This is a genomic window from Asticcacaulis excentricus CB 48, from assembly GCF_000175215.2.
In the GTDB taxonomy this organism is placed as follows: domain Bacteria; phylum Pseudomonadota; class Alphaproteobacteria; order Caulobacterales; family Caulobacteraceae; genus Asticcacaulis; species Asticcacaulis excentricus.
In genome coordinates this window covers 894,775-952,445 of record NC_014817.1, presented here as the reverse complement: position 1 = coordinate 952,445, position 57,671 = coordinate 894,775, and the positions used below count along the sequence as shown (strand labels likewise).

At 60.5% G+C, this 57,671-nt stretch carries 41 protein-coding genes (2 of these 41 only partly in view); 22 read left to right on the top strand and 19 right to left on the bottom strand.

Annotation, left to right across the window (positions count from 1 at the left end; genetic code table 11):
- Both ASTEX_RS19485 and ASTEX_RS16015 read left to right on the top strand, forming a co-directional pair.
- A protein-coding gene (locus ASTEX_RS19485; RefSeq protein ID WP_013480684.1) for an EF-hand domain-containing protein crosses the window boundary here: on the top strand, positions 1-594 show its 3' portion. 162 nt of this gene lie to the left of the window's left edge; the window shows 594 of its 756 coding nt (coding positions 163-756); its start codon lies beyond the left edge, outside the window; it ends in the stop codon at positions 592-594.
- A gap of 88 nt (positions 595-682) precedes the next feature.
- A complete protein-coding gene (locus ASTEX_RS16015; protein ID WP_168148166.1) occupies positions 683-1,402 on the top strand; it encodes a CVNH domain-containing protein in 720 nt (239 codons plus the stop codon).
- Between the two features lie 86 nt (positions 1,403-1,488).
- On the opposite strand, the gene ASTEX_RS16010 is transcribed toward ASTEX_RS16015, so the two are convergent.
- The gene (locus ASTEX_RS16010; RefSeq protein WP_013480682.1) at positions 1,489-1,884 is read right to left on the bottom strand and encodes a DUF805 domain-containing protein; all 396 of its coding nucleotides are present in this window, start codon (positions 1,882-1,884) and stop codon (positions 1,489-1,491) included.
- Between the two features lie 239 nt (positions 1,885-2,123).
- On the opposite strand from ASTEX_RS16010, the gene ASTEX_RS16005 reads away from it, so the two are divergent.
- From ASTEX_RS16005 to ASTEX_RS15995, 3 genes are all read left to right on the top strand, one after another.
- On the top strand, positions 2,124-3,323 hold the full coding sequence (locus ASTEX_RS16005; RefSeq protein WP_013478932.1) for an IS256 family transposase: 1,200 nt from the start codon (positions 2,124-2,126) through the stop codon (positions 3,321-3,323).
- Positions 3,324-3,757: 434 nt separating this feature from the next.
- Positions 3,758-6,178 carry a glycoside hydrolase family 2 TIM barrel-domain containing protein gene (locus tag ASTEX_RS16000; RefSeq protein WP_013480681.1) on the top strand — a complete coding sequence of 807 codons (2,421 nt, stop codon included), beginning with the start codon at positions 3,758-3,760 and terminating at the stop codon, positions 6,176-6,178.
- Positions 6,179-6,267: 89 nt separating this feature from the next.
- A complete protein-coding gene (locus ASTEX_RS15995) occupies positions 6,268-8,538 on the top strand; it encodes a beta-glucosidase (protein ID WP_013480680.1) in 2,271 nt (756 codons plus the stop codon).
- A gap of 32 nt (positions 8,539-8,570) precedes the next feature.
- Here ASTEX_RS15995 and ASTEX_RS15990 read toward each other — a convergent pair whose 3' ends face one another.
- The 4 genes from ASTEX_RS15990 to ASTEX_RS15975 are packed head-to-tail and all read right to left on the bottom strand — an operon-like array spanning position 8,571 to position 14,017.
- Positions 8,571-10,955, bottom strand: a complete 2,385-nt coding sequence (locus ASTEX_RS15990) for an ABC transporter permease (protein ID WP_013480679.1) — start codon at positions 10,953-10,955, stop codon at positions 8,571-8,573.
- Positions 10,952-11,638 (bottom strand): ABC transporter ATP-binding protein, encoded by a 687-nt coding sequence (locus ASTEX_RS15985; protein WP_013480678.1) that lies wholly within the window; start codon positions 11,636-11,638, stop codon positions 10,952-10,954. The genes ASTEX_RS15990 and ASTEX_RS15985 overlap by 4 nt, the downstream gene beginning before the upstream one ends.
- A gap of 5 nt (positions 11,639-11,643) precedes the next feature.
- On the bottom strand, positions 11,644-12,816 hold the full coding sequence (locus ASTEX_RS15980) for a sensor histidine kinase (protein WP_013480677.1): 1,173 nt from the start codon (positions 12,814-12,816) through the stop codon (positions 11,644-11,646).
- Positions 12,806-14,017 (bottom strand): sigma-54-dependent transcriptional regulator, encoded by a 1,212-nt coding sequence (locus ASTEX_RS15975; RefSeq protein WP_013480676.1) that lies wholly within the window; start codon positions 14,015-14,017, stop codon positions 12,806-12,808. Before ASTEX_RS15975 ends, ASTEX_RS15980 begins: the two co-directional genes overlap by 11 nt.
- Positions 14,018-14,306: 289 nt before the next feature.
- On the opposite strand from ASTEX_RS15975, the gene ASTEX_RS15970 reads away from it, so the two are divergent.
- From ASTEX_RS15970 to ASTEX_RS15960, 3 genes are read left to right on the top strand one after another with little or no spacing between them, the layout of a single operon-like run.
- The gene (locus tag ASTEX_RS15970; RefSeq protein ID WP_013480675.1) at positions 14,307-16,355 is read left to right on the top strand and encodes a beta-galactosidase; all 2,049 of its coding nucleotides are present in this window, start codon (positions 14,307-14,309) and stop codon (positions 16,353-16,355) included.
- A gap of 45 nt (positions 16,356-16,400) precedes the next feature.
- Positions 16,401-17,936 carry a carboxylesterase/lipase family protein gene (locus tag ASTEX_RS15965; protein ID WP_013480674.1) on the top strand — a complete coding sequence of 512 codons (1,536 nt, stop codon included), beginning with the start codon at positions 16,401-16,403 and terminating at the stop codon, positions 17,934-17,936.
- Positions 17,937-17,956: 20 nt separating this feature from the next.
- Entirely contained in the window at positions 17,957-19,534 is a 1,578-nt protein-coding gene (locus ASTEX_RS15960; protein WP_013480673.1) for a GH39 family glycosyl hydrolase, read from the top strand.
- A gap of 58 nt (positions 19,535-19,592) precedes the next feature.
- On the opposite strand, the gene ASTEX_RS15955 is transcribed toward ASTEX_RS15960, so the two are convergent.
- A complete protein-coding gene (locus tag ASTEX_RS15955; protein ID WP_013480672.1) occupies positions 19,593-20,288 on the bottom strand; it encodes a FadR/GntR family transcriptional regulator in 696 nt (231 codons plus the stop codon).
- A 279-nt stretch (positions 20,289-20,567) separates the two neighbouring features.
- Between ASTEX_RS15955 and ASTEX_RS15950 the strand changes: the two genes are divergently transcribed.
- From ASTEX_RS15950 to ASTEX_RS15925, 6 genes are all read left to right on the top strand, one after another.
- The gene (locus tag ASTEX_RS15950) at positions 20,568-20,951 is read left to right on the top strand and encodes a hypothetical protein (protein ID WP_013480671.1); all 384 of its coding nucleotides are present in this window, start codon (positions 20,568-20,570) and stop codon (positions 20,949-20,951) included.
- Between the two features lie 384 nt (positions 20,952-21,335).
- Complete coding sequence (locus ASTEX_RS15945; protein WP_013480670.1) at positions 21,336-24,737, top strand: TonB-dependent receptor; 3,402 nt, start codon at positions 21,336-21,338, stop codon at positions 24,735-24,737.
- 146 nt (positions 24,738-24,883) lie between these two features.
- Positions 24,884-26,449, top strand: a complete 1,566-nt coding sequence (locus ASTEX_RS15940) for a tryptophan halogenase family protein (protein ID WP_013480669.1) — start codon at positions 24,884-24,886, stop codon at positions 26,447-26,449.
- A gap of 207 nt (positions 26,450-26,656) precedes the next feature.
- Positions 26,657-27,931, top strand: coding sequence for a glycoside hydrolase family 5 protein (locus tag ASTEX_RS15935; RefSeq protein ID WP_013480668.1), 1,275 nt, complete (start codon positions 26,657-26,659; stop codon positions 27,929-27,931).
- Positions 27,932-28,028: 97 nt separating this feature from the next.
- A complete protein-coding gene (locus ASTEX_RS15930) occupies positions 28,029-30,065 on the top strand; it encodes a glycoside hydrolase family 9 protein (protein ID WP_013480667.1) in 2,037 nt (678 codons plus the stop codon).
- A 159-nt stretch (positions 30,066-30,224) separates the two neighbouring features.
- Positions 30,225-31,814, top strand: a complete 1,590-nt coding sequence (locus tag ASTEX_RS15925) for an alpha-L-fucosidase (protein WP_013480666.1) — start codon at positions 30,225-30,227, stop codon at positions 31,812-31,814.
- A 97-nt stretch (positions 31,815-31,911) separates the two neighbouring features.
- Here the strand turns inward: ASTEX_RS15925 and ASTEX_RS15920 are convergent, their stop codons facing one another.
- The 3 genes from ASTEX_RS15920 to galA form a co-directional block, all read right to left on the bottom strand.
- Positions 31,912-33,237, bottom strand: coding sequence for an alpha-L-fucosidase (locus tag ASTEX_RS15920; protein ID WP_013480665.1), 1,326 nt, complete (start codon positions 33,235-33,237; stop codon positions 31,912-31,914).
- Positions 33,238-33,382: 145 nt separating this feature from the next.
- Positions 33,383-34,990 carry a family 43 glycosylhydrolase gene (locus ASTEX_RS15915; RefSeq protein WP_013480664.1) on the bottom strand — a complete coding sequence of 536 codons (1,608 nt, stop codon included), beginning with the start codon at positions 34,988-34,990 and terminating at the stop codon, positions 33,383-33,385.
- Positions 34,991-35,039: 49 nt separating this feature from the next.
- Positions 35,040-37,907 (bottom strand): beta-galactosidase GalA, encoded by a 2,868-nt coding sequence (gene galA / locus ASTEX_RS15910; protein ID WP_013480663.1) that lies wholly within the window; start codon positions 37,905-37,907, stop codon positions 35,040-35,042.
- Positions 37,908-38,377: 470 nt separating this feature from the next.
- On the opposite strand from galA, the gene ASTEX_RS20580 reads away from it, so the two are divergent.
- The gene (locus tag ASTEX_RS20580) at positions 38,378-38,539 is read left to right on the top strand and encodes a hypothetical protein (protein WP_168148164.1); all 162 of its coding nucleotides are present in this window, start codon (positions 38,378-38,380) and stop codon (positions 38,537-38,539) included.
- Positions 38,540-39,801: 1,262 nt separating this feature from the next.
- Here ASTEX_RS20580 and ASTEX_RS15900 read toward each other — a convergent pair.
- On the bottom strand, positions 39,802-41,334 hold the full coding sequence (locus tag ASTEX_RS15900) for a UbiD family decarboxylase (protein ID WP_013480659.1): 1,533 nt from the start codon (positions 41,332-41,334) through the stop codon (positions 39,802-39,804).
- 379 nt (positions 41,335-41,713) lie between these two features.
- On the opposite strand from ASTEX_RS15900, the gene ASTEX_RS15895 reads away from it, so the two are divergent.
- Positions 41,714-42,553 carry an NAD-dependent epimerase/dehydratase family protein gene (locus ASTEX_RS15895; protein ID WP_013480658.1) on the top strand — a complete coding sequence of 280 codons (840 nt, stop codon included), beginning with the start codon at positions 41,714-41,716 and terminating at the stop codon, positions 42,551-42,553.
- Between the two features lie 406 nt (positions 42,554-42,959).
- Here the strand turns inward: ASTEX_RS15895 and ASTEX_RS15890 are convergent, their stop codons facing one another.
- On the bottom strand, positions 42,960-44,174 hold the full coding sequence (locus tag ASTEX_RS15890; protein ID WP_013480657.1) for a BaiN/RdsA family NAD(P)/FAD-dependent oxidoreductase: 1,215 nt from the start codon (positions 44,172-44,174) through the stop codon (positions 42,960-42,962).
- 158 nt (positions 44,175-44,332) lie between these two features.
- Here ASTEX_RS15890 and ASTEX_RS15885 point away from each other — a divergent pair, with 158 nt between their 5' ends.
- The 4 genes from ASTEX_RS15885 (at position 44,333) to ASTEX_RS15870 (ending at position 45,942) form a co-directional block, all read left to right on the top strand.
- A complete protein-coding gene (locus ASTEX_RS15885) occupies positions 44,333-44,539 on the top strand; it encodes a DUF2061 domain-containing protein (RefSeq protein ID WP_013480656.1) in 207 nt (68 codons plus the stop codon).
- A 110-nt stretch (positions 44,540-44,649) separates the two neighbouring features.
- Positions 44,650-44,775: an entericidin A/B family lipoprotein gene (locus tag ASTEX_RS15880; RefSeq protein ID WP_013480655.1), complete on the top strand. Its 126-nt coding sequence runs from the start codon at positions 44,650-44,652 to the stop codon at positions 44,773-44,775.
- A gap of 17 nt (positions 44,776-44,792) precedes the next feature.
- Entirely contained in the window at positions 44,793-45,392 is a 600-nt protein-coding gene (locus ASTEX_RS20000; protein ID WP_245532581.1) for a DUF1287 domain-containing protein, read from the top strand.
- Entirely contained in the window at positions 45,358-45,942 is a 585-nt protein-coding gene (locus ASTEX_RS15870) for a hypothetical protein (RefSeq protein ID WP_013480653.1), read from the top strand. The genes ASTEX_RS20000 and ASTEX_RS15870 overlap by 35 nt, the downstream gene beginning before the upstream one ends.
- A 305-nt stretch (positions 45,943-46,247) precedes the next feature.
- On the opposite strand, the gene ASTEX_RS15865 is transcribed toward ASTEX_RS15870, so the two are convergent.
- Positions 46,248-46,802, bottom strand: coding sequence for an NADPH-dependent FMN reductase (locus ASTEX_RS15865; RefSeq protein ID WP_013480652.1), 555 nt, complete (start codon positions 46,800-46,802; stop codon positions 46,248-46,250).
- Positions 46,803-46,939: 137 nt separating this feature from the next.
- Between ASTEX_RS15865 and ASTEX_RS15860 the strand changes: the two genes are divergently transcribed.
- Positions 46,940-47,590 carry a cation efflux transmembrane domain-containing protein gene (locus ASTEX_RS15860; protein WP_013480651.1) on the top strand — a complete coding sequence of 217 codons (651 nt, stop codon included), beginning with the start codon at positions 46,940-46,942 and terminating at the stop codon, positions 47,588-47,590.
- Between the two features lie 224 nt (positions 47,591-47,814).
- Here the strand turns inward: ASTEX_RS15860 and topA are convergent, their stop codons facing one another.
- On the bottom strand, positions 47,815-50,436 hold the full coding sequence (gene topA / locus ASTEX_RS15855) for a type I DNA topoisomerase (RefSeq protein WP_013480650.1): 2,622 nt from the start codon (positions 50,434-50,436) through the stop codon (positions 47,815-47,817).
- Between the two features lie 980 nt (positions 50,437-51,416).
- Between topA and ASTEX_RS15850 the strand changes: the two genes are divergently transcribed.
- Complete coding sequence (locus ASTEX_RS15850) at positions 51,417-51,692, top strand: hypothetical protein (protein ID WP_144004753.1); 276 nt, start codon at positions 51,417-51,419, stop codon at positions 51,690-51,692.
- A gap of 188 nt (positions 51,693-51,880) precedes the next feature.
- Here the strand turns inward: ASTEX_RS15850 and plsY are convergent, their stop codons facing one another.
- The 6 genes from plsY to ruvX all read right to left on the bottom strand — a co-directional run.
- On the bottom strand, positions 51,881-52,528 hold the full coding sequence (plsY, locus tag ASTEX_RS15845; RefSeq protein ID WP_013480648.1) for a glycerol-3-phosphate 1-O-acyltransferase PlsY: 648 nt from the start codon (positions 52,526-52,528) through the stop codon (positions 51,881-51,883).
- A 139-nt stretch (positions 52,529-52,667) separates the two neighbouring features.
- A complete protein-coding gene (gene pyrC, locus ASTEX_RS15840; RefSeq protein ID WP_013480647.1) occupies positions 52,668-53,963 on the bottom strand; it encodes a dihydroorotase in 1,296 nt (431 codons plus the stop codon).
- A gap of 198 nt (positions 53,964-54,161) precedes the next feature.
- Positions 54,162-55,157 carry an aspartate carbamoyltransferase catalytic subunit gene (locus ASTEX_RS15835; RefSeq protein WP_013480645.1) on the bottom strand — a complete coding sequence of 332 codons (996 nt, stop codon included), beginning with the start codon at positions 55,155-55,157 and terminating at the stop codon, positions 54,162-54,164.
- Positions 55,158-55,248: 91 nt separating this feature from the next.
- Complete coding sequence (locus ASTEX_RS15830) at positions 55,249-56,295, bottom strand: NAD(P)-dependent alcohol dehydrogenase (RefSeq protein ID WP_013480644.1); 1,047 nt, start codon at positions 56,293-56,295, stop codon at positions 55,249-55,251.
- A 133-nt stretch (positions 56,296-56,428) separates the two neighbouring features.
- Positions 56,429-57,373, bottom strand: coding sequence for an AEC family transporter (locus ASTEX_RS15825; protein WP_013480643.1), 945 nt, complete (start codon positions 57,371-57,373; stop codon positions 56,429-56,431).
- 99 nt (positions 57,374-57,472) lie between these two features.
- Positions 57,473-57,671 carry the 3' portion of a Holliday junction resolvase RuvX gene (ruvX, locus tag ASTEX_RS15820; RefSeq protein ID WP_013480642.1) on the bottom strand. It continues 305 nt past the right edge of the window, so only the last 199 of its 504 coding nucleotides appear in the window; its start codon lies beyond the right edge, outside the window; the stop codon is at positions 57,473-57,475.

Below are 57,671 nucleotides of genomic sequence, written 5' to 3'. Positions count from 1 at the left end.
ATCGCTGAACGCTTCGCCAGCATGGACAGCAACAGCGACGGCTCGGTCAGCGAAGAGGAGGGCCTCAGTTTCTTCCAGAGCCAGATGTCGTCACAAACGATGGGCGGCATGTTGCAAGCTCAGGAAGGCGGGCAGGATCGGCCCATGGGCCCGCCGCCGGGTGCCGGAGGCGGTGGCCAGAAACCGGCGACCTTCGACGAACTCGACACCAATCAGGATGGTTCGGTCAGTCTGGATGAGATGCTGGCCTCGTCTGAGAGTGAGGAGAGCGAAGCTACGGAAGACACCGACAAAACCGCGCGCCTTACCGAACTCTTCTCAAAGATGGATGCCGATGGCGACGGTTCGGTCACCGAGAGCGAAAAATCGACCTTTGATGAACAGATGCGCGCGGAAGGCCCGCCGCCTCCGCCCATGGAGGCGTTCGCTCAGACCTCTGAAAGCGAAGACACGGCGTCATCGGCGACAGATACCACCGTTGATGACGGCACGGCGGCCAAGCTGGCGGCGCTGACGGCTCAGTGGATGCAATCCATGGCGGCCGTGCTGGCGGAACAGGCGAAGACCCAGACGTCCGTATCGGTTGCGGCCTGAGCGGACGCGGGCAGGTAGAAGACCTGCCCGTTCAGCTAAGGTTCAGAAACAGAGGCGCTTGATGGGCTCACAACACGGAGAAAACCCCATGCGCCGCCTGATTTCCCTTTTTGCCCTTACTCTGATCTGTGGCCTGTCCGCCGGGGCCGCCTCGGCTCAGGACAGCTATGGTGGCGGTCGCTGGCAGGATCGTGACGATGACCGTCGTTGGGGTGGTTTGCCGTCTGGCTCTTACCGCGAAAGCTGCCGGGATATTGAACTGCGGGGGGATGTGCTGTCGGCGCGCTGCCGCGCCAAGAGCGGCTATTATAACTATACGACCCTGTCCTTGCGCGATTGCCGCGGCGGTTCTGTCGAAAACGACCGAGGCAACCTGCGCTGCGAAGGCGGCCGGTACGGCGGTGACTGGGGTGGCGGAGGCGGCTGGAACGACAGCCGGTTGCCCGAAGGCAACTATTTGCAAACCTGCCGCGATATCCGGGTGGAAGGAGACCGTCTGACGGCGCGCTGCCGTATGCGCGAAGGCGGCTATAACTACAGCGATATCCGCCTGCGTGAATGTCGCGGTGGGCGCGTTGAAAATCTCAATGGCACCCTGCAATGCGAAGGCGCCGGCTATAGCGGCGGGCGTTTGCCTGCGGGCAATTACCGCGATACCTGCCGCGACATTTCGCTACAGGGCGACCGTCTGAGGGCGCGCTGCCGCGACAAATGGGGCGATTACCGCCTGACGGCCCTGTCGTTAAGCGATTGCAATGGCGGACAGGTCGAAAACAGCAATGGCAATCTGGTCTGTCAGGGTTGGTAAGACGCAGGAAAAGAAGAGGCCGGGCGTCTGACCCGGCCTCTCACTGTCGAAAGGCATACCCAGAGTCGTTTTCAATGACCTTGGTATTATTGGAAAGTTTCCGCGATTTGTGCGGTGGTCGGCCCGCCGCCGTACTTGTTGGGGCCCTCGGTGCCTTTCAGGCAATAGAAGACCAGAAGAACGATGCCGCCAATCAGGGGCACCAGATTGATCAGCAGCCACCAGGCGCTGCGGTTGGTGTCGTGCAGACGGCGAAAGCTGAGGGCGAGGCTGGGCAGGATCAGGCCCAGCGAAATCAATACTTGAAGTATCGAAAAAATACCAAAGCTGCCGTTATTGGCTTCGGTAATGCTCAGTATGGCCGGGATCAGGATGGCGATGAACTGAAACAACTGAAACCACCAGAATTCAGACCGCGTGGCACGCCCCGAAAACGTGGCGTAGTTTTTCAGACCGCTTTTTACCGCTTCGACAAAGCCCATGTGGTTGCCCCTTGTAAATAGACGTCCTTGTGACGTCTGGAGGACTATAGGTTGAGAGGGCGGGCTATGAAAAGGCGGGGTCGTGTCCCACCGGGTGGTGTAATTGGGTAAGAGCGAAGCGCTAGGCTCGCGGCCCCATTCAAGGGCCAGGCGAGCCTGAAGCGTCGCGGGTTGGTCATCAGTGATTTTCGGATATGGTTTGGGTTCCTACACTCATTCCAGAGACGAAAGAACCACCGATGACCAAAGAGATGATGGCCCTGAAAGGGCTTGTTGAAAAGACCTCCGACAGCGATTTGTTGCGTGAGATGATAGGTTTTGCCGCCGAGCGCCTGATGGCAATGGAGGTCGGCACTGTGACCGGCGCGGCTTACCACGAGAAGAGCGGCGAACGTATGGTCCAGCGCAACGGCTATCGCGATCGGGATTGGGAAACACGCGCCGGCACGGTCGAACTGCGTATTCCGAAACTTCGCAAAGGCAGTTATTTCCCGAGCTTTCTGGAGCCACGGCGCATGGCCGAGAAGGCACTGACTGCCGTTATCCAGGAAGCTTACGTTCAGGGCATCTCGACGCGGTCTATCGACGACCTGGTCAAGGCCATGGGCATGAGCGGCATCTCGAAAAGCCAGGTCAGCCGCCTTTGTGAGGAAATCGATGAGCGCGTGAAGGCGTTTCTCGATCGTCCGATCGAGGGGGAATGGCCTTATATCTGGATCGATGCCACCTACCTGAAAGTTCGCCGTGGGGCCCGGACTGTCTCCGTCGCCGTCATCATCGCTGTGGGCGTCAATACCGACGGCCGCCGGGAGGTTCTTGGCATGGAGGTCGGCACGTCAGAAGCTGAACCGATCTGGGCAGAGTTCTTACGCAACCTGACCCGTCGTGGTCTGCGCGGCGTCAAGCTGGTCGTCTCCGATGCACATATCGGGATCAAAGGCGCGGTATCGAAGGTTTTGAACGCCACCTGGCAGCGGTGCCGCGTACACTTCATGCGCAATGTCTGCGCCCATGCAGGCAAGAGTGGCCGCCGGGTCGTCTCGGCCTTCATCGGTACCGCCTTCGCTCAGGAAACGCCTGAAGCCGCCAGCGCACAATGGCGAAACGTCGCCGATCAGCTCAGGCCCAAAATGCCAAAGCTGGCAACGATCATGGACGAGGCTGAGCATGACGTCCTGGCCTACATGACCTTCCCAAAGGAGCACCGCATCAAGCTTCACAGCACAAACCCGATTGAGCGTCTCAATGGCGAAATCAAGCGCCGTTGCGATGTCGTGGGCATCTTCCCGAACGACGATGCCATTATCCGCCTCGTGGGCGCCATCTTGCTGGAGCAGAACGACGAGTGGACGGTTCAACGCGGCCGCTACATCACCCTTGAAACCATCGCACAACTCAGCGATGATCCCGTTCTCAGCATGCCAGCCGTGGCAAGCTGACGAAAATCCGGACCCGTCCGGAAACCACTGATGCCTAGCGCTCAGTTACACCACGTCACGGGACACGATCAAAGGCGGAAAAAAGGGGGCTGCCAGACGTAGGCCGATAAGGGGGAAGTCACCAATGCGTGTTTCACGCGTCGCCTGACGGCCTTTAAGGGTCGCGGTTACCCTCTCGATTCTCAACCCGAAAATTTGTTTTAGTAATATAGTCAGACAAATATTGCTTGCGCTGAGGCCGGCAACATTGCTAGCATAGAGCGCGGGTAATAGGCACGCGGCTCTGCGTCGTCAGGGGCGGGTTTTCGTACAGAATGCGAAACCCGGTTTTATTGTTTTATCGCGCATCCGCTTCCGAAACGCCGTTCGGGGGCGTCGTATCCCGGTGAGAACGGGCGGGCCTGTGTCGCATCAAAAAGCTGAAAGAGGGCAGGGTGTTACTGAAAAAGACGTATCAGGCGGCTGCGTTCGCGGCGGTGTTGAGTGCCACGCTGTCGTGTCAGGCCCAGGCGATTGAAAAGGACATCTCGCAGGGGTGGCGTTTTCATGCGGGGGATACGCCCCATGGCGCGCAAACCGATACGCCCGATAGCCAATGGAAAACGGTCGTCGTGCCGCACGACTGGGCCATAATGGACAGGGCGGGCGGGCAGCCGCCGTTTGAGGCACAGGCTGTGGCCGGGCAGGATTCGGGCTATCTGCCGGGCGGAGTCGGCTGGTACCGGCGGCATATCCGGCTGGAGGCTTCGGAGGCACAAAAGGTCGTGCGTCTGACCTTCGAAGCCATCTATATGGATGCCGAAATCTGGCTCAATGGTGAGCCGGTGGCGCGCCACCCCTATGGCTACACAGCCTTTACACTCGATCTCACGGGTAGGCTGCGCACGGGCGACAATGTGATTGCCGTGCGCGTCGATCATAAGGACCCGTCGTCGCGTTGGTACGCCGGGTCGGGCATTATCCGGCCTGTGAGGCTGGAACTTCTCGACTGCGTCCATATCGTGCCGGACAGCGTGTTTGTCACCACGCCACAGGTCTCTGCGCGAACGGCCACGGTCTCGGTGCAGTCGCGTGTCTCTGACTGTGCCACCTCAAAGGGCGCGGTAGAGAGGGTGTGGACCCTGCGCGACCCGACCGGAAATGTCGTGGCGCAAGCGACGCGCAAGGGAACCGCTGACGTCCGGGATCAGAGCCTGAACGTGGCCACGCCCCGCCTGTGGTCGCCCGAAACGCCCCACCTTTATACGCTGGTGCAGGCCCTGAAAGTGAATGGCGTCACCGTGGACGAAAGGCGCACGCGCTTCGGCATCCGCAACGTGACGATGGATGCGGTCAATGGGCTGCGGATCAATGGCAAGTCCTACAAGCTGAAGGGCGGCAATATCCACCACGACAACTACATGCTGGGGGCCGCCGGTTTCCCTGACGCCGACCGGCGCAAGGTCGCTCTGATGAAGGCCGCAGGCTATAATGCCGTCCGCAGCGCCCACAATCCGGCCAGTCAGGCCACGCTTGAGGCCGCGGACGAATTGGGGATGCTGGTCATCAATGAGGCTTTCGACAGCTGGAACCGGTCCAAGCGCGATCAGGACTATGCACGCTTCTTTGCCGACAACTGGCGCTCGGATATCGACAGTCTGGTCCTCAGCGGTCGCAACCACCCCAGTGTCATCCTGTGGAGCATCGGCAACGAAATTCCGGAGCAGGGCACACCTCTGGGGGTGGGTACGGGTAAGGCGCTGGTCGCGCGTATCCGCGCCCTCGACCCGTCGCGCGCAGTGACGCAAGGGGTGAATGCCGACCCGCCTCTGAGCGATGCGCAGTTTGCCGTGCTGGATGTGGCGGGCTACAATTATCGCGTCAACCGCTTTGATCCCGATCATAAGGCCTTCCCGGACCGTGTGATGTACACCTCGGAATCGACGCCTAAGGACGCCTTTGACTACTGGCGCGCGGTGGAAACGAAGCCCTGGGTCATCGGTGACTTCGTGTGGACCGCCGTGGACTATCTGGGGGAAACGGGCATCGGCTGGATGGGCTACAGTCAGGACTGGCAAAAGCTGGGGCCCTATCCGTGGCATCTGGCCTATTGCGGTGAAATCGATGCCACGGGTCGCAAGCGGCCGGCCGCCTATTACCGCGAAGTGCTGTGGAAGACGGGCAAAACCCCGGTGTCGATGTTTGTGCGTCAGCCGGAGGGCACCGAAGACCTGCCCGACCGGCAGTATTTCCCGACCACGCCGCCGCATCTCGACTGGTCGCTGGAAGACATACACCCCAACTGGACGTGGCCCGGTCAGGAGGGCAAGCCGCTGGAGGTCGTCGTCTTTTCAGAATTGCCGGAGGTCGAGCTGTTCCTCGATGGCCGCAGTCTGGGGCGCAAGGCCGTGTCGGTCGAGACGCAATACCGCGCCAGCTTCAGGGTAAGATACGCACCGGGGCGGCTGGTGGCCGTCGGGTATCGCAACGGGCGCAAGGCGGCGCAATGGGAACTGCGCACCTCCGACACGCCGGTGCAGGCGAAGGTGGTGGCGGAGCGCACCCAACTGCGGGCCAATGGTCAGGATCTGGCCTATGTCGCGGTCGAGCTGTTCGATGCGCAGGGGACGCCGGTTTACACGCAGGCTGCGGATCGTCAGGTCACGGTGCGCGTGTCGGGTGCGGGGACGCTGGCCGGTTTCGGCAACGGCAATCCCCGCGACGCCAGCAGCCTTCAGTCGGGCATACGCCACACCTTCCACGGGCGCGCCGTCGCTGTGGTGCGTGCGGGAACCGGGGCCGGTCCGGTCTGGCTCGACGTTCAGGTCGAAGGCCTTGCGCCACAAAGGGTCGCGCTGGAAACGGTGACGCCCTGAGCCACGCGCCTTTCCCGATTCATTGGACGCCCATTTTTAGCGCGTGTGTTGCCGGTTGTGCCGCCGTCCTTTCATAAAGAAGGTTTTTCATGTCTCTTCAACCTCTTCGCGCCGCGCTTTTGCTGAGCGCCTCGCTTCTCGCGGCGTCACCCCTGATGGTCGTGGCTCAAAACGCATACGCCGAGGCGGTTGCGCCGTGGATGGACCGGACGCTCAGCACCGATCAGCGCGTCGCCATGTTGCTGGCGCAGATGACGGCGGAGGAAAAGCGGCTTCTGGTCTTCGGCTACGCCTCTGGCGATCAGCTGACCCAGTTCGACCCTTCCGTCATTCCGGGCCTCAACACCAAAGAAGTGGTGGCGAACGTCATACCGGGGTCGGCGGGCTATATTCCGGGCATCCCGCGTCTGGGGATACCGGCACAGTTTCAGACCGATGCCTCGATGGGGGTGCGCAATCACCTTATGCCACGCACCTCCCTGCCGTCCTCTCTGGCGACGGCCGCCTCGTGGGACCCGCAGGTCACCGAGGCCGGCGGCCGCATGATCGGCACCGAGGCGCGCCTGTCGGGTTTCAACATCATGCTGGCTGGCGGCATTAATCTGCTGCGGGAGCCGCGCAACGGGCGTAATTTTGAATATACGGGGGAAGACCCGTTGCTGGCGGCCGAGATGGGGGCGGGCCTGATCCGGGGCGTACAGTCCGTTCACGTCGTTTCGACCGTCAAGCATTTCTCGATCAATGCGCAGGAGACAGGTCGCACCACCCTGAGCGCGCAAATCTCGGAGCCGGCCCTGCGCATGAGCGATAATCTGGCCTTTGAGCTGGCTATTGAGCGCTCCAGTCCGGGCTCGGTCATGTGTTCTTATAACAAGATCAACGACGTCCATGCCTGTGAGAACGAGGCCCTGCTGACGGATACGCTCAAGCGGGACTGGGGCTACAAGGGCTATGTCATGTCGGACTGGGGGGCGGTGCATTCGACGGTGCAGGCGGCCAATGCCGGTCTGGATCAGCAATCCGGCTTCCCCTTTGACAAGCAGGCCTATTTTGGGGAGGGACTGAAGAGGGCGCTTTTGGATGGTTCGGTTCCGGCCAGCCGTCTGGATGACATGGTCCGGCGCATCCTGTGGGCCCTGATCGACAAGGGCGTGATGGCCAACCCGGTCGCCAAGGGCGAGATCGATTTCGAAGCCCACCACAGGGTTGCGCAAACCGCCGCCGAAGACTCGCTGGTGCTTCTGAAAAACGACAAGGCCCTGTTGCCCCTGTCGGGTCGCAAGCAAATTCTGCTGGTCGGTTCCTACGCGGATAAGGGCGTGCTGGCCGGTGGGGGTTCCTCCAGCGTCTCACCCGTAGGCGGCAATGCGGTGACGGGCCTCGAACCCAAGGGCTGGCCGGGGCCGGTGGTCTGGCAGCCCTCATCACCGCTCAAGGCCTTGCAGGCGCAACTGCCGAAAGCCCGGATCAGCTACCTCTCCGGGGACGATCTGAACGCGGCGGCCCGCGCGGCGCGGTCGGCCGATGTGGTGATTGTGTTCGTCCATCAGTGGGCGGGCGAAGGCTTTGACGTCTCTCTCGATCTGAACGGTCAGCAGGATGAACTGGTGCGCGCGGTGGCCAAGGCCAACCCCAACACCGTCGTCGTTGTCGAAAGCGGCGGTCCCGTCTTCATGCCGTGGAAGGACGAGGTGCGCGCCATTCTGAGCGCCTTCTATCCCGGTGCGCGCGGCGGTGCGGCGATCGCCCGTGTCCTGAGCGGTAAGGTCAATCCGTCGGGGCACCTGCCCCTGACCTTCCCGGCGTCGGAGGCGCAATTTGTCCATCAGGACCTGCCGGGCGGTGACCTGCCGCCCAATTCCAGCTTCACCGTGCGGTATACGGAAGGCGCGGCGGTGGGCTATAAGTGGTTTGATCTGAAAGGCTACACGCCGCTCTTTGCCTTCGGGCAGGGGCTGAGCTACACGACCTTCCGCATGGACGGGCTTAAGGCGCAGGCGGTCGCGGGAGCCGGGGAGCGGCTGGCGATTGACTTCACGCTTTCCAATACGGGCGCACGCGAAGGCAAGGCGGTGGGGCAGGTTTATGTGGCGGCTCCGAAAAGCGCCGGCTGGGAGGCGCCGCGTCGTCTGGTCGGATTCCGCAAGCTGTCACTGTCGAAAGGGCAGTCGCAGACGGTCAGCCTCACGGTCGATCCGCGGCTTCTGGCCGTCTATGACGAGGCCACATCCGAATGGGTGATCGCGCCGGGGACCTATGAGGTGCAACTGGGGGCCGCGTCGGATGATATTCGCACACGGGTCAAAGTCACCCTTGCGGGCCAGCGGTTTGCTGCGCGTCAGGTAAAGGCGGTGCCGTAGAGCCTTGGGGCCAAGGCTCAAGAGCGCAATCTCTAGGCATCCTGACGCAGAAGGGACGTCCTGACGCTACGGTTTGACCATACGGCGTGCAGAAGAATGGCCCCTCCGGCGCAGGCACTGGTCGCCAGACTGGCCAGCACAAAGGGCAGGGGCGTCAGGGGCACATGCGCCGCGAACGTCCCCAGCCACTTTTGCAGGACGAACCCGGCCAGCGGCCAGGCTGCGATATTGGCGATCAGCAGGGGCAGCCAGAAGGGTCTGAGGCGCTGCCTCAGAAGATCGCCGAAATGCGCCCCCAAAGCCTTACGGATCGCCAGTTCCCGGTTCTGATGGCGGGTCAGGAAGACGCATAGCCCCATCAGCCCCAGAGCCGAGAGGACAATGGCGGCGGCGGCGACAAGGCGGCTTACGGCCACCTGCTGATGCAGGTCGTGATATTGCGAGGTCAGATAGTCCCGGAACGCTTGCCGGGCAATGGGTTCGGTCCCCACCGTGTGACGCAGCCACACCTGATCAATCTGTCTCAGGGTTTCGGCCTCGCCCTCAGGTTTGACGCGGATGCTGAAATGCGTGAAAAACCGGTCGAAGCCGTCAAACATCATGGGGGGGACGGCATAATGAACGGTAGAAAAGCGGATATCCGGCACCACACCGATAATACGCGACCGCATATGCGTGCGGTCGGTTTCGTATTCGAGCGTTTGCCCTAGCGCCTCCTGAGCGGACGCGAAGCCCAGAGCAGGCACAGCGGTCTGATTAATCAGAACCTCCTTCGGCGCCACCACCTCGGTAAACGTGCCGCCCAAGCCGCGTCCGGCACTTAGTTTAATGCCATAAACATCGAAAAAGTCAGGCGAAACCGAGTTTCGGGTAAAGGATAGAACCCGCCCGTCCTTGCCTTTCACCAAGGCCGGGCGCACGAAATTGGACGTCGGTGCCCCAAAGGCCTGAGCGACGCCCGCCACGCCCTCCATCTGCTCAATGTCGTTGAGAAAGGCCCTGTTTATCCAGGGATTGTCGTTGAGAGGCACAATGTACAGATGATCTCCGTCAAACCCCGGCGCGTTGTAAAGGGCATAGTCCCATTGCCGCGAGACGACCTGTGCGGCGATCAGCAGGCTGATGACCAGTGTGAACTGCGCGATGATCCACCCACGCCACCTTTGCGGCGGACGTGTCCGCAGGCGGGCCCGGCGCACCGCCGAAGGGGCGGTGACGATAATCGCCGGCAGCAGAGCCGACAGCACGGCAAGGGCAGTGGTGATAAGCGCCATAATCGCTATCAGGATTAGCGGGGAGGTCCACAGCTTCAGGTCCAGATTAAGGCTATGATTCAGATAGGGCAAAAGGCGTTCGGTCAGGGCCAGCGCCACCAGAAGGCTGATCAGGTGCACGATCAGGCTTTCGCGTAAGACGGTGGCCAGAAGCTGCGCCCGACCGGCCCCCAGTGCCGACAACAAAGCCATTTCGGCCCCGCGCTCATCGGTTTCCGCCAGCACAAGCCCCGCATAGTTGGCACAGGCAATCAGCAGGATGACCGCTGCAACCAGCGACAGGGCCGCAAGCGTATCCACGTGTCCGCGCGCCTTCATCTGAAGGTCGCCGCGCTCGTGCAGGTGCAGGTCTTTGAGGGCAATCAGCTCGTAACTGACGGGGATGTTGTTTGGTCCCTGCCAGTTCTGGTGTGTGAGTTGTCTGAGGGTTGGAGCTGCCGTCTCCGGTCGCACGCCGGGGGCCATCTTCACATAGGTATAGCAGATACCCCAGAGATAGCTGGGGTTTGCGTCATGCAGCGACAGCACGCTGTAGGGCGTAGCCGCAGCGACGAATACCTCCCGGTCCATATGCGTATTGGCCGGAAAATCCTTCAGTACGGCCGTGACCCTAAGCTTTAGATTATAGCGCGTAGTCAGGGTTTGCCCCAGAGGATTTTGTGTGCCGAAATAGGCGCTTGCCAGACGTTGCGTCAGTACGACGCTGCCCGGCTCTCTGAGTGCGGTTTTCACATCGCCCACAACGACAGGCAGATTGAGCACCTCGAACAGGTTGGGCTCGGCCCAGAAAAAGCGCTCACGCGCAATGCGCCGCGGCGTGGTGAAAGACCATTCTACCGGTGACAGACGCGTCACCTGCCGGGCTTCGGGCATATCTGCTCGCATCCAGCGGGCCACGCCAGCGGGGGTAATGTCGCTGCCCACCAGAGGCTTGTTTTCCAGCCCGTAAAGGGCCGACACCAGATAGACGCGGTCGGAATCGCCGATAAAGCGATCGAAACTCAGCTCGCTGCGGATAAACAGGCCGACGATCAGGGTCAGGGTCAGCGCGAGGCCCGTTCCGGCGATCATCAGGGCATAGACGCCCCAGCGCCGCGTCACGCTGCGCAACACATAGCCGAAGTCGCGTTGGGCCTGCCTCATGCCAGACGCCGGGTCGAAAGATGGATGCTGCCATCGTGCATTTCGACCACCCGTCCGGCGCGGTCGGCCTGACGTGGGGCGTGCGTCACGATGACCAGTGTTGTGCCACGGCTATTGAGTTCCGCCAGAATACCCAGAACCTGAGCGGCATTTTGCGAGTCCAGACTGCCCGTCGGTTCGTCGGCAAGCACGATCTGCGGGTCGCCCACGATGGCGCGGGCAATGGCGCAGCGCTGCTGCTGCCCGCCTGACAATTCGCGCGGCAGATGGTCGGCCCGGTGCGCCAGACCGACCTTGTCCATGGCGCTCAGTATCCGTTCGTTTTCGTTTTTCAGATGATCCCGCCGATAGCGCAGCCCCAGCCGGATGTTTTCAAACACCGTCAGGTGGTCGATCAGGTTGAAGTTCTGGAAGACGAAGCCGATGCGTGAGGCCCGCAACTGAGCCCGTTCACGGCCCGACATCTCGGCGACGGACTGGCCGTCAAAGCGATATTCGCCCTGACTGGGGCTTTCCAGCGTGCCGATAATATTGAGCAGGGTGGATTTCCCGCTGCCCGACGGCCCGACAATGGCGACAAATTCACCCGCTTCGATGTCCAGACTGACACCGCGCAGGGCGTTCACCGGGCGCGCATTTTCGGCATAGGTATGATGGATGTGCGAGAGCTGGATCAGCGGCATGGGGTCTATCCGGTGACCGGGAAGGTGAAGGCAAACACCGTAGAGGCGGACGGCTCATCGAGCAAACCGAGATTGCCGCCGTGCGCCAGCGCGATCTGACGGGCCAGGTTGAGGCCCGTGCCGGACCCGTGCGGCTTTGTGGTGGTGAAGGTCATGAACAGTCCGGCGCGCACGCTTTCGGCAATGCCTTCGCCATTGTCCGCGATGCGAATGACCACATCGTGAGGCGTGTGGGAGACCTGAAGACTGACCTGACGCAGACCGGTATTGGACTCGGTGGCTTCGACGGCATTGGTGATGATATTGATCAGGGCCTGACCCACCTGCGCCTCATCCAGCGCCACCCAGGGCACGCCGGTCTCGATCTCAAGGTCAAAGCGGATATCGGCCATGGCGGGATTTCGCGTGAAAAAGCTGAGCACATCCTCGACCAGACGGCCGGGATGCACCGGCTGCAACTGCGGCGCGGGTAAGCGGGCCAGCGCGCGATAGGCGTCGATAAAGCGGGTCAGGCTGGCCGAACGGCGCGACAGGGTGGTGAGGGCGTCGCGCGCGTGGTCGGCGGCTTCGCCTGACATCGGGCTGAGATAGTCCCGCGCGATGTCGGCCAGCGACGAGATGGGCGTCAGGGAGTTCATGATTTCATGGCCCAGCACCTGAAGCGTATCGCGCAGGGTGGCGGCTTCTACGCGATAGATTTCCGACTGCACGTCCGTCAGGGTAGCCAGCCGGAAGGCACCGTCCTCCGTCTGTACCTCGTTGAGGGTGAGGGCGTAGCGTCGCCCGAAGAGATCAAGCCGGGGCTCGTTCGGGGGCGTCAGGGCCGACAGCAGGGCCTCGCGGCCGCGCACAATGGCGTCGTCGGTTTCAAACAGGGCGCGCGCCGCCCGGTTGACGGCCTGCGGCATCCCGCCGGGGGCCAGACTGATCAGGGGCAGGGGAATCTGATCCAGAAAGACGTGCACGGGATCGCTATGGCCCGTGGGCGCAGACGGCGGGGAGGCTGCCGCAGCCGCTCGGTCTCCGCTCATCAGATAGGCAAACAGGATCAGACAGACGAGGGCCCCCAGCGCGGCATTGGCCCATAGCGCCCGGTTGACGGCGTCACCCACAAAGGCGGCGCTCAGGGCCAGTGCCAGAAGGGCCAGCCCCTGCCTCAGACGGGGCTCAGAGACCATGTTTGGCCATCCTTCGGTAAAGCGAAGGCCGCGTCAGCCCCAGTTCAGCCGCTGCGGCAGACACATTGAAGTTATGCCGGTTAAGGGCCTCTTCGATCAGACTTTTTTCGGATTGCGCCAGATTGCCTCTGGGGGCGTCGGCGGCCGCGCCGGGGCGATCGTGCAGATGCAGGTCGGCGGGCGTCAGGGCCGGATGGTCCGACAGAATGATGGCGCGTTCAATCACGTGCTTCAGCGCGTGGACATTATCGCTCCACGCTTCGGCCTGAAGACTGGCGCGGGCTTCCGGCGACAGGGTGCGCGGATGAAAACCGTGCAGTTGGCAGGTGGCCAGAATAAAATGCTCGGCCAAAGGCACGATGTCTTCGACCCGTTCACGCAGCGGGACGAGGGCGATGTCCATGGTGCTGAGGGCGTACATCAGTCCACGGTCCAGCCCGATTTCGGCGCGGGGTCTGGCGCTGGTGGAGATGACGCGGCTGTTGGAACGCGGGGCGCGATGCAAATAGCTCAGCAGGGCGGGAATGATCTTGTCCGGCAGGCGGTCGATGTTTTCGAGGATCAGCGTGCGGTTGGGGGTATCGTCAAGGTCTTCGGGGGACAGGGTGGCGCATTCCACCACGCTGAGGCTTGAGCGGCGCGACTGATGGTGCAGGACCGTCGCCGCCAGCGACTTGCCCGTCCCGGTCTCGCCGCTAAACAGCACGGGGATGGTCAGGGTGGCGCAGCGGTCCATGGCTGCCATGATGCGGCGCATGGGTTCCGACAAACCGATCAGGGCCGGGGGGCGGGTGGGGGCCAGCGTGTCGGTGCGCCGCGACGCAAGGGTCGCTTCCACGGTCGCTAGCAGGCGCTCATTGTTCCACGGCTTCATCACGAAGTCGCGGGCCCCGGCGCGCAAGGCCTGAACGGCGATCTGAAGTCCGCTGTGCCCGGTGACCACAATGACGCTGAGGCTCGGATCATGGCGCAGCATATCCGCCAGACCGTCCAGCCCCTCCTTACCGGAGGTCTGCGATTTGGAAAAGTTCAGATCGAGCAGCACCAGATCGACCGGCGTGGTGGCCAGCAGGCTGAGGGCGGTGACGGGCGAAGCGGCCTCCAGATAGGCGTATCCGGCCCGGCGGAACAGAAGCTCGGCTGTCTTGCGCACATCCGGATCGTCGTCAACAAACAGAAGGGTGGGAGCGGTTTCGGGCATGTACGCTTTCGGACGGGGCGGTCAATTGAGCGGACACTTTGTGAGCGCCCTTGAAAAAAGTCAACCAATACCGTCTGTTATATATGGTTGGGGCGTCTGGTAAACTGCGCAGGCCAACACTGACGATTCGGCGCGGCGACGGCCGAGACGTGCAGATGTCAAAAACGCGCAGCGAACATACGACAGAGTCCCACAGTGCTCTTTCGATGTTGGTCTGACAATAATATAAAAACCGGTCCATGCGCGTCAAGGACGCCGCAAAGGACAAGCGGAACAGGGGAGACGGTGGATGAAGCTCAAAGCGACCTTGGTGGGGGCGTGCGCCCTGTTATCGGCGGTGACCAGCGCCTCTTTCGCGCAGGCTCCGGCAGGGCAGCTGCGCGTGCCCGACTCGCATCTCTATGTCGGTGCCAACTATCAGCCGGTGGACCGCACGCCCGCGCAGATTCATCAGGATATTGCGCGCATGAAGGCCGCCGGTTTCACCGTGGTGCGCATGGGCGATCTGTCGTGGGATTACTTCCAGCCCGCTGAGGGCGTCTTCACCTTTGAGGCCTTTGATGCGGTGCTGGAGGAGATGCATCGCAACGGCATCAAGGTGATTGTGGATATTCCGGGCCAGCCGGCCCCCATGTGGCTGCATAAGGCCTATCCGGGCGTGGACCTTGTTACGCAGAACGGCACACGCCTCTATGCCGCCGAACGCTATATGGATAATACCAGCGACCCTGATTATCTGAGGCTGGTCGCCGCATTGGCCGAGGCCATGACCAAACGTTATGGCCACCATCCGGCGGTCATTGCCTTCGGCTACAATAACGAAATCGGCAATGGCTTCATGTCCTATTCCGAGGCGGACAAGACCCGGTTTGTGGCGTGGCTGCAAAAGAAGTACGGCTCTCTGGACACTCTGAACAAGGCCTGGGCGACGCAGCGCTGGTCGCGCACACTCACTGCCTGGGATCAGGTGGAAATCCCTTATGGGGATGGGCCGGGCCCTTTTGAGCGCTATCTGGATCTGCGCCGCTACTGGTCAGAAGCGACCATCAACGTCCTGATGATCCTCGAAAACGCCCGGCGTAAAAACGCGCCGGACAAGCCGGTCATTTCCAACCTGTGGGACAGCAGCGACCGCAAGGGGTTCGACTACCTGTCCACCTACAAGCAGTACGTGTCGCACGGCTCGCACGGCTATTATAACGGCGATGCCATCAGTGGTGCCTTCGAAACCCTGATGATGCGCGGCGCCTTGCCGACACCGAGCTGGTTTTCCGAGTTTCAGGCGGGTGGCGGCGGTTATTACGGCAGCAAAGGCCGATCGCGCATGTGGGGCTATTTCGGCCTGCTGAACGGGGCGCAGGGCATGCTGGCCTGGACGTTCAATACGCATCTGGGCGGCGAGGAGCAGGCTTTGTTTGGCCTGATTGATCACGATGACACCCCGTCGTGGAAGCTGGACGAATGGGCCACGATGGCCAAAGAGTTCAAAACGCTTGAAAAACTCGGCTTCCCCCGCGAACTGAAGCCACAGGTCGCCTTCGCCTATTCTTTCGAGGCCAAGACCGCTTCAAGCCCCAAAAGTTGGTCGAATACCGTCGCCCAGTACCTGACCACGCCCTATATGGTTCACGCGCACAATGCCTTTTCGCCCGTCTATAACGACAATATCGACGTCGCGGTGATCAATGTCGGCAAGGAGGACCTCAGCCGCTACAAGATGGTCGTGGTGCCGGGCCTCTACCTGATGGACAAGGCGTCAGCGGACAATATCCGCCACTATGTGAGGGACGGCGGCACGGTCATCATGACCGCGATGTCCGCCAAGGTGAACGAGACAAACCAATGGTTTAATACGCCTTTACCGGGCTATCTGTCAGACGTCTTCGGGGTGAAGACACGCGAATTTTACCGCAGGGACGCCGCTTTGACCGGGCAGATCGGGGCCGCGTCGGTCAACACCACCATTCACTTCTATGAGGTGCTGGAACCGACCACCGCCACGGTTCTGGGCCGTTTTTCCAATGTCGAGGGAACGCCCCCGCTGGCTACGATCAATAGCTACGGAAAGGGGCAGGCCATCTATGTCGCAACGCCCGCTCAGCCGTCGGTGCTGCAACCCTTATACCGCAGCCTCTATGGCCGTTTGGGGATCACGCCGGGGCCCGCGACTCCTGAGGGCGTCTATGCGCGGGTGGTGGACGGCCGCACCTTGTATGTGAACGCCTCCTACGGTCCGAAAGATATCCGTATTGAAGGCACGAAAACGGGGTTACTTTCCGGGAAGACGTGGTCGGGGACTCTACATCTGGAGGCCGACGGCGTTGATATTGTGCAATAGGCCCCGTTGCGTGGACGGGCGGCTTCGACGTGGGGACATTCAGGTATGAAACGCTTTGTGGAACTCGCGCTTGTCGCCGCCTGTCTCAGTCTGTTCATGGGCGGGCCTGCGCTTGCGGCCCCGGCCTTGCCCCCCGTGACGGTGACCGGGGGGCAGATTGCCGGTGTGGATGAGCAGGACGTTCGTAAGTGGCTGGGTATTCCCTTTGCCGCGCCGCCGGTCGGTGATCTGCGCTGGCGCTCGCCGCAGCCGGTGATACCCTGGCAAGGGGTGAGGGCGGCGGATGCCTTTTCACCGGCCTGCGCGCAAACCGCGACATGGCTGCCCAATCCCAAAAGCGAAGATTGCCTGTATCTGAACATCTGGGCCCCCAGAAACGCCCGTAACCTGCCGGTCATGGTGTGGATACACGGGGGCGGCTATTACGGCGGCAGCGCCGCCCAGCCGTCCTATGACGGGCGCAATCTGGCCCGGCACGGGGCGGTCATTGTCACCCTAAACTACCGTCTGGGCGTGCTTGGCTTTTTTGCCCATCCTGAGCTTTCGGCCGAGTCTGCGCACAAGGCGTCGGGCAATCAGGGCATCGAGGATCAGATCGCCGCCTTGCAATGGGTGCGCGACAATATCGCGGCCTTCGGCGGCGACCCGCAGCGCGTCACCATTTTTGGCAATTCGGCCGGCGGTGAATCCGTCGCCCAGCTGATGGCATCACCGGTCGCCAAAGGCCTGTTTCAGCGCGCCATCTCCCAGAGCGGCAATTTTGGTGTGCCGCTCAATGCCAGTGAGAACGCCTATTTTTCACGACAGTCGGCCGAAGATCGGGCGCTGACTTACGCCAAGGCGGTCGGGTCCACCCATATCTCTGATCTTCGCCAGTTGAGCGTCGAAGACCTGCATAAGGTCGCCTATTACACGCTCCCCAGCGTTGATGGCTATGTTTTGCGCGAAGACCTGACGACGACCTATACCCAAAAGCGTCACAACGATGTGCCCTTGATGGCGGGCTGGACCGCTGACGAAGGCAAGGATCTGGCGCCGGAACTGGTGTTCACCCAAACCTTTACAGCAGCCAATTATCAGGCTTTGGTGACAAGGCTTCTGGGTCATGCGCCTTCATCGGAACTTCTGGCCGCCTATCCGGGCGCCACGGATGCCGAAGCCAAAGCCTCGATCAACCGGCTGAGCAATGACTGGTGGGGCTGGCGCATATGGTACTGGGCCGGGCTTCAGGCCAGAGAGGGTAAGGCCAGGCCGTACCTCTATTATTTTGCCCACATGCCGGCGCAACCCAAGCCCTGCTATTATGGGTGCGGTGTCGGCCATGGCGCGGAAATCCTGTTCGTCTTTGATAATCTGGATGCCGAAAAACGCGACTGGACGCCGCAGGACCGGCAACTGGCGACCCGACTTGCTGACACATGGGTACGTTTTGCCAAAGACGGTGATCCCGGAAAGGATTGGCCGGCTTTTGATGGCCGTTCTGACCGTGTGCACATCATTGCCACCGAAAAGGATGCCAAAGAGACGCAGACCCTGCCGGATTTCTCGCTGTTCTCACCCCCTTCCGAACCTCAAAAATAACGTTTCACACAGGAGACTCTATGCCCGTTAAAGCTTCCCGCAGAGCCCTCGCGGCCCTGATCGCAGGTGCCGTTCTGGTGCCCTCTGCCGTACTGGCCGCCCCCGCCGCGCGTCAGGTCACGCTCGACGTCACCAAGGCCACACAGCCGGTTGACCGCTTTTATGATCTGTCGGTCGGGGCCGATTATCCGGGCACGACGATCCGCGAGGCCAATCTGGCGCAACTGGAAATCGCGGCTAAGGAACTGCGGTTCCGCTATATCCGCTTCCATGACATCTTCCACGACGAACTGGGCACGGTGAAGAAGGTTGATAACAAGCTGGTCTATGACTGGACGAAGATCGACTATCTCTACGACCGCCTGCTGAAGATGAAGATCAAGCCCTTCGTCGAGCTGGGCTTTACGCCGTCGGCGCTCAAAACCTCGGATCAGACCATCTTCTACTGGAAGGGCAATACCTCGCCGCCGCGCCTCGATCTGTGGAAGCAACTGGTGCATGATTTCACAAAGCACCTGATCGACCGTTACGGCATCGAAGAGGTGCGCAGCTGGTATTTTGAGGTGTGGAACGAACCCAATCTCGACGGCTTCTTCCAGTATGCCGATCAGGAGCAGTATTTCGCCCTGTATGGTGTCACGGCCCGCACGCTGAAAGCCATCGACCCGCAATTGCGCGTTGGTGGCCCCTCCACCGCCGGGGCGGCCTGGGTGCCGGAGCTTCTGGCCTATGCCAAGGCGACGAACACGCCCGTCGATTTCGCCACCACCCACACCTATGGCGTCGATTACGGCTATCTCGACGAAGAGGGCAAGATGGACCTTCAGTTGTCGAAGAAGCCGGACGCCATCATCGCCGACGTCAAAAAGGTGCGCGCCGAGATCGAGGCCTCGCACCTGCCCGGCCTGCCGCTGATCTTCACCGAATGGAGCACCAGCTATAACCCGCGCGACCTCAGCCACGATTCCTACGTCGCTGCGCCCTATATCCTCAGCAAGCTGAAGGGCACCAAGGGTGTGGCGCAGGGCATGAGCTACTGGGTCTATTCGGACCTGTTCGAGGAACCCGGCCCGCCTAACGCGCCCTTCCACGGTGGTTTCGGCCTGATGAACCGCGAAGGTATCCGCAAGGCCTCGTGGTTCACCTACAAGTATCTCAACGCCTTGAAGGGCAATGAAATCCCGGCGTCTGATGATCAGGTGTGGGCGGCCTATGACGGCAAGGGGGCTTCGGCGGTTATCTGGGACTTCCAGTTGCCGGACCAGAAGGGCTCAAGCAACAAGACCTTCTTCTCGAAGCTGGTCCCCAATACCCGATCGGCCCCGGTCAGCCTGCAACTGACGGGCCTGAAACCCGGCCCCTATCGCCTGACGGTGCAGCGCACGGGCTATAAGAAGAACGATGCCTATTCGGCCTATATCGAGCTGGGGGCACCGGACACACTGACGCCCGCGCAGATCGAAAAGATGCAGGCCCTGACGGCCGATGCCCCCGAAACCGACCGCAAGGTGACGGTTGGGTCAAACGGCACGGTGTCGCTCAGCGTCCCGATGTCGAGCAATGATGTGGTGCTGGTAAAGGTACAGCCCGCGTCCTGATGGGGTCACCCTGTGGGCCGGTCGTCCGGCCGGCTCACAGGCGTGTTTCGCGAAGGCGTCAGACTTCGATAGGGGCCGCTTCGACCTGCCGCAGCGTCGCGCGCAGCAATTCCCGCATCATGCCCTCGGCCCCGGCGGCATCGCCATTCGCAATGCAGGTCATGATCTGCTGCTGGAAGGAGAGGGTGAGCGGGCTGGGCTGAGCGTGGGTATATTCCATGTGCAGGGCGGTGCTGATCAGGGCCAGCAGACGCGTGAAAAACGCATTGCCGGATTCCAGCACGATCGTCTGGTGAAACTGGATCGCCGCGGTCAGGCGCGCTTCCGACTGAGCCGGCGCCGCTTCGAGCGCCGCAAAGAGGGTCTGAAGCGATTTTACTACCGCCGCATCGCCTCGCGCGGCCGTCAGACCGGCGGCGACGGGCTCGACCGCCAGACGCATCTGGATAAATTCCCGGAAAATCTCCAGAGAAAAGGGGCGGCGACGCAGCCAGAAGCTGATTTCCGGATCGAGAAGGTTCCAGGCGGCCAGCGGCTGAATACGGTCGGCGCGCTGACGCATACTGATCAGGCCCTTGCCCATCAGCATACGGATGGCTTCGCGGATCACCGTGCGGCTGGCCCCGTAGCGCACACTCAGTTCGGCTTCATTGGGCAGGCCCGAACCGTCGAATTCACCGGCGACAATGGCTTCACCGAGCAGGCGGTGAACATGGACGGCCATCTTGGCCCCTGTCTCCATAAGGTCAGTCATTGCGCCCTCAGATCGTGCCGCATTCATTCTCCTTGTACGTCTAACGCATTCAATGTGCACTTCAAAGCACTATGGCGCATTTGCAAACGTGACCGTGTGGATAGGCCTTTGGGAGTCGAAGCGTGTCCGTATTCGGACGCTGCGGACAGTTCCGATCGGGTCAGATATGTCAACCGAGAAATAATCACACATATTCAATCTATTAGCTGAGGGCTGATGCCGCGGTATACTGCTGAAAAAACGGTTGCGCAAACGCCACCGATGTTCAGGGGAACGGGAATGTACGACGACGCCTTGCTGATCACAGACGCCCACCGCGAGTCCTTACGTTATGGACCGCCGCGTCTGTGTGTGAACGAAGGACAGGTTTTCCTGTCGTTTCAGGTCGATAACCCCACCCCGTGGCATATCACCGAATACGTCCAGATCTATGCCCGCCTGAGACAAGCCGACGGCGGTGTGTGTGAAAGGCTGATCGGCTGGGAGGGGTGCCAGGTGGCGCCGGGTCAACAGCGGACCCTCCATTTTTACGCCGAAGCCCTGAGTGGTCAGGAGGCCAGCGAGGCTCCGGGCGCGTTATCCGCGCTGCTGGAGGTGCAGATACGCAGCCTGTCTCAGCTCCGTTCCCGACTGATCTGCCGCGGTCACTTCGAGCACTTGTAAAAAGCCCTCGCTGAACAGGGAGACAGTTCAGCGAGGGGAGTGGCCTCATCCAACGGGGAGAAGGCTTGATGCTCAGTGCGGTGCCAAACCAGTTGGCCAATAAGTAATATACTCATACAAAACAACGCGCAAGGGGTTTGGGCTAATTTTTTACCGGTAAATTTGAATTTCCTTTGTAAATAGCCAAAATTTCCATTTTATCGGACAATTATGTGATGTTTTTGCATCAAATATGAAAACAATTGCAGAGTGCTCAAAAAACGTTCTTGTCGTACAATAATATAATAGTGTGATATGGGCCTGTGGCCGCAGACGAGTCTGTCGCGGTCATCCAGTCAAACAAGAACGCCGCCGCATAGAGGACGGCTCACAGGGGAGGCATGTATGTTGCCAACAAAATCGCGCTTTTTAGCGCTCGTTGCCGGAACCTCGGCGATCGCCTTGTCGATGGCGATGCCGGTCTGTGCGCAAAACGCCACCGAGGCCAAGGAAGCTGAGGCCGCCAAAGCCGACGGCGATGCCGTCATCGTTGTCACCGCGCGGCGTAAGGCGCTTCAGTCGGCCATTGAAATCAAGAGGAAGGCCGACACGATCGTCGATTCGATCGTCGCCGACGAAGCGGGCAAGCTGCCCGACAATTCGATCACCGAAGTGCTGCAACGCATTTCGGGCGTGTCGATCTCGCGCTACACGTCCACCAACGGCGGCAGCTCGGCGTTCCAGATCGAAGGGACGGGCGTCACCGTGCGCGGTCTGCCCTTCAATTCGAGTATGCTCAACGGTCAGCAGCTGTTCAGCGCCAATGGTGCCAGCGCCATCAGCTGGAACGAAGTGACGCCTGAACTGATGGCCGGTGTCGATGTCTATAAGGCGTCGCGGGCGGACCTGATCGAAGGCGGGGCGTCGTTGATCAATCTTCGCACCCATCTGCCCTTCGATTTTAAGGCTCCGCAGCTCAACCTCACGGTGGGCGGCAGCTACGGCAGCCAAGTGAAAAAGGGTTCGCCGCGCGTCTCCGCTATGGTCTCCAGGCGCTTCGACACCAATATCGGTGAAATTGGTGTGTTGTGGGATGTCGCCTACAGCCGCCTGCACCAGCAAAGCAGCAACCTTCAGGTTGGTGCCATGTTCGGAGAATATTCACCGAACTCCACGCGTGACGACCATATGGTTTTTGTTCCCAGCTCTTTCACCTGGAGCAACAATCTCAGCCAGCGTGACCGCTACGGTGCCTATCAGGCCATCCAGTGGCGGCCGACAGAGAACCTGACGCTCACCAACACCGTCTTCTTCTCGCAATATATCGACGACGGTTGGAGCAACAGCGGCTCCGTGGGGTCGAGCCCGTCTGCGACGTCCGCCGTTATGCCTAAGGTGGGCAGCCCGGTTGAATTCAATGCCGATGGTGCTTTCCGCAGGGGGAGCCTGACGGTCGGGTCCACTGGTAATGCGGTCGAATTCCAGAACCAGAGCAAGACCATTGGCTGGTTGCCCAGCTGGTATCAGCTCGATTGCGGTGCCACCTTTGGGGGGCCTGCCTCATCGCTCCAGTGGGACTGGTCAGCCAGTGCCGGGGTTGATCCCTCAAATCCCCCGGCGGGATGGGACGGCAGACGCCTGGTGCAGTGCGGGCCTGCGGGCACGTTTAATCCCAGCGGCGGGGCGTCGGCCTCGCACAGCAAAAGCTCTACCCTCGATATCTCGCAAAGCTTCCTGTGGACGGCTGGCGAACAGATAACGGTGCGTGGCGGTGCGCAATATGTGCGTTCGCGCATGACGGGGGAAAACATGTTTGTGGGCCTCGCCCAGACGAGCCCGCTGGTGAACTCGATGGACGTTGACCTGACCGGGTCGCTGCCGCTTCTGACGGGTCTTTCCACCACTGGCCTGCTCGATAAGAGCAAGGCGTATCTCAGCAATTTCGGCTATCATAAACCCGATAACAAGGGTGAGATGACCACCGCCCACTTCGATGTGGAATACCGGTCCAGCGATGAGGGCTTCCTGCGCACGGTTACCTTTGGCGCGCGTATCGCCAAGCGTACCGAAAACGACGACAATGTGGGGACCTATTGGGCACCGCTCAGCCAGTCGTGGCTGTCGAATCCGTGGGGGGCGCATCCCGGCGATCCGTCCTATGGCGCAGGGAATATTCTGTATCTGACCAACCCGAACGTCCGCGCGTCGGATTATGAGGTTGCCACCTTCCCGAACTTCTTCGGCGGCGACGCGGCGGTTCCGGCGCAGCTTCTGGTCCCCAGCCAGTCGCTGATGCAAAGTTATGACTGGTACCATCTGCTCAAGTCCTATAACGGGCAAATCGCCAACGGTACGGCGGATCAGTACTGGACGCGCTATATCGATCAGGGGCTGAACAAGACCGACAGCCGCATCGTCAACAAGGCCATCTATATCCAGGCCAAGTTCGCGCACGACGGTTTCGGGTTCATTCCGGCGTTTTCGGGGAATATCGGGGTGCGTTCGTTCACCGAAACCCTGACGGCGAGTGGCCTTCTGTCCACGCCCAATGCGACGAATCTGGCGCTCACCGAAAAAGACAGCACGGATTATTTCAACGCGCAGCAGGTGAAGACCGCCAATCCCAACGCCAATCCGGTGTTCCCGACGCTTTATGCGTTTGTGCAAGGGTATAGCCTGCAACAACGCAACTACAGCTACCATCGTGTTCTGCCGTCGTTCAACATCAAGTTCGACGTCAGCGACACCTTCATCATTCGCGCGGCAGCGTCGAGGGCGTCGGCACCGCCGAATCTCAATGACATCCGCGCTGGCGGGTCGGTTGGTGCCCGATCGCGGCCGGCCACCAATCCGCAGGCCCCCGCGATTCTCACTGGGGTTTCCGTCAATGGTGGCGGTGCTGATCTGAAACCGACCATGATCAACAGCCAGGATGTGACGTTCGAATTCTATCCGTCGTCGTCCAGCTTCTTCTACGTTGATCTGTTCGCCAAGCAGATCGAGGATCACCCGGTGTTCCATTCGTTCATCGCCAACAATCTGCCCATCCCGGCGAAGGCGTATGCCAATGGTCAGACTCCGCCGGTCAATGCCGGGGACCCGGATCCGGGGACGCCGACAACGCTCGATCTGCCGTGGCTCTATCTGCAGAACAAGACCTCCGAGCAGAAGGCCGAGATCAAAGGCTTTGAAATCGGTGGCCGTAAATTCTTCGATCAGCTTCCCGGCTGGATGCGTGGGTTTGGTATTGATGCCAACCTGACCTATATCGACAGCAAAAATCCGGCCCAGCAGGCCAACAGCGTGCTGACCCCGCCGCCGGCCAATGGCGCCCTGCCGGGCCTCAACCCGGACGGCACGGTGCCGCAGACCTACCCCGACCTCCCCTATGCCGGGTTGTCGAAGTGGGCCTATAATATCCAACTGCTGTACAGCCGCGACAAGGTCAATGTCCGTCTGGCTTACAACTGGCGTGACAAGGCCTTGCTGTCTACCAATGTCAATCCGCTGTCCTACGCGACAAGCGGCGGCAACCCTTACATCCTCAATACCAGCCCGACCAACTTTGACAGTACCCATTCCTATCCGGTGTACAACATGGTTCCGGCCTATATGGCGGCGGCCGGTTACCTGGACCTGGGCTTTGACTACAGGCTGAACGAGAAGATTTCCGTGTCCTTCAACGCGAACAATCTTCTCAATACAAAGTCGAAAACACTTCAGGAGCCCGTGCCTGGCGTGTTCGAGCCTTACGACTACAATGTCAGCGATCAGCGTTACGAAGTCACCGTGCGGGCGCGCTTCTAGATCCTTATGTAAACATAACGATCTAGATTTTTAGCCCCTCGCCGGGCGGTGGCTCCGCCACCTTGGCCGCCGCCGCAATGGCGGCTTGAGCGGAATGATTCCATTAGAAATCATTCCGCTCTACCCCTGAGGGGGAAGGGCGCTTCATGGCGAAGCGCCCTTACTCTTCCAAATTTGGAAATCGCTTTATGAACAGCGTACAGCAACAGGACATCGTTATACTGGGCGGCGGCGCGGCGGGATGGATCGCGGCGGGGTTGCTGGCGCGCAAGACGGATCGCCGTCAGACGCGCATCACTGTGGTGGAATCCGAGGAGATCGGCATTATCGGCGTTGGGGAGGCGACGGTGCCGGTACTCGCGCACTGCAACGCCTTACTCGGTATTGACGAATATGATTTTATTCGCCGCACTCAGGGCACGTTCAAGCTGGGTATTGAGTTTTGCGACTGGGGCGTCGTGGGGAACCGGCATTTCCACGCCTTCAGCGACTATGGTCATCAGGTAGAGGGGGTATCGACCCATCACTACTGGCTAAGACTGCGGCAGGCCGGTGAGGCGCATCCGATCGATGACTATTCGTTCGCCTACGCTGTCGCGAAAAACAATCGTTTTGCGCCGGGCGATCCGCAGAACGCGCGCTATCACTATGCCTATCATTTCGATGCCGCCCTGTACGCCCGCTATCTGCGCGAGGTGGCGACCGGGCTGGGGGTGCAGCGTATCGAAGGCCGGATGACGCACGTCGATCTGGACAGTGAGTCTGGCCATATCACCGCCATCCATCTTGCCGATGGCCGTAAGGTCCCCGGCGACCTGTTTCTGGATTGCACCGGTTTCGCCTCCGAATTGCTCGGAAAGGCGCTGAATACGCCGTTTGTGGACTGGTCACACTGGCTTCTGTGCAACAGCGCCATGGCCGTCCCGGCGATGCGGACCGGCGCGGCCCTGCCGTTTACGCGGTCCACCGCTCACGCCGGGGGCTGGCGCTGGACGATTCCCCTGCAACACCGCAGCGGCCATGGCATGGTCTATAATTCGGACCTCTGGAGCGACGAGGCCGCGCGCGACGCCCTGCTCGGTGCTATCGATGGCGAACCGCTGGCCGAACCCAGAGTGTTCCGCTTTACCTCCGGGCATCGCAAGGCCTTCTGGAACCGCAACTGTATAGGGATCGGTTTCGCCTCCAGCTTTCTCGAACCGCTGGAGTCCACCGGGCTACAGTTGATCGTCATGGGCGTCCTGAAGTTGCTTCAGTTCTTCCCCGAAAAGACAATCAACCCCGTTTTGCGCGACGAATACAATCGGATATCCACCCGCGAGATCGAGCGCATACGCGACTTCATCATTGCGCACTACTACCTCTCACGCCGGCCAGAACCGTTGTGGGCGGCGTGCCGCGACATCGAGATACCCGACAGCCTGCGCCACAAGCTGGAGGTGTGGAACGCCAGCGGACAGGTCTCGTTGGGTGATCTCGAGTCCTATATGGAACCGAGCTGGCTCGCCATCCTGCTGGGCAATGGGGCCGTGCCCGCGCGCCATGCCGTGGCGGCGGACCTCCACCCGTTGGAACAGATCAAAAAGGGTATGGATTTGCGCCGCGAAGAGATCAGGCGCTCAGCGCAGACGGTCATGTCGCATCAGGAGTTCATCGACCGGCACTGCAAGGCAGCTTCTGAGCGTCCCCAGGCAGAGGCAGGGACCGCTTGACAGTGCATAAAGGGTCTCATTATCATATAATCATTCAATTATCGGCGTCGAATGTCGCGAGGCCGAAGGGATGGGGGAGCCCTTTGAAGGACAGATGTCTTGACGCCCCCTCCGCAAAGCCGTCCCCTGTATCGGCTGCAACCCCTGAAGTCTGAAACAGTCACAAAGAGAGCCGTAAACGGCCTGAACAAAATGAGGAAGTACCCTATGACACAACAAACCGGGAAGACGTCAACGGGCCTGAACCGTCGCCATCTGATCATGGCCACCGCCTGCGTGGTGCCTTTATCGGTCGTGGCCTGTGGTGGAGGTGGCGGCGGTGGTGTATCGACGGCCTCCGCAGGCGGCACCTCCTCGTCGTCTTCCTCATCCGCCTCATCAGCGAGCGGTTTGTATCCCAACTATAATACAAATCCGGTGGCCGCGAATGCAGCCGGGATGACCAGCACGGCGGCCGAGATGGCCGCCAAAATCAAGCTGGCCATCAATATCGGCAATACGATGGAAGCCATTGGCGGGGAGACCGCCTGGGGCAATCCGCTCATCACCCAGGCGCTTGTCAACAAGTATAAAGCTTTGGGATTTGACGCCATTCGACTGCCGTGCGCCTGGGACCAGTATGCGGATAAGGCAACGGCGAAGATTTCCAGCACCTGGCTGGATCGCGTCAAGACGGTTGTACAGTATTGCATAAACGCCGACCTCTATGTGGTGCTGAACATCCACTGGGATGGGGGATGGCTTGAGAAGCATATAGATTCGGCCAGTAAGGACGCGGTCAACGCCAAGCAGAAAGCGTTCTGGGAGCAGATCGCCACCCACCTGCGCGACTTCGACGAGCGCCTGATTTTCGCCAGCGCTAACGAGCCGGACGCCGGTACGGAAGCGAATACAAAAATCCTGCTCAGCTACCACCAGACCTTTATCGACGCTGTGCGTGCGACCGGCGGCCGAAACGCCTACCGCACCCTCGTCGTGCAGGCACCGCAAACCAATACCGAACTGGCCGTTTCGGTGTGGCCGGGTATGCCCACCGACACCGCGACGAAGCGTCTGATGTTTGAAGTCCACTACTACGCGCCGTCGCAGTTCATGATCATCGACAAGGACGCGTCCTGGGGCAAGATGTTCTACTATTGGGGTCGCGACAACCATTCGACGATCGAGCCGGACCGCAACGCGACCCACAGCGAGGAGCCCTATGTCGATCAGCAGATGCTGGCGATGAAGACCAACTTCATCGACAAGGGCATCCCCGTCATCGTCGGCGAATATGGTGCGTGGCGTAAAACCCAGCCGCTCGACATGCCCAAGCACAACGCCTCGGTGGATTTCTGGAACCGGTATGTCACCCAGCAGGCGCGGGCCAATGGCGCCGTGCCCTTCTTCTGGGACACCGGAGCCCTCATTGATCGCACGACGCTTGCGGTCAGGGATCAGGCGATGCTGGACGCCCTGCTCATCGGAGCCGGCAAGAAATAACAGCGGAAACCATCCGCTCAGGCACAGGGCCTGAAACGCACAGAACAGTCCACGGGAAGGCAGGGACCGCCTTCCCGTCATGTGAAGGGTATTGCTTATGACCACCCCCGTTGATTCCACCCGCCGTCGCCTGTTGCTGGCCGCAGGCATCAGCCTGATCCCGTTTGGCCTCCTGAGTTGTGGCGGCGGGGGCGGAGGCGGCAGTTCCGGTGGCGGCGGGACGTCTTCGTCCTCCTCGTCCGCGACACCGGCGGTGTTGCGGCCTTCGACCATGACGCTGGGCCTACCGATCGTGGTCGATCAGTTCGGCTACCTGCCGGCGCAGGCCAAGGTCGCGGTCATCCGTGATCCGCAGGGTGAGGCCGTGGGCACCCTGACCGACGGCACGCAGATCATCAGCTTCGACGCCGCCGATTCCTTTATGCCCGGCACGGTCTATGAGGTGGTCAATGCCGCCACGGACGCTGTGGTGTTTACGGCGTCCCCCGTGGCCTGGAACAGCGGGGCGACCGACAAGAGTTCCGGCGACAAGGTCTGGCATTTCGACTTCAGCAGCGTCACCGCCGTCGGCGAATACTACATCCGCGACGCGCAAAAGAACGTCAAATCCTATACGTTCAGGATCGCCAGCGACGTCTATGCTGCGGTGCTGAAGGCGGCGGTGCGTTACTTCTATTATCAGCGCGCCGGGCAGGAAAAGACAGTGGCCCATGCCGGGGCCGGCTGGGCCGATGCGGCTTCGCATGTCGGGCCGGGTCAGGACCGCAATGCGCGCCTCTACAGCGACAAGACCAATGCGGCGACCGAACGCGACGTCTCCGGCGGCTGGTACGACGCGGGCGACTTCAATAAATATACGAGCTGGACGGCCGGATACGTGACGGCCCTGCTGTTCGCCTATGCCGAAAAGCCGTCCATCTGGGGAGACGACTACAATATCCCGGAATCGGGCAATGGCATTCCGGACATTATCGACGAAGCCAAATGGGGACTCGACTGGCTGCGCCGCATGCAGCAGGCCGACGGTTCGGTCCTGTCGATTGTCGGGCTCAGCCACGCGTCGCCACCATCGGCCGCCACGGGCCCCAGCTATTATGGCCCGCCCAGCACATCGGCCACCCTGAACACCGCCGGGGCCTTTGCAAGGGGGGCCAAGGTGCTGGCGGGCTTTGCGTCCTTCGCCAGCTATGCTGCCGATCTTCAGACGCGGGCCGAAAAGGCGTGGGGCTGGGCCGTGGCCAACCCGAATGTCATTTTCAACAATAATGATCCCGCCAACGGCTCACAGGGGCTGGGGGCCGGTCAGCAGGAGACGGACGACCGCGGACGTCTGCTGGCGCGCCTGATCGCGGCGGTCTATCTCTATGACGCGACGGGCAAGACCACCTATCGCGATTTCGTCGAAGCCAATTACGGGCAGGCCAACCTGATCCGCTTCCGCAACTATGTGTCGCCCTATGATGGCGGGACGCAGGATGCGCTCCTGCACTACGCGACCCTGCCGGGGGTGCCCTCGGCCACGGCCAATGATATCCGCACGAACTACCTCAACGGCGTCAATGGGGAATGGGTACGCGGCAAGATCACCACAAAGGCCGACCCGTATCAGGCCTTCATTCCGGACTATGTGTGGGGCAGCAACAGTATCAAGTGTAATTTCGGCCTGCTGTTTACCGCGCTCAATGTTTATAATCTCGGCACGACGCACAGCGCGACCGATAATCTGAACGCGGCCTCGGCCTATATCCACTACATGCACGGGGTAAACCCGCTGGGCCTGTGCTATCTGACCAATATGTCCAGTCTGGGCGCGGAAAACTCCGCCACTCAGATCTTCCATTCCTGGTTTGTGGACGGTTCGGCCAAATGGGACAGCGTGGGCACCTCGACCTATGGCCCGCCGCCGGGCTTTGTGCCGGGCGGCCCCAACCAGACGCAATGGGACTGGGACAGCCGCTGTCCGTCGGTCAGCAACTTTTGTGGCAGCAAGCGTCCTTCGCCGCCCTACGCGCAGCCCGCGCAAAAATCCTACAAGGACTTCAATGATGGCTGGCCGTTGAATTCGTGGCCGATCACCGAAGTGTCGAACGGCTATCAGGTGGCCTATATCCGCCTGCTGTCCAAGTTTATCTAGAGCCTCATGCCGAAAAGTGGACACCACTTTTCGGAAAAACATGAGGCGTTAGAAATAATTAGAGCCATTCGTCGGCTCAACTTAGCCGCCGAATGCTCTAGATAACTGGCTGTTTTATATAAATTTTAGCAAGAGCTGGCAGACACAAAGGAAAAGATCATGGTGAAACTAACCAAGCGCAGCCTGCTGGGCGGTGTGCCGTTGATGGGGGCGTTGGGTGCGGTTGCCGGGGCCGGTTTTGCGGCCCCCAGGGCCATGGCGGCTTCTGATGGCGATGCCTGTCAGCCCAAGGCACCGGTCCGCTACGATTTGCCGGTTGCCAAAGGGCCGTTTCAACCGACGCCGGAGTCGCTGAAGACCTATCAGACGCCCGACTGGTTCCGCGATGCCAAGTTCGGTATCTGGTCGCATTGGGGCCCGCAGGCGGTGCCACGCGTCGGGGACTGGTACGCGCGCAACCTCTATATCCCCGGCCACTTTCACAATGCGCACCACGTCAAGACCTACGGCCAGCCGTCAAAGTTTGGCTATAAGGACATCATCCCCCTGTGGAAGGCGGAAAAGTTCGATCCCGAAGCCCTGATGGATCAGTACGCGGCGGCCGGGGCCAAATACTTCGTCAGCATGGGCGTCCACCACGACAATTTCGATCTGTGGAAGTCGAAGCATCACAAATGGAACGCCGTGGCCATGGGGCCCAAGCGCGATATTGTCGGGGCGTGGGCGGCGGCGGCGCGCAAGCGCGGCCTGCGGTTCGGCGTCTCTGAGCATCTGGGGGCCAGCCACAACTGGTTCCACCCCAGCCATCTGTATAATCAGACCTGGCCGGAAAACGGCGTCGCCTATGACGGGGCCGACCCGCAATATGCCGACCTCTATCATCCGGCTCATAACGAGCCTTATCGCGGCACGGCGGACACCTGGTACACCAAGGACCCGGCCTTCCATCAGATCTGGTACAACCGCATTCAGGACCTGATCGACAGCTATGAACCGGACCTCCTCTATTCCGACGGCGGTCTGCCCTTCGGTGTGGTCGGGCGCAGTCTGGTCGCGCACATGTACAACAAAAGCGTGGCGCGCGCCGGACGCAACGAAGCCGTCTATAATGGCAAGGATTTCGGCTCCGGTGAGTTCTACAGAGAGGGCTTCGTGCAGGACGTCGAACGCGGCGTACTGAAAGGCATCAATCCCTATCCGTGGCAGACCTGCACCTCGAACGGCGACTGGTTCTATTCGGACGGGTTCAAATACAAGACCAGCACCGAAGTGATCCACATGCTGTGCGACATCGTCAGCAAGAACGGCAATCTGCTGATGAATGTGGTGCAGTATCCCGACGGCAGCCTGCCGCCGGAATCGCAAACCCTGCTGGCCGATCTGAGCGCATGGATGAAGGTCAATGGCGAGGCCATTCATGGCACCCGCCCGTGGACGCAGTTCGGCGAAGGCCCGACCGAGGCCGCCGAAGGGGCGTTTCAGGAGGGGACGGCCTATACGGCGCAGGACATTCGCTTCACGACGCGCGGCAAGACCCTGTATGCGATTTCGCTGGGCAAGCCCGAAGGTCGTCTTGCCATTCAGGCTCTTGGTAAAAATGCCAAGCAAGCGCGTGCGGTGAAGCAGGTGCGTCTCTTAGGGGGCGCTAAACCCTGCGCCTTCCGTCAGAAGGCGGGGGCACTGGTGATCGAGGTGCCTCAGGGGGCCTCGCCTCTGGCCAGCGCGTTTGAAATCACCTTCCGGGCTTAGAGCGGAAAGATTTTTAATGGAATCATCACTCAAGCGCCTCCCCTGAAATCAGGGGAGGCGCTATAGCGCTAATGTTTCCACCTCAAATCATATCGCTCTAAGCACAGGTCAGTTCGATGACCGTGAGCGGGTCACCGCGCGACCCCGCGGCCACCTGAAGCGTCAGCGTGCCGTCAGTTTGAGACCACACGACCTTGCCGCCCGTCACATTAACCGCCGTCTGCACGGTTTTGGGGAAGCCCGACAGCGTCAGCGTGTCTTCCGGCCATGAGAAGATGTGCACAAACACCTTGTTTTTGCGGAAGGTCGTGCCGAAAACGCCGTCGCGCGGCTGAAGCGGTCCGGGGCGGGTCTCCTGAATCGTATAGCCGTATTTGCCCATCCATTGGCCTACGCCCTTGAGCGTTTCGGCCTGAGCGGGCGGGATACGCCCTTGCGGGTCTGGCCCCACATTGATCAGGGCATTACCGTTGCGCACGGCCGCATTGACGATAAACGGGACGACCTTTTGCCACGGCATAGCATAATTGTCCGGCGTGTAGCCCCATGCCGAGCCGAGCGCGAAGGTCTTTTCCCACGGACGCGCCCGGATCGGCCCGGAAATGGTGCCGTGGCCTTCTTCGGTGTCGAAATCGCCGATCCAGCCCGAACGCGGGTTGATCAGGATCTTGGGCTGGTATTTTCGCACCATGCCATTGAGCTTGGCCGGCTCCCAGAACCACGCCGCGTCGGCATCGGTCCCCTTGTGCGCCAGCCAGCCGCCATCCCACCACAATACGTCGATCTTGCCGTAGTTTTTCATCAGCTCGCCGACCTGATCATAGGTCTGCATTTTCAGCAACCGGGCGTTTTCCGGCAGTTCGCGCGGATGGAAATAGCCGGGGAAGCGCCAGTCGAGCGGCGAATAATAGAGCCCGACCTTCAGCCCGGCGCGCCGCACGGCGTTTACATAGGGCCGGATCAGGTCGCGGTGCGCCTTGGCGTGCATAGCGTCAAAGTGCTGGAAGCTGGACGGGCTGTCCCACAGGGCGAAGCCGTCGTGGTGGCGGGCCGTCATCACCATGTAGCGGGCCCCGGCCTGTTTGGCCAAAGCGGCCCACTGGTCCGGATCATAGGCCTGCGGATCGAATTGCTCGGCCAGTTTGCGGTACTCGCCCGGTGGCACCTTGTCATTGAACATGTGCCATTCGCCGCGGCCGGGAATGGCGTAGAGACCCCAGTGCACAAAGATGCCGAACTTGGCGTCACGCCACCACGCAAGGTCCTTTTCCGGCAGCAAAAGCTCAGGGGCCAGCGCCGGGTCGGCATTGGACAGCTTGGCCGCTGACTTTTGCTCATCGGTCTGGGTCGTGGCCACAGCCGCTGCCGGGGCCGCCATCGCGCAGGCCCCGCTCGTCAGAAAATGCCGTCTGCCCATCCTCATGGGTGTCTCCCTATGTTTCTATTATGCGAGGTTTTATTATGCGAGAGCGGAATGATACTCATTCCGCTCAAGCGGCCAAGGTGGCGCAGCCCGTACCCGGCGAGGGGCAAAGGAAAAATCTAGATCATTATACTTCGACCCGAAATCAAAATGATCCAGCCTGATAGGTGAAGTCTATCACACGCACAGCGCCGTCGCCTGTGCAGTAAATCCCCGGCTTCAGACTGAGGAAGCCACCGAACACATTGTGGTGCATCCCGGAGACCTCCATGCGCGTCGGGTGGCGCGTCCAGTTCTGACCGCCGTCCACCGAAGAGTGCCAGGTCACGACATTAGCTTCATTGGTCAGGCGCAGGCGCACTGTGTGGCTCTTCAGCCTCTGGCGGTTCCACGCCTGATCTTCGGCATATTGCCAGGTGCGCGTGCGTTCGCCGTCAAAGCCGATGCCGACGAAGGCCTTGTGATTATAGAACAGCAATAGCCCCGCCTCGGCTTCACCCTCCAGTTCCAGCGTCACCTCAATGCGGTAGGACCGGTCCCCGACGCCACAGGTCAGGGGTGCGCTGTCGGCGGGGGAGGTGCCCCGACCAATGATGCGCAGGCTGCGGTTTTCCCGCTTCACCCGCGTCATTTCATCCGGTTTGGGGTCGTGAAAGGCCCACTGCACGCCGAAACGGTCCTGACTGAAGTCATCAGACAGCGCAAAGCCCGCCGTGCCCGTCTTGCCGCCCTTGGGCTTGGGCAGGGGCTTCGACAGATCGCCGCCTTTGGCACGGAACCAGCCGTCCTTCGTCCATTCTATCGGCTCCAGCAGGGTCTGACGGCCCAGCGTGCGGTAGCCGTTTTCATAGGCGTGATAGACCATCCACCAGTCGCCGGCAGGCCCTTCGACCAGTGTGGCGTGACCGCGCGACCACCACGGTTCGGCGTCGCTTTGCGTGCGCACCAGCGGATTATGCGGGCAATGGGTCCACGGCCCATGAATGGATTTTGAGCGCGCGGCAATGACCATGTGCCCGGTCACGGGACCGGCCGTGCCGCCCACCGCCGTGATCAGGTAAAAATACCCACCGCGCCGCAGTAGTTTAGGGCCTTCGGGCGCAAAGTTTTCCGTCACCCAGTCGTCGGGATAGGTCCACGGCTGATAGGCGGGCTCCAGATCGCCATCGGTGGCCAGACCGTCATCGGTCAGGCGGATTTTGCGGATACCGTTGACGAACAGATAGCGCTTGCCGTCTTCGCCGACCATGTGGCCGGGGTCGATGCAGCCCTTGATTTTGAGATCGACCGGCTCGCTCCACGGGCCTTCGATGCGGTCCGCCCAGATGGCGTAGATCGACCATTCACCGCCGTCGGGGGCGGCGGGGATATAGATGAAATAGCGGTCGCCGTGCTTGCACAGGTCCACGGCCCAGATGGTGCCCAGCGGCTTCGACAGGGCCGGGCCTATGGGCGCCCAGTTCACCAGATCGGTCGAATGCCACAGGATCAGGCCCGGATAGGCATAGAAGGACGAAAACGTCATATAGTAGTTTGCGCCGTCCTTTAGCAGGGTCGGGTCGGGGTGGTCTCCGGCGATGATCGGATTGAGATAGGTGCCATTGCCCAGATCGGCCTTACGCTGACGCTCGATGCCTTTGCCCCAGCGCGGTTTGACGGCGGGCGCGGCGGTGGCGGGCAGGGCGACGCTGGCGGGGAGTGCGGCCGCTGTGGCCAGACCGGCGGCAAACAGGTGGCGGCGGGAGGTTTCCATCAGGGAGTCTCTGTGTTTCGGGGGGCTAAAAAGGGGAGGTCGGCGGGCGTCAGGCGCGGATACGCACCACATCGGTAAAGCCGAAGGGCTGGCCGCCACGGGCGCGGAAAATCAGACTGACCCAGTGCTTCCCGGCGCCCTTGGGGAAGGGGGCACTCAGAGGGGCGCTGTCGTCGCTGGCCTTTTCGGCCACCTTCTGCCCGTCGATATAGAGGGTGGCCGGGCCCAGCAGGCCCAGACATTCGATGACGCCGCCGCTCTTGCGCACCTTGGCATAGGGTTCGACCTCGACGGCGCACAGGACCTCCGTGTCGCGGTCGGGCGCGGGGAAGGGCACGCCCGCGCGGAACCAGCCCCACGAATTCATGTCGTTATCCTTGGGGCGCAGATGGGGCTCAAGGGGGCCCGCCTGTTCGGGGGCGCGCCGCCAGTTTTCGGTGATCTGCACGCTTTTGGAGACGGCCTGATAGGGCCAGGGCTGCGCCGCTTGAACGTCGATCCTGAGCGTCGCGGTCTTCAGTCCCTCGGCCATGGCCTTCAGGACGAGCGGGCCGGACTGGCCTTCGCGCGTCTGGACGATCACCTGCGCCAGCCCATTGAACAGGGCGCGCGTGTCGCCTTTTTCGCGGTTGATGTCGTTGGGATTGCCGTTGCCGAGCCCGATAATGTCACCGCCTTCGACCGTAAAGCGCACGCTGTGCTGCGCCGTCGGCACGTGCCGGCCCTTCGCGTCCAGCGCTTCGACCGTGAAGGGCTGGGCATCTATGCCGTCCCCCTTCATCAGCGGACGGAAGGGCGTCAGTTTCAGTTGCACCGGCGCGCCGGTCGTTTCGACCTCAAAGCGCTTGACCACCTTGCCGCCGCGATAGCCGACGGCGCTCAGCTTTCCGGGCGCATAGGCGACGCTCCAGCGGTTCATCTCATAGCGGTCCCCCGTCTGACGCCCCAGCGAGCGGCCATTCAGGAACAGTTCCACCTCGTCCATATTGTGCAGGGCCATGAGGAGGATGTCCTGCCCCTCCTGTCCGGCCCAGTTCCAGTGCGGGGCCAGATGTAGCACCGGCTCGCTGCACCACATGGCCTGCCGCATCCAGAAGGCGGTCTTGGCGAAGCCGCACAGGTCCATAATGCCGAAGAAGGACGAGTTGGAAGGCCACTGATGCGGTGTCGGTTCGCCGTGATAATCGAAGCCGGTCCACACAAAGGTGCCTGCCACAAAAGGCCGCTCGGCAATGGCCTTCCAGCCGACGCGCTGCGTGGTGCCCCAGTCTGCGGCGTCATCGTCATAGGAGGCGATGATATGCTTGTCTTTTATCGTCTTGTATTCCCCGCGCGTCATAAAGGCGGAGCAGTCTTCCGACGAGGTGATGGGCAGGGTCGGGTGCGCCTTATGGAAGGCGTCGTAATTCTGATACTGATAGTTGAAACCGACCACATCGACGGCCTGAGACACATTGACGGGCGTAAACAGGCCGTCATTCATGGCCGCCGTCACCGGTCGGGTGGTGTCGAGCGCCTTGACCTTCGCCACCATGCGCCGGACCATCTGATAGCCCTGTTCCGTGCCCTGCATCGGTTCTTCGTTGAAGACGGACCACAAGATGACAGAGGGATGGTTGCGATCGCGGCGCACCAGCCACTCCAATTCGGCCATATGGATGGGCGAGGGGTTGAAGACGCGGTTTTCGTCCATCACCAGAAGGCCCATCCGATCGCACAGGGCGTAAAAAGCCTTGTCCTGTGCATTGTGCGAGCAGCGGATGGCGTTGCAGCCCAGATCTTTGAGGCGGTGCAGGCGGTATTCCAGAAGTCCGACGGGCACGGCGACGCCCACCCCAGCATGGTCCTGATGGATGCACACGCCCTTCAGCTTGACGGGCCGGCCATTGAGGAAGAATCCCTTGTCCGGGTCAAAGCTTTGGGTTCGGAACCCGGCGGGGGTCACCACCTCGTCGAGGACATGCCCTTGCTGGATGAGTTGGGTGCGCACCTGATACAGGTAGGGGGAGTCGATATCCCACAGGGTCGGGTACTGTACGCTCATGCGACCGGTCACAACGCCGGTCTGCATAGGCGGGAGTTGCGCGGTCAGGCGACAAGTGCTGACGACACGGCCCGCCGCATCGACCAGCGATGAGACGATCTCCGCCGATTGCGGCCGGTCGGTGGTGTTGTTTAGCGTCACTTCGATGGGAATTTGCCACTGATCACCGGTCTTAACGGGGTGGGCAAACACGCCATCGGTCTCAATATGCAGCGGATGACGCTTGACGATCCAAGTATTGCGGTAAATGCCCGCCCCTTCGTACCACCAGCCCTGCATGGCGTCGGCATCGACGCGCACTACTAGCGAATTGAGCGCCGAACCATAGGACAGATAGGGCGTGATATCGACACAGATGGAATTGTAGCCCGACCAGTTGCGGTTGATCAGTGTGCCATTGAGCCAGATGGTGGCATGGGTCGAGATGCCATCCAGTTGTAGCTCGATATGCTTGCCGCGGTCGCTCTCCTCGAATTTCAGTAGGTTGCGATACCAGCCAATGCCGCGCTTGCGATAACCCTGCGCCAGATTTTCGAGTTCGTTCGGCACCTGAAAACTGGCAAAGTCGTGGGGTAGCGTGACGCTGTCCCACTCCGTATCGTCGTATGAAGCCGCTGCCGCGCCCCAGGCCGAACCGGCCTTGGCATTGGCGTAGGACCAGCCGTGCCCCAATATCTTGGGGAAGGGGATGTCGCCTTCGAAAAAACGCCAGCCCTTGTTCAGCGAGAGCACTTCGCGCGGTGACGGCCCGCTGGCGACCTCCGGATCCGGAGAAGGGGCGACACGATCAGTTGCATTTGCCCGTGCGGGGACCCCATAGGACACGGCCCCCAGCAGGCTCACGGATTTCAACAAGTCACGTCTGTCTAGCACGCGCACCTCCCTTTTATTGTCAGACAATAATATTATTTTGAAAACGCTTGTCCAGTCGTGAATGGGTTTTTTATGGAATTTGTCCGCGTCTTGCGGGTGTCGTATGACGAGAGTGATGGAGTGGAACGATTCCCTCAGACATCATTCGCTAGATCATTCTGATTTCTGGAAGAAACATAATGATCCAGCTGATGTTTCGCCCCTAACCGGGCATGGGCTCCTCCCCCTTGGCCCCGCCTCAATGGTGGCTCGTCCAGGAACCAGCTCATAACACTTTGCGATTGGGCCGACTTGTAAACCTTGTCTACGACGGCCCCAAAATCTGTCCCCGCTGCGACATACACAATTTCAAACACTTAAACGCATTTTCTCACAATCTGTTCCCGCTGCGTGAACCGCTGTCATGCTCAGGCTATGAAGCAGATCGCCCCTACACCCCTGACGCTTACACCGCTACCCATCGCCGCCTGATGCGTCTCGCCGAACAGATTTTGATCGTGTTCGAAACCGCGACGACCCCCGCCAAGGCCGTAGAGATTGGTCGCGCCGCCCTCGCCATCATGGCCGTCGAGCGGATGTTGCGGGCTCTCTACACGCCGCCGCGGAAGACGAAATCGAAGCCAGTCAACTAGGCGATGCCCTGCGAAACGCCCGCTGAGTCGCGTCTTACTCGCGCTGATCCACCGTTGCGCCCTGAAGGGCTTGCAGCCGAGGAGAAAGGCACCACTATGAGGGAGAGAGACAGGCCCCCAACCGACAGAAGAGGCGAAACCACAGGCAACGCCCTCTGCCGCTCTGCACGGCGAGTGGTCAAAGGGCTTAGCCGAAAACAAGCCCAGATGTGCGAGGAGCGCGCCGTGCGCATGGCAAATGGCCCGAGGGTACACCGTACAAAAAGTCGGGCTCACCGTCCTCCCTTTGGCTTTACCGTGTGGACTAGGCCGCCCGCGCGAGTGGATGCGAACGCAGTCAGCGGACGCAGGGCGATGACTCGGAAGAGGCATGTACACTGGCTCATGAGGTGCGTATTTCCAAAGCACCATGTATGTGACTACCAACGGCGCAATCCCCCTCCGCCTTGCTGTGCGGCCATCACTGGCGAGAGCTATACTTCTACTGCGCTATACCCCATCCCTGAGGCGACAGGGAGGATATAGCCCCGCCGCAATCCATCCGGATATTTACTCGACAAGATGTTGAGATATAAAATGTTTGCTCAACAGAGGCTGGCGGGGATGCTGAAGAAAAACAGAAATTGGCTTTTCCTGATTTTAGCGGTGATAGCTTTTCTCCTTGCCCTCTTTGTGCTGGCGAAAGTCAGTATCCCCATAGACCTTCCGACATCCACACGGGGCGCCAGATAAGCTTTTTCAGAGGACATTGCGCACTTTATCCAACCCATGCTGTCGGCACAGGTAGGAGAGGCGTTTCCAGATCGACAGGCCTAGCCAGTCAATGACGAGGCGATGCAGGTCGCAGATTTGACACCTGAAAACGCCAAATCTGCCTGATCCCGCGTGCAGTCAAATAGAAATAAAGCGGGTAGGCGATAAAAATATAACAGTCGATAATGACTTGTCCCACTGACTGCATGAGCGACCATTTCCTATTAAACGGTAGTGCAAACAACAGGCTTAGCAGACCCAATCCGAGCAGTTTTGCATTCGCGGCAAGCCAAGGCTTAGTCTGTGGTCTTTGGCTTTTCGAGGACAGCAGGCGTCGAAAAGAAGCGGCAAAGAAGTCGGAAAGGAATAGACGGCGTAAAAAATCTCCGGATAGTTTTCTTTCGGAGATTCTGAGAGCCGCCAGCCGAGATCGGTAAAGGCAAAACACTGTTGCCGATCACCGCCGTGATGCTAAACAGAAGGAGCTATACCCCCCTGCATAGCCCCTCCTAATTCCAGATGGGCTTGCCCGTTCCGGGCAGGCCCATCGCCGCCCATTTTTCGCTAACGCGGTCGATGACGTCCTGTTCCATATAGAGTTTTTCGCCCCATTCGCGGTGGGTTTCCGGCTCCCACTTGTTGGTGGCGTCAAGGCCGATCTTCGACCCCAGACCGCTTTCCGGTGAGGCGAAGTCGAGATAGTCGATTGGCGTGTTTTCAATCAGCGTGATGTCGCGCGCCGGGTCCATGCGCGTCGAAATCGCCCACATCACGTCTTTCCAGTCGCGGCAGTTGATGTCGTCGTCTACGACGATCAGCCACTTGGTGTACATGAACTGCCGCAGATACGACCACGCGCCCATCATCACGCGCTTAGCGTGGCCTGGATAAGCCTTCTTCATCGAAATGACGGCGATGCGATAAGAACACCCTTCGGGCGGCAGCCAGAAATCGACAATCTCCGGAAACTGCTGACGAATCAGTGGGATAAATACCTCATTTAAGGCTTCGCCCAGCACGGACGGCTCATCGGGCGGACGGCCGGTGAAGGTCGAGAGATAGATGGGCTGCTTACGCCGCGTGATGGCCGACACCTGAAACACCGGGAATTTTTCGACCGAATTGTAATAGCCGGTGTGGTCGCCATAGGGGCCTTCGTCGGCATAGTCATCGAGCAGTACATGGCCTTCCAGGACGATTTCGGCTTCTGCGGGCACCATCAACGGGACGGTCTTGGCGGGCACCAGCTCCGCCTTGGCCCCGCGCAGCAGCCCTGCGAATTGATACTCGCTGAGCGTATCGGGCACCGGCGTCACGGCGGCGAGGATGGTGCCCGGATCGGCCCCCAGCACCACACAGGCGGGCAGGGGCTCCTTCTTTTTGGCCTTTTTCCAGCGGGCGTGATGCTGCGCCCCGCCGCGGTGGGCCAGCCAGCGCATGATGGCGCGATCCTTTCCCAAAACCTGCATGCGATAAATACCGAGGTTGAAATCATCTTCGCGGGCTTCTGATGGCCCCTTGGTGACCACAAGGCCCCAGGTGATCAGAGGCGCCGGCTCGCCGGGCCAGCAGCCCTGCACCGGCAGGCGCGTCAGGTCGATTTGATCACCCGTCAGCACCACTTCCTGTACCGGGGCTTTGTTGACGGTTTTTGGGCGCATCCCCATCACCGTCTTGGCCAGCGGCAGCATGCTAAGCGCGTCCTTGAACCCGCGCGGCGGTTCGGGTTGCCGCAGGAAGGCCAGAAGCTCACCCACTTCGCGCAGGTCCTGCGGATTGGTACGGTCCTTGCCTTCGAGGGTGACGCCCATGGCCACGCGCTTGACGGTCCCGAACAGGTTGACCAGCACGGGCATGTCGGACTTTGAGCCATCGGGCAGAATGACATTTTCAAACAGCACAGCCGGGCCTTTTTCAGCGAGAAGACGGGTCTGGATCTCGGTCATTTCGAGGTGGGTGGAGACGGGGTCCGTGACCCGCACCAGCTCGCCTTCGCGTTCGAGCTTGGTGATGAAATCTCGTAGGGATTTGTAGGCGCTCATGACCGTGACTCTTGTTGAGAATACGGCTGCGAGACATAGGCCGATGAGGCGACGCCCGCAAGGGGCTCTTGGTCGGGCCGGCCGATCTCTGTTCCTTGCGCGGCAAAATGGCGAGTTGGATTTTGCCGAAGTTAAAGGATGGAGGGGGACGACTCTGAATCCGGGCTTGGCGCGGTTTTTAGCTGTGCCCCACCTCAAGGGGCTTTGGGGAGGTGTTCGGTAGAGTCACCCCGTTCCACTACTTCAGGGTCCTCCTCCCCATCGCTTCGCGACAGGGAGGAGAAGGGCGTTCCGTCCTGCGGCTTGCATGAGGAAAAAGGACGTGTCACAGCTTTTTATATCTCCCCAGTAAAACTGGGGAGATAGGATAAGGAGCCGCATGACCCAAAGACTGATCATCGGTGCGACAAGCCTTGTGGGGCAAAGGCTGCGCGACATCGTACCGCAGGCCGCATTCACGACGCGAAAGCCAAAACAGGCTAATGACCTGTTCCTTGATCTGATGCACCCGCAGGCCTTTGAAGGCGATGGCTTTGCGCACGTGATTGTCACCTCGCCCCTCTGGCTGATTACCGAGTCCGTGCTAGAAGTTTTGTGGGCGCAGGGCATGAAGCGCCTCGTCGCCTTTTCCTCGACCTCACGCTTTTCAAAGACGTATTCGCCGCAGCCAGAGGAACGCTATGTCGTCGAACTTCTGAGTGAAGCCGAGGCGCGTATCGAAGCCTTTTGCGCCACGCACGACGTGGACTGGACGGTCCTGCGGCCGACCTTAATCTATGATGAAGGCCGCGATCAGAACATTAGCCGCATCGCCACCACCATTGACCGGCTGGGGGTATTTCCGGTGTGCGGACCAGCGTCGGGTCTGCGGCAGCCGGTCCATGCCCGTGATCTGGCCAAAGCCGCTGTGGACGTGCTTTCCACCGAGGCGACGGCCGACCGCGCCTACAACTTGTCAGGTGGGGAGACGCTCAGCTATCGGGATATGGTGGCGCGGATATTTGCCTCTAAAGGTAAACCGGCGCATATCCTCAGCCTGCCGGAAGGGGCGTGGCGACTGGGCTTCGGTGTGTTGGGCGTTCTGCGGCCCGGTTCGGCGCTCAAAGGCAATGTGCAAATGGCTTTGCGCATGAATACAGATCTGGTCTTTGACCACTCTGCGGCAACGCGCGATTTCGGCTATGGGCCGGGGATTTTCAAGCCGGAGTTCGGTGAATGACATGACATCAAAGCGTATTGCGACAGGGGCGGCACTTTGTATTGGGGCGGTTGGGGGCTATCTAGGGCTTAATGAAGATGTGGTTTCAGGCTGTGGCCACAGTCGCACCGTATCGACTCAAGGTGTGGCAGAGCGTATGCGGCAAAACGTCTAACGTCCCTGCAAACGGCGGACACGCGCGGTCATATCGTCCGGTGTCTGGCCTCTCTCAAGAAACTGCGAGAGCAGACCTTTTTTGACACCTATGTCTATAGCTTCATTGAAAAGAGACTTTTACGGGACGCCTGCCGCCCTTGGGAAACGCACCTGAAGAGCTGTTTTTCTTTCACTGCATACGGTGAGAAAAGGAAGCGCCAATGTGTGCGGTGGAACACGGGGGGGAATCGTAAAAGCAGTGACGTTAAATTCAAACGCTATGCGATTTATTGCTTTTTTGTAAAATCGCCTCGGCTGTCCACACGGCCTGACTGAAGCAGGCCTGAAGCAGGTAACCGCCGGTCGGGGCCTCCCAGTCGAGCATTTCGCCGATGGCATAGACACCCGGCAGGGCCTTCAGTTCGTAATCCGCCGTCAGCGCGTCGAAGCGGATACCGCCGGCGCTCGAAATGGCGCGCTCCAGTCCCTGCGCCCCGATCAGAGTCAGCGGGACGGCTTTGATAAGACTTGGAATCAGGGGCGGAGTGACCGGCTGATCGCCTTCGCGCAGCACCGCAATCTGCGCCGGGGTCAGGTTCAGAGTCTTCCGTAAGCGATTGCTCAGACTGTCGTTTTTGGCTCCGCGCGACAGGCGGTTCTGTATTTGCGCCTCCGACCATTCGGGCTTGAGATCTAACGACACCATCGCCGCGCCCTTACGCTCGATGGCGTCGCGCAAGGCGGCGGCAAAGGCGTAGATCAGCCCGCCTTCGACCCCGTCGCGGGTTAGCATTAATTCGCCCTTGCGCGTGCGGCCGTCAAAGGTCAGGGCAACGTTTTTCAGCGCCTCCCCTGCGAATTTGTCGCGGAGCAGGGCGCTCCAACTGACTCGAAAACCCATATTGGCCGGGCGCAAGGGCGCGACGGGCACGCCATTTTCGTTCAACAAGCGGGTCCAGCCGCCGTCCGACCCCAGCCTTGGCCAACTGGCTCCGCCCAGCGCCAGCACGGTCACATCGGCTGCGACGCGCACGCTTTGGCCCATATGGTCGAACATCAAAGCCGATCCGTCCCACCCGGTCCATGTGTGGCGCTGATGAAAGCGGACCCCCTTTGCTTCCAGTCGCGTCAGCCATTGGCGCAGCAGGGGCGAGGCCTTTAACGCCTTTGGGAAGACCCTCCCGCTAGTCCCGACAAAGGTGTCAGCACAAAGTCCGTCGGCCCAGTCGCGCAAGGCCCTGGGCGGAAAGGCCTCAATGACGGGCTTCAGCACCGCCGCCTGTGCGCCATAGCGCCCAATAAAGGCCGCCAGAGGTTCGGAATGAGTGAGGTTCAGCCCGCCTCGCCCGGCCATCAGAAACTTACGCGCTACCGAGGGCATGCGGTCATAGATATCGACCCGGACGCCCGCGGCGCTGAGGCGTTCGGCCAGCATCAGCCCCGCGGGGCCGGCGCCGATCACGGCGATAGAAGGGGAGGCGATCATACCCGTCCTTAATCTCGCCGCACCCTTGCAGGCAAGAGGGGTTTCGGAATTGAGAATAATTCTTATTTATCGAAAACTCAAAGAGGATCAATTTCCCTCTTACGCCCTCCGCGCCTATTCTCACAGCACACCGGAGATCGCTCCACAGGAGACCCGTCATGCGTTTGATTGCCAAAACCCTGTCCTACGGGACCATTCACGTTCTGGTCGCTTCGACCGTCGCCTTTGTCCTGACCGGTAACTGGGCGATTGCGCTCGGCATCGGCCTGATTGAGCCGGTGGTGCAGACCCTGGTGTTCCCGCTGCATGAATATCTGTGGGAGCGCAAGGCGCCCGAAAAGCTGAGCCTGTTCCACAGCCATTGATGGCTTCTTTATTTTGCCCCTATCTTCCGGCATGACTCTTTCATTGCCAGCGCGACAGCTTCGGATTAACCGTCTCGGATCTGTCCTGTTTTTGAGAAGGATTGCCTAACATGAAGCGTCTCGTCATTCTGTCGCTGATCGCCATTTTACCGGTGCTGTCGGCCTGTAACACCATCAAGGGCGTCGGCCGCGATATCGAGTCGGTCGGTGAAGCGCTGGATAAATCGACGCGGTAAGGGTCCGATTTTTGACGGTGATCAGTCGTCGGAAAAGTATAGCGGGTGTGGCGGGCCTATGGCTGCCGGGTGTGGCAAGGGCGCAGGTAAGATCACTGTCTGCGCGCTTCCTTAAGGCGGCTTATGACCAGACGCATCAGCGTGTGACCTATGATCCCGCCTATACACGGATCCCTTACCCGATGGGGGATGTCGCGTCGGACAAAGGCGTATGCACCGATGTGGTCATCCGAGCTTATCGGGCCATCGGAATCGACCTCCAAAAACTTGTGCACGAGGATATGCAGGCGCATTTTCGCCTCTATCCCAACCTGTGGGGCCTTAAACAGCCCGATCGCAACATTGATCATCGCCGGGTGCTCAATCTTCAGGTCTTTTTCCAGCGCTTTGGTACGGTTCTGCCGGTTAGCCAGAGGCCTGAAGACTATAGGCCGGGAGACCTTGTGACCTGTCGCGTCATCGGCATACGCCGACCGCACATCATGATTGTTTCGGATCATCTGGCCTTTCTGAGCCGGAACCGGTATCAGGTCATTCATAATATCGGTCGCGGACCGAAGCAGGAAGACCAGTTGTTTATCCATGACCTCACAGGCCACTACCGGTTCCGAATCTGAACGCTACACCCAACATGGGCTGCGGCCTCTGGTGAATTTTCTCCAGCAGGCGCGTACGCATTACCTTGAGCAATATCGCTCGTTTATTGAAAATCACCGCATGGCGGGCAATGCCGGAGAGCCGGAAGTGCTTCTGGAGGCCGATGACGCGGCCCTGTTTGAGGGTCTCCTGGTGGCCGATTATCTGATCACCGACGCTGACCCGCGCGTCGTGCGCTTTGAGCCTTCGCGGATGTTGAGCTTCAAGCCGATTACGGTGACGATTACCGGCATGGATGTGGTGATTGAGCGCCTACGTTGGGACGATGTGGTGGTGTTGAGCGACGTGGCCTTGCCGTCAAAGGCCGATTTGCAGGTGTGGTTTGAAGACTGGATCACGCCGCGCGAAGGCGAGGACGAACACCGTGAAGCGCTGGCTAATGTGCTGCATAGCTTCCGCTTCGAAGACGGGCAGTTCCGCATCGACTTCGGCTCGGCCCCGCCCAAGGCGGTCGTCGACCTGTTTCTGCTGCTGAACGAATCCGGCGCAAAGTCAGTGCGGCTGGTTTAAAAGTACTGGCCACGGAAAACACAAGAAGCACAAACGGGAGCCTGTAGCACAGGTCTGCGCCTGATTTATCAGGTGTTATACTTGCCGACCAAGATTTATAGAAACCACAGATTTCGCAGACTATCCGTGCTTGCCTCAACAGTATGGGCGCGCGGCGCCAATCTGTACCATCTGTATAATCTGTGGTTCGCCCCCCCTGCGGCGCGTAGCGCCCCTCACTTCGGCTTGCCACATGAAGGAAGGTCCGGGTCCTGCAGGCAATGCAAATGGGGCAGCCTTTTCGTGGGTTTCGTGGCCGAAAACTCTTAGGTCTTACGCACCTCGATCTCATCGACTAGGCGTCTGACCTGAGCTTCGATAAAGCTCAGCGTGCCTTCATCCGTAAACACACCGTCGGTGGTCTTCTTGTCGATAAAGGGAACGACCACCTCAGCGCCGCCCAGCGGATGTGCGCCAATGGCCGCCAGAGTGCCACGAATCTGCGATTGCGCCCGCACACCGCCGGTCGAGGCCGGAGAGGTGGTTATAATCAGGGCCGGCTTGCCCGCCAACGCCGCCTTGCCATACGGGCGCGACAGCCAGTCTAGCAGGTTCTTGATCGACCCCGGCATGGCGTAGTTATACTCCGGGCTGCCGATCAGCACTCCGTCTGCCCCCAGAACCTGAGCCCGCAGACGCGCCACGCCTTCCGGATAGGGCTCGACATCCAGGTCCTGATTGTAGACGGGAATATCGGCCACTTCGGCGACTTCAATCTCGACACCGGCCGGGGCATTGGCCGCCAAGGTTCGCAGCAGGGCCGTCGTGTAGGACGCTTTGCGCAGCGAACCGGAAATGGCGATGAGCTTAGGGCTGGACATGGCAGTACCTCGCGTGATCTGTAATGTAGTTAGCTACACATAGGCTGGGCCTGACGGAGCTGCAACCCTGATCGGGATAATAGCTTGCACCCGGCAGATGAAAAGGCGCAAGCTAATTGCCTGCTGAATGAGGTTCTATGTCCGCGCATTCCCATCATCATGATCATGATCACAGCCCTTACGATCATCGTGGCCACAGCCACCATATCGGTCCCGCGACCGATCCGGCGTATCGCCGTGCCCTGTGGTGGGTGATGGCCGTCAATGCTGCCATGTTCTTTGTCGAAATTGGCGCGGGTCTGCAAAGCCAGTCGAAAGCGCTGCTGGCCGATTCGCTCGACTTTGCCGGAGACGCGGCTAATATCGCCCTGAGCCTGTTTGTCCTGACGGCGGCGGTCAAGGTTCGCGCCAGAGCGTCGCTACTCAAGGCGGCCAGCATGTTCGGGTTCGCCTTGTGGATTATGGGCACAACCCTGTGGCAGGTCTACACTGGGACTGTGCCCCGCGCCGAGGTGATGGGCCTGATCAGTCTGCTGGCGGTCGCGTCCAATGTTGGGTCGGCGCTGCTGCTGTGGAAGTACCGCGAAGGCGATTCCAATATGATGTCGGTATGGCTGTGTACGCGCAACGACGCCATTGGCAATCTGATGGTACTGGGGGCCGCGGTCGGTGTTTATTTCACGCGGAATACGCTACCCGACGCCATTGTGGCCCTGATCATGGTGGCGATGGGCCTTCAGGCCGCGACGCGCATCACACAGCATGCCTTGACCGAATTGAAGGTGTAAACACAAACACTCCTGTGCCGAAGGCATTGAGAAGGGCTGAGCGTAGCGAAGCGCACGGCGGCGGTTCAGCTCTTGGTCATACGCTCGATGGCCACTCGTGACGCACCGTCGAGGTTCAAAGGTGTCGGCGCGGTTTATGTACAGGATTGGAGTTATCCTGTCCGTCAGCTCTTTTCATTCGCCGCCACCTCCCCAAGCCTTTGGCAGAGGGAGAAGAGAGGCGTTTAAGCCTCCGCCTTGGCCTTTTTAGCCGGCGCTTTTTTGGACGTGGTGGCTTTCTTTGTAGCTGGTTTTTTAGCGGGGGCTGCTTTTTTTGCAGTGGTTTTTTTGGCGGCCGTCTTTTTCACGCCGCCCTTGGCCTCAATGAGCGCCAGCGCCTGCTCCAGCGTCACATCTTCGGGCGCTGTGTCTTTGGGGATAGTGGCATTGACCTTGCCGCACTTGACATAAGGGCCATAGCGACCGGCCATGACCTGAATGGCGTCGCCGGATTCCGGATGCGCCCCCAGCTCTTTCAGCGTCGCCACCGTTGAGGCCTTGCCCTTGGCATTGGCGCGCTTTTCGGCTAGCAGCACGACGGCGCGGTTGAGGCCGACTTCGAAGATCTCATCGAAGCTCGGCAGGTTGGCATAGGTCTTTTCGTGCTCGATAAATGGGCCGAAACGACCTAGCGCTGCCGTAATCGGCTTGCCGTCTTCCGGGTGGTCACCAACCTTGCGCGGCAGGGACAACAGTTTCAGCGCGCGGTCGAGATCAATCGACGCCGGGGGCCAGGCTTTGGGTAGGGAGGAGCGTTTGGGCTTGTCGTCCTTGGACTCCGCTTCGCCAAGCTGCACATAGGGGCCGAAGCGCCCGATTTTGAGCGCCACCACCTTGCCGGTCTCCGGATCTCTGCCCAGTTCGCGGTCGCCGGAGGCAGCAGCGACTTCCGAGGCGTTTTCCGGGTTGCCGACGGGGCGCGTATATTTGCATTCCGGGTAGTTGGAGCAGCCGACAAAAGCCCCGAAGCGCGAAGTCTTCAGGCTCAGTTGCCCGGTGCCGCAGGTTGGGCAGGCGCGCGGATTGGAACCATCGCCCTTGTCCGGGAAGATGTGCGGCGCCAGCGCGTCATTGAGGCGGTCCAGCACTTCGGACACGCGGAATTCGCTGATTTCACCGGCTTTGGCGTGGAAATCCTGCCAGAATTCTCGCAGCAGCGCCTTCCAATTCAGGTCGCCTGCCGAGACGAGGTCGAGCTTTTCCTCCAGGTCAGCGGTGAAATCATACTGCACGTAGCGCGAGAAGAACTGATCGAGGAAGGCGGTGACGAGACGGCCCTTGTCTTCCGGGATAAAGCGGTTCTTGTCCATGCGTACGTAGTCGCGGTCGCGCAGCACGCTGAGGATTGAGGCGTAGGTCGAGGGGCGACCAATGCCCAATTCTTCCATGCGCTTAACCAGCGAGGCTTCGGAGTAGCGCGGCGGCGGCTCGGTAAAGTGCTGAGCCGGTTTGATGTCGTGTACGTCGACCAGTGTGCCGGTCCGCAATTGCGGAAGGCGGCCACCGTCCTCGTCCGTCTCGTCGTCCTTGCCCTCTTCGTAGAGCGCAAGATAGCCGTCGAAGGTGATGACCTGGCCCGTGGAGCGCAGACCAATCGACTTGTCATGATTGAGGAGGTCAATGGTGGTCTTTTCAACGCGGGCGGCCTCCATCTGGGCGGCCATGGTGCGCTTCCAGATCAGTTCGTATAGGCGCGCCTGATCACCTTCGAGGCGTAGGGTCTCCGGACGGCGGAAGATAGAGGTCGGGCGGATGGCTTCGTGGGCCTCCTGTGCGTTCTTGGCCTTGACCTTGTAGAGGCGTGGTTCGGACGGTACATAGGCGCTGCCGAAGCGTTCACCTACGGCTTTACGAATCTCACCGATGGCCGCCGGGTCGATAAACACGCCGTCGGTCCGCATATAGGTAATTAGGCCGGTCGTTTCCCCGCCAATATCGACGCCTTCATAGAGCTTCTGCGCAGTCTGCATGGTGCGCTGCGCCGAAAAGCCCAGCTTGCGCGCCGCTTCCTGCTGCAGAGTAGAGGTGGTGAAGGGCGGGGGCGGAGTGCGCTTGCCCGGCTTCTGCTCCACCGATTCCACAGCAAATTTTGACAGCGAGATGGCCTTGCGCGCCGCTTCTGCCTTTTCGGCGTTTTCAAGGTCGAACTTGGCGAGCTTCTTGCCGTTCAGAACGTTCAGACGCGCCGTAAACGGTGGCGAATTGGCCGACACCTCGGCGTCGACGGTCCAATATTCTTCGGACTTGAACTTTTCGATCTCCAGCTCGCGATCGACGATGATCTTAAGCGCCACGGACTGCACACGGCCAGCCGAACGCGCCCCCGGCAGCTTGCGCCAAAGAACCGGCGACAGCGTAAAGCCCACGAGGTAATCAAGCGCGCGGCGCGCAAGATAGGCCTCGACTAGCTCCATGTCGATCTGACGCGGGGCAGCCATGGCCTCCTGAACTGAAGCCTTGGTAATGGCGTTGAAGGTGACGCGCTCGACGACCTTTTCCTTTAACACCTTCTTTTTATTGAGCACTTCCAGCACGTGCCAGGAAATAGCCTCGCCTTCGCGGTCCGGGTCGGTGGCCAGAATGACGCGTTCGGATTTCCTCGCGGCATCGGCGATGTCGCTCAGGCGCTTTGAGGCCTTGGCGTCCACCTCCCAGCTCATGGCAAAGTCCTCGTCCGGTTTGACCGAGCCGTCTTTCGAGGGCAGGTCGCGCACATGGCCGTAGGAGGCCAGCACGGTATAGTCCTTACCCAGGTATTTGTTGATGGTTTTGGCCTTGGCCGGGCTTTCGACGATGACGAGGTTCATGAGGTCTTTAATAGGAGGAAAACCGACAATAGCAATAAGCGGTCGCTGAAAATTCCCGCCAACATGGGCTTGTGCGGCCAACGTGTCAACGCAGGGGCGAATTTCAATCGGTCGTCGCGTGATTTTGCGGGGCACAGCTTTGGGTTAAGTGGGGCTATAGTTCCCAATTAAGTCGTTCAAAAACAGACTCAGATAATCGCATGAGTGACACCCCTGCTTCTCGACCGGACGCCGCCGCCTATATCGCCAGCACCGAACGGCTGGAGGCAGTGATCCGTTGTATCTTGATATCATTCAAGAGCTGTCGGTGCCCGCCGAACGGGCCCCGCGCCCGTCGCTGATGACTACCTGCGAAAGGCCTATTGGAAGGCGGATGGGCTATGATGTGTTGCCTGATCACGCGCGCTTGAACCCGCCTTACTCGTGCCTACTGCATGCCATGCAGTGATCGTGTATAGCCCAGATGGTAAAGGAACTGGCCTGTAATGCGGATCATGCCGTTGGCATAGGCCTTTCGCTCGGGTTGTTCCCTTATAGGCCAGTTCGAATTACATCTTGGCGAAGTACCTGCGGTTACTACGTGCAATGCACCGTTTCGACGAATAGACCTGATGCGCCTTCGCATAGGCTTTCAGATTGCGCTCATATGAGTGTTGAGGTCTTCAATTGTACCGATAGCCGCTGCATAGGTAACTCTGGATTTTGTAGTCTATGTAGAGGAGTTGAAGGCTGGTCCGGTTCTGCGGACGTCGTAGATAGAGAACATGCGGCGTCGAGTAAGCGAAAATCAAAGCTCGGAGTGGCATCCTGATTGCCGCCTATCTGACCAGACGAGATGGTGATCTCCCGCTGTTCATTAATCAGTATGTCCAATACTGGGGCGTTGCCCTGCGCGGACTCGAGCTTGGCCTCCATCAGGTCGCTAATTGTTAGGGTTATCTGTATCAGGTAGTATGGCTTGTGGGTGGATAGGGGCCGCGGTGAACGCCATCGGCAAGCTCGCCGACGACAGGGAAGGGATCACGGAAGATATGCTGGGTCTTTCAGATTTAAGAGCTTTCAGGCGTAAATTGTGCACCGATCAGCGCCCCAATCAGGGCCGTAATCATCCTCCAGACCGTATTGTAATAGGCCTGCATTTTGGTCTCAAAACCGGCAGTGTCCCCCACCACGACCAGACCCGCCCCGGCGGTTCAACCGCACACCACTTGCTCTTCGACCGCGTCAAGGCGGGCGGGGACGATGCCATCCCTTGAGCGGTTGGCGATCTAAGGCAGGTTTCGACCGCATTCACGGCGCTGTTCATGCACAGAATAAGCTGATGGAAACGCACGGGGGGATACGGTTCGTGCGCGCCAGCTGCAACCGTGCAAAGTGTTCCGCGTCGCTCGTTGGTTCAGGCGGGAAAGCGACCAAGAAAGTCTTCCCCCCGTCGCTCATGGCTTTAGGCGTCCGCGGCGGGTCCGGCGTCTTTTTTCTTGCCGATCTTCGGTTCCTCGCCCTTGAGCAGGCGGCGGATATTGTCGCGGTGGCGCACATAGATCAGCACCGCCATAAACAGGGCCATGACAACGAAGGCGTGCGGCTGATCAATCAGCAATCCCAGCGGCGCAATGAGGGCGGCAGCCACCAGCGCGCTTAAAGACGAAATACGGAAGATGAAGGCGGTGAGAAGCCAGGTGCCAGCGGCTAGCAGCCCCATCGGCCAGGCGGCGGCGAACAGGGTGCCGAGGAAGGTCGCCACGCCTTTGCCGCCCTTGAATTTCAGCCAGACGGGGAAGAGGTGGCCTAAAAACGCCGCCCCTCCGGCCAGCGCCATGCCGGTCTGACGGGTCGCCTGATCGACGCTGAGCAGCAGGGCGAAGGTCAGTCCCACCGCCATCGCGCCCTTGCCCGTATCGCCCAGAAAGGTGATCAGGGCCAGATCCTTACGCCCCGTTCTTAAGACATTGGTGGCGCCGATATTGCCCGAACCGATGCTGCGTATGTCGATACCGGCCAGCTTCGTCGTGACGACGCCGAAGGGGATCGACCCCAGCAGGTAGCCGCCGATCACGGCAAGGGCAAAGATGGTCCAGTCGGGCAGAGGCATTGCAGGGCTTTCACTGATACCAACGGCCGAAGATGCTGACCGCATCCGGCGTTGAAAACTCGATACTGTCTCATATATATCAGAGACATGAGACCTTATCGAAAGGCATACCAAGAGTCATTTTCAATGACCCTTGGTATCAGGCCTGATAGACGATTCGCCCGTCCACCAGAGTCACCTCTACCTTGCCCTGTAATGTGCGGTTTTCAAAGGGGGAGTTCTTCGATTTCGACAGGATGTCGCTTTCGCGCAAGGCAAAGGGGGCGTCGATATCCACCACAATCAGGTCGGCGGGCGCACCGGGCGACAGCCGCCCGGCCTCCAGACCGATCAGTTGTGCCGGATTGATCGTCACCGTGCGAAGCAGGTCGATCAGCGGAATCTCACGATCGTGGTGCAGGCCGATCAGGGCCGCCAGCAGGGTTTGCAGGCCGATTGCGCCCGGCTCGGCTTCGGAGAAGGGGCGGCGCTTGTCTTCGGCGGGCAGGGGCGTGTGGTTCGACACCACCACGTCGATCAGGCCGTCGGCCAGAGCCTCGACCAGAGCGATGCGATCGTCTTCGCAGCGCAGCGGCGGATCAAGGCGATAGAAGGTGCGGTAATCGCCAATGTCGATTTCGTTGAACACCAGATGGTTGATCGAGGCCGAGGCATAGACATCCAGCCCCTTCGCCTTGGCCTGTGCGATGGCCTTGATGGCCCCGGCTGTGGTGATCTGATCGACCAGCAGCCGCGCCCCGGTCAGCTCGACTAGAGCCAGATCACGCTCCAGCGCGATGCGCTCCGCCAACGCCGAGACGCCCGAAAGCCCCATACGCGCCGCCATTTCACCGGAGGTGGCTACGGCCCCTTCGGACAGCCACGGCTCCTTGGGGCGGTGGGCGATCAGGGCGTTGAAGCCGTTGGCGTAAGAGAGGACGCGGGCCAGCACCTTGGAATTGATGATCGGGCGTTCGACATCGGTGAAATAGACGGCCCCGGATTCGCTCATCAGGCCGATTTCGGCCATCTGCTTGCCATTGTGGCCCTTGGTGGCGGCGCCGGCGGGGTAGACGTGGACCAGTTCGATATCGCGGGCACGGCGCAGGATGAAATCGACCATGGCCGGCTCGTCGATCACCGGGTCGGTATCGGGCTGCACCACCATCGACGTTACTCCCCCGGCCGCAGCGGCGCGGCTGGCGGATTTCAGCGTCTCCTTAGGCTCGGCCCCCGGTTCGCCCGTTTTGACTCGCAGGTCGATCAGGCCGGGGCAGACCACCTTGCCGTCGCAGTCGATGACCTTCATGTCGGCGGAACCCGACGGCAGGTGCGCCGTGTGCAGCACCTCGGCAATGACGCCTTCGGTGAGGATCAGGCTGCCCGGGCCATCATAGTCGCTGGCCGGATCGATCAGGCGGGCGTTCACAAGGGCTATGGCTTGGGATTGTTTCATGATTATGCCCTCGTTTTTACTCCCCCGGCGTGCCGGGGGAGGTGGCTGCAAGCGTAGCGAAGCAGACGGAGGGGGGCGCGGAAAACTTCATTTGTCCGCGATTTTCGCCGATTGGCAGAGCCCCCACCACCGCATCTAGCGCTTTGTGCGTCGTGCGGTCCCCCTTCCCAGTAAACTGGGGAGGTATAGAAGTGCTTTTCATCGGTCGGTCTCCAGACGCGCGGCCAGTGAGGCCAGAACGGCCATGCGCGCGGCGACGCCCATCTCCACCTGATCCTGAATGAGCGAGATCGACAGATCATCGGCCACTTCGGAGTCGATTTCGACGCCGCGGTTCATGGGGCCGGGGTGCATGACGCGCACGTCCGGCGCAGCCACGGCCAGCTTTTCGCGGTCGAGACCAAAATAGCGGAAATATTCGCGGGTCGAGGGGATGAAGGCCCCGTCCATGCGCTCAAGCTGAAGGCGCAGCATCATCACCACATTGGCCCCCGTAATCCCGGCCCTCATGTCGTGGTAGACCTCAACGCCCCATTCGTCGGCATCGCCGGGGATCAGGGTCGGCGGCCCGACGAGGCGCACATTGGCGCCCATCGCATTGAGCAGGATGACGTTGGAGCGCGCCACGCGGCTATGGGCGACATCGCCGCAAATCGCCACGGTCAGGCTATCGACATGGCCGAAGGCGCGGCGGATCGACAGCATGTCGAGCAGGGCCTGAGTGGGGTGCTGATGCTGACCGTCGCCGGCATTGACGACGCTGCACCCGACCTTTTGCCCCAGAAGCTGCGCCGCGCCTGACGCCGAATGGCGCACGACCAGCAGATCAGGCTTCATGGCGTTGAGCGTCACCGCGGTGTCGATCAGGGTCTCGCCCTTGGCCACGCTGGAGGTGCGGGGGTTCATATTGACCGTATCGGCCCCCAGACGCTTACCGGCCAGTTCAAACGATGACATGGTGCGGGTCGAGTTTTCGAAGAACAGATTGACCTGCGTGCGCCCCTTGAGCAGGTCGAGCTTTTTATTGGTCCGCCGGTTCAGTTCCACGAACACATCGGCCAGATCGAGCAGGGCCACAATGTCGGGCGGATCAAGGTCCTGCGCGGCATTGAAATGCCGTTTGGGGAAGGGAAAGAGGCGCGACTGGATCATCTCCAGCAACACCTGCGGATCTTGGGGGGTAATGCGCGTCATAAAGGGCGGCTATACCCCACGACTCAAAGGGAGGGAAGGGGCAATCGCCGCCGCCTCAGCGACGTGAGGCCGCGGCGATGTGCAAAGACCCTTAGGCCTTGTTCAGCGACGCGATGTCGATGACAAAGCGGTAGCGCACGTCGGACTTAATGACGCGCTCATAGGCGGCGTTGATGTCCTGAATGTCGATCAGCTCGATATCCGAGACGATGTTGTGCTCACCGCAGAAGTCGAGCATTTCCTGCGTTTCCTTGATCGAGCCAATCATCGAACCGGCGAGGTTCTTACGGCCGGGGATTAGCGAGAAGGCGTGCACCGGGATGGGGTTGTCCGGCACGCCGACCAGCACCATTGTGCCATCGACCTTGAGCAGGCCCAGATAGGCGTTCCAGTCGATCGGGGCTGACACCGTATTGATGATCAGGTCGAAGGTGCCCGCCAGAGTCTTGAAGGTCTCGGCGTCATTGGTGGGGTAGTAGTGATCGGCCCCCAGACGCAGGGCGTCGTCCTTCTTGGCCAGCGACTGGCTGAGCACCGTGACCTCGGCCCCCAGCGCGTGGGCCAGCTTAACGCCCATATGGCCCAGACCGCCCAGACCGATAATGGCGACCTTTTTGCCCGGCCCGGCGTTCCAGTGCTTCAGCGGCGACCACAGGGTGATCCCGGCGCACAGAAGCGGCGCGGCAGCGTCCTTGGGCAGGTGGTCCGGCACGCGCAGCACATAGCCTTCCTTGACCACGATATGGTCGGAATAGCCGCCATAGGTCGGCTGACCGTCGGCATCCAGATTGTTATAGGTCTGAATCAGGCCCGGCAGATACTGTTCGCGGTCTTCGTCGCGCGTCTGACAGTTGACGCAGGAATCAACGAAGCAGCCGACGCCGACCGTGTCGCCTTCTTTGAATTTGGTCACCTTCTTGCCGACCTGACGCACGCGGCCGACGATTTCGTGGCCGGGCACCTGCGGATAGATGCCGGGGAACCATTCGTCGCGCACCTGATGGATGTCGGAATGGCAGACGCCCGAATAGAGAATGTCGATGACCACATCGTCTTCGTTGGGGGCGCGGCGTTCAAAGGTAAAGGGTTCGAGCGGGGCCTTGGGCGAAGGCGCGGCATAGGCTTTGGCGAGCGTCATGGGAAATCCTTGCAAAATCGGAAGCGTTCGGCCGCAGAAAAGGCGTGGCTTGAGCCGTTACGGCTGAGGCGGGCGAACGGATCGGATATAGGAAGCGTGCCGCGGCCTTGCCAGCCCGAAGATGTGTGTAAATTTATGTAAGTAGGTGGTAGAGCCACAGCAGGAAGGGCAGGCTGATCAGGCTGAGAGAGGTGGTCAGCGCCACGATCCCGGCCATCAGCGGCGCGTCCCCGCCCATGTGGCGCGCCTGTACATAGGCGACGGCGGCGCACGGGGCGGCCCCGCAACACAGGGCGACGCCCTGCGCCAGAGCATCACCGCCGAACAGCCGGCACAGGCCCCAGCTTATCAGCGGCACGATCAGCACCTTGAAGGCCGAGGTGGCGACGACCAGCAGCGGCTGGCTGCGGATATAGGCGAAGTTCAGCCCGGCCCCGGCCAGAATGAGGCCCGTGGGAATGGCCGCATCGCCCAGCATCTTCAGGTCTTTTTCGATAAACGGCACGGATGGCGCGCGCACCACGTTGAGCGCCAGCCCGATCAGACACGACAGGAAGATCGGGTTGGTAAACAGGCGCGCCATGACGCCGCGAAAGCTGCGGTCCACCGTATCTTCGCCTTCAGGCTGCCCCCAGCGGGCCAGCACCAGTATCGAGGCCATATTGCTTAAGGGGATCAGCGCGCTCATGGCCACGGCGGCCAGGCCCACGGCCTGCGCGCCGAAGATCGAGGTGGCAATGGGCAAAAAGACGAAGGAGTTGAAGCGAATCAGGCCCTGAAACACGCTGGTATAGGTGGGGCCGGACAGGCGCAGCACCGGTTTCAGGGCAAAAGCGATCAGGATGGACAGAGCCAGCGACGTACTGACGGCCAGACTGATCGGGCCGGCGCTGAGGCCCGACAGATCGGCATGCCAGATGGCCGGAATCAGAAAACCCGGGTAGAAGACATAGACGGCGATGCGCTCAATCGGCCCCCAGACCGACGGCGGCAGAAACCCCGAAACCTTCAGCCCGAAGCCCAGCGCGATCAGCAGAAACACCGGCAAGATGCCGTTGATGAAGATGTCGGGCGTCATTTTTTTATCCCTCACGCCCCTGCTGCGGCGCGACAGGCTCCGGAAGGGCGGCGAAGGCTCGCCGGGGTGCGCTTGCGCCCTTTGGCAGACGCAATGGGCTCATGTGGCGCTTCTTATGCGGTCGAGCGCGCCCTGAAGAATATAGGCGGCGGCGGAACGGTCGATCACTTCGGCGCGTTTGGCGCGCGTCAGGTCGGCTTCTTCGATCAGAAAGCGGTTCATCACCGACGACGACCAGCGCTCGTCCCAGAAGGCGATGGGCAGGTCGGGCTCAAGGCCGGCGGCGGCGAACTTTTCC

What these genes read in the sequence shown, in the direction of transcription:
- ASTEX_RS16015 (WP_168148166.1), top strand. Translation starts at nt 683, where the DNA reads ATGCGCCGCCTGATTTCCCTTTTTGCCCTTACTCTGATCTGTGGCCTG.
- ASTEX_RS16010 (WP_013480682.1), bottom strand. Translation starts at nt 1,884, where the DNA reads ATGGGCTTTGTCGAAGCGGTAAAAAGCGGTCTGAAAAACTACGCCACG.
- ASTEX_RS16005 (WP_013478932.1), top strand. Translation starts at nt 2,124, where the DNA reads ATGACCAAAGAGATGATGGCCCTGAAAGGGCTTGTTGAAAAGACCTCC.
- ASTEX_RS15995 (WP_013480680.1), top strand. Translation starts at nt 6,268, where the DNA reads ATGTCTCTTCAACCTCTTCGCGCCGCGCTTTTGCTGAGCGCCTCGCTT.
- ASTEX_RS15990 (WP_013480679.1), bottom strand. Translation starts at nt 10,955, where the DNA reads ATGAGGCAGGCCCAACGCGACTTCGGCTATGTGTTGCGCAGCGTGACG.
- ASTEX_RS15985 (WP_013480678.1), bottom strand. Translation starts at nt 11,638, where the DNA reads ATGCCGCTGATCCAGCTCTCGCACATCCATCATACCTATGCCGAAAAT.
- ASTEX_RS15980 (WP_013480677.1), bottom strand. Translation starts at nt 12,816, where the DNA reads ATGGTCTCTGAGCCCCGTCTGAGGCAGGGGCTGGCCCTTCTGGCACTG.
- ASTEX_RS15975 (WP_013480676.1), bottom strand. Translation starts at nt 14,017, where the DNA reads ATGCCCGAAACCGCTCCCACCCTTCTGTTTGTTGACGACGATCCGGAT.
- ASTEX_RS15970 (WP_013480675.1), top strand. Translation starts at nt 14,307, where the DNA reads ATGAAGCTCAAAGCGACCTTGGTGGGGGCGTGCGCCCTGTTATCGGCG.
- ASTEX_RS15965 (WP_013480674.1), top strand. Translation starts at nt 16,401, where the DNA reads ATGAAACGCTTTGTGGAACTCGCGCTTGTCGCCGCCTGTCTCAGTCTG.
- ASTEX_RS15960 (WP_013480673.1), top strand. Translation starts at nt 17,957, where the DNA reads ATGCCCGTTAAAGCTTCCCGCAGAGCCCTCGCGGCCCTGATCGCAGGT.
- ASTEX_RS15955 (WP_013480672.1), bottom strand. Translation starts at nt 20,288, where the DNA reads ATGACTGACCTTATGGAGACAGGGGCCAAGATGGCCGTCCATGTTCAC.
- ASTEX_RS15950 (WP_013480671.1), top strand. Translation starts at nt 20,568, where the DNA reads ATGTACGACGACGCCTTGCTGATCACAGACGCCCACCGCGAGTCCTTA.
- ASTEX_RS15945 (WP_013480670.1), top strand. Translation starts at nt 21,336, where the DNA reads ATGTTGCCAACAAAATCGCGCTTTTTAGCGCTCGTTGCCGGAACCTCG.
- ASTEX_RS15940 (WP_013480669.1), top strand. Translation starts at nt 24,884, where the DNA reads ATGGCGAAGCGCCCTTACTCTTCCAAATTTGGAAATCGCTTTATGAAC.
- ASTEX_RS15935 (WP_013480668.1), top strand. Translation starts at nt 26,657, where the DNA reads ATGACACAACAAACCGGGAAGACGTCAACGGGCCTGAACCGTCGCCAT.
- ASTEX_RS15930 (WP_013480667.1), top strand. Translation starts at nt 28,029, where the DNA reads ATGACCACCCCCGTTGATTCCACCCGCCGTCGCCTGTTGCTGGCCGCA.
- ASTEX_RS15925 (WP_013480666.1), top strand. Translation starts at nt 30,225, where the DNA reads ATGGTGAAACTAACCAAGCGCAGCCTGCTGGGCGGTGTGCCGTTGATG.
- ASTEX_RS15920 (WP_013480665.1), bottom strand. Translation starts at nt 33,237, where the DNA reads ATGAGGATGGGCAGACGGCATTTTCTGACGAGCGGGGCCTGCGCGATG.
- ASTEX_RS15915 (WP_013480664.1), bottom strand. Translation starts at nt 34,990, where the DNA reads ATGGAAACCTCCCGCCGCCACCTGTTTGCCGCCGGTCTGGCCACAGCG.
- ASTEX_RS20580 (WP_168148164.1), top strand. Translation starts at nt 38,378, where the DNA reads ATGCGTCTCGCCGAACAGATTTTGATCGTGTTCGAAACCGCGACGACC.
- ASTEX_RS15900 (WP_013480659.1), bottom strand. Translation starts at nt 41,334, where the DNA reads ATGAGCGCCTACAAATCCCTACGAGATTTCATCACCAAGCTCGAACGC.
- ASTEX_RS15895 (WP_013480658.1), top strand. Translation starts at nt 41,714, where the DNA reads ATGACCCAAAGACTGATCATCGGTGCGACAAGCCTTGTGGGGCAAAGG.
- ASTEX_RS15890 (WP_013480657.1), bottom strand. Translation starts at nt 44,174, where the DNA reads ATGATCGCCTCCCCTTCTATCGCCGTGATCGGCGCCGGCCCCGCGGGG.
- ASTEX_RS15885 (WP_013480656.1), top strand. Translation starts at nt 44,333, where the DNA reads ATGCGTTTGATTGCCAAAACCCTGTCCTACGGGACCATTCACGTTCTG.
- ASTEX_RS15880 (WP_013480655.1), top strand. Translation starts at nt 44,650, where the DNA reads ATGAAGCGTCTCGTCATTCTGTCGCTGATCGCCATTTTACCGGTGCTG.
- ASTEX_RS15870 (WP_013480653.1), top strand. Translation starts at nt 45,358, where the DNA reads ATGACCTCACAGGCCACTACCGGTTCCGAATCTGAACGCTACACCCAA.
- ASTEX_RS15865 (WP_013480652.1), bottom strand. Translation starts at nt 46,802, where the DNA reads ATGTCCAGCCCTAAGCTCATCGCCATTTCCGGTTCGCTGCGCAAAGCG.
- ASTEX_RS15860 (WP_013480651.1), top strand. Translation starts at nt 46,940, where the DNA reads ATGTCCGCGCATTCCCATCATCATGATCATGATCACAGCCCTTACGAT.
- topA (WP_013480650.1), bottom strand. Translation starts at nt 50,436, where the DNA reads ATGAACCTCGTCATCGTCGAAAGCCCGGCCAAGGCCAAAACCATCAAC.
- plsY (WP_013480648.1), bottom strand. Translation starts at nt 52,528, where the DNA reads ATGCCTCTGCCCGACTGGACCATCTTTGCCCTTGCCGTGATCGGCGGC.
- pyrC (WP_013480647.1), bottom strand. Translation starts at nt 53,963, where the DNA reads ATGAAACAATCCCAAGCCATAGCCCTTGTGAACGCCCGCCTGATCGAT.
- ASTEX_RS15835 (WP_013480645.1), bottom strand. Translation starts at nt 55,157, where the DNA reads ATGACGCGCATTACCCCCCAAGATCCGCAGGTGTTGCTGGAGATGATC.
- ASTEX_RS15830 (WP_013480644.1), bottom strand. Translation starts at nt 56,295, where the DNA reads ATGACGCTCGCCAAAGCCTATGCCGCGCCTTCGCCCAAGGCCCCGCTC.
- ASTEX_RS15825 (WP_013480643.1), bottom strand. Translation starts at nt 57,373, where the DNA reads ATGACGCCCGACATCTTCATCAACGGCATCTTGCCGGTGTTTCTGCTG.